This is a genomic window from Streptomyces niveiscabiei, assembly GCF_033794345.1.
GTDB lineage: Bacteria > Actinomycetota > Actinomycetes > Streptomycetales > Streptomycetaceae > Streptomyces > Streptomyces niveiscabiei.
The window spans coordinates 453,636-506,868 of sequence record NZ_JARAYJ010000002.1; the positions used below are offsets into that span (position 1 = coordinate 453,636).

The window sequence follows — 53,233 nt, forward strand, 5'->3', positions numbered from 1 at the left end:
GGCTGGGACCGTGGCGGCGGTCTGGGTCCCGGGGAGCACCAAAAGCGCCGGTACCGCCCTCGGTATCGGGCGCGCTGGAGGCACGCGGCCCGCCGGGACGGCGAGCCGCGCGGGTGACCGACACCGTGCCCGGTGAGGAGCGGCCGGCGTCTGCGTACCGCGGCGATCCGCCGCGCCTCCTGCTCCGGGGACAGCTCCCCCGCTCCGCTGTACGGTGCGGCGCCGGGGCCCGGTACCTCCCCGTGGCCGCCGTTCACTTCACTCAAGGCGACCGGCCCTCGACCCGGGACGAGCGGCCCCTTCGCCAGGCACTGTTCCGCCGCTCCTGAATCTGTTCTAGGCTGCGCGCAGGGAAGACCGGACCGTGACCGTGCCAGGCACCAGCCGCTCTCCCCGTTCAGGCTCCCAGCCCCCGAGTCGGAAAACAGGCCAGGCCGGAGCCGTATCGCCGGACAGCGCGGCTCCAGCCCGAGTCCTCCCGGCAATTTCCAGACGGGGTGTTCCCAGCAACCCCGCCGCCGCGGAGGACAACGCGCGAGGACACGGCGGGGGGGGGGGCTCCCGTTCCTCGCGCTCCGGACGGCCGCCGCCGTCGTGAGGCGGCTGTCCGGCCCACGGCCACCGGCGCAGGAGCGGTGTGGGTCAGGACCCCAGCCCCGTAAGGGGTTCGGAGCCGTCGATGAAGGCCCGGGCCACGTCGGCCAGGCGGCGGTTGTGCGCGCGGGCGTAGCCGCGCAGCGCACTGAACGCCTGCTCCATGTCGACGCCCTGGCGTTCGGCGAACTTCCCCTTGGCCTGCTCGATCAGTACCCGGCTGTTCAGCGCCGCCTGCAACTGTTCGTTCAGCACGGTGCCGCGCTGCGCGGTGCGTTGCTGCAACAGGCTGATGGTGGCGACGTCGGCCAACGCCTGGGCCACGAGGGTGGCGGTCGGGTCGAAGGGGCCGGGCGCGGCCCGGAACAGGTTCAGGGCACCCACGGTCTCCTCCCGCAGGCGCATGGGCAGGGCCTGGACGGCCCCGAATCCGCTGCGGTGGGCCGCCGTGACGAAGCGTGGCCAGCGGTCGACCTCCCGGGTCAGGTCGGGGACGATCACCGGTGCGCCGGTGTGGAAACACGCTAGGCAGGGGCCCTCGTCGTTCTGGAGCTGGAAGAGCTCCAGCAGGCGAACCTGTTCGTCGGAGGCCGCCATGACGCGGAGTTTGCCGTCCCGGTCCGCGAGCAGCACCCCGGCGGCGCTCGCGTCGAGCAGGCCGACGCAGCGGTCGGTCAGCAGCCGCAGGAAGTCCATGAGGTCGAAGTCGGCGACCAGGTTGTCGGCCAGTTCGACGAAGGTCTTGGCCAGGAGTTGTTGATCCATCGTGGACACCCTCAATGAAGACTGGTCCCGGCCCGAACGGGCGGGAAGGACAGCACGTTTCTCGGCCGGCACCGGTACATCAGGTGTCCTGCCCGGTCCGATCCGGCTCCGCGTCCGGTGGGAAACGAAGCCGGCGGGCCACCACGTCCGCGGCCACGTCCGCGAGCCGGCGCCCCTGCGTATAGGCGTACGCGCGGAGCCGGACGAAGGCTTCCTCGATGCCGACGCCGAGCTGGACCGTGAGCATCCCGGTGGCCTGGTCGATCTCCGCCCGGTACGCGCCCAGGTCCTCGGCGGAGCCGCGCGGCCTGCCGGTCTCCTCGATGCGCGCGTCGAGCAGCACCAGCGTCGCGAGATCGGCGAACGCCAGCGCGTCCGCCAGTTCCTCCGCGTCCAACCGGACCGGCGCATGGGCGTACAGGTCCAGCACTCCCGGGCTGATCGCGCCCACCTGTAGAGGGAACGCGAAGACCGCGCGGGCCCCGGCTTCCAGGGCCGCCTCGGCGAACACCATCCAGCTGTCCTGCAGGCCGCGGGCCAGCAGATCAGGTGTCAGAACGGCCGAACCATGCCGGAAGGCGTCCACGCAGGGCCCCTCGCCCAAGGTGAGCTGGAGCTCCTCCAACTGCTCACTGATGCCGTCGGTGCTGCACAGCGGGTGGCTCGGCGCGGCCCTGGACATCGCCGACAGCCCGGCCCCGCCGACCGGCAGCGCGGCCACGGCCGCGGCGCACACGTCCACCAGGGCGACCCGGGCACCGCGTCGGGCCGCCTGCTCGGCCACCAGCCGCTGGATGCGTGCCGACCTGCTCTCAGGACCCACGCGGGCCACCGCCGCCTGGCTTTCGTGACCGTCCCGGTCCGGGTCCGGCCGTCATCGCGCATCGTCCGAGAGGAGACGTGCGAGGGGTGCGGACCGGCGGGTCGTGGCTTGAGTGGGTATGCCCGCGGCGCCGCCGGGGGGAGGTGGCAGGGGGCCGGGCGGAAGGCCGAGGAACAGGAACCCGCAGCCGGCGATATCGGCGACAAGGGCGAACATCGGTGGCGGGTGGTGCAGTTGCAGCGTGCCGCCCGCCGCGGTGATCCGCTCCGCGGCGTGCAGGAAGACGTTGAGGCCGCTGCAGTCACAGAATTCGACCGGAGTGAGGTCGACGTCGATGGCGCGGATGCCGTCCCGCAGGCACAGCTCCAGGGCCGCACGCACCAACGGCGCGGATTCCAGATCGATCTCACCCGCCAGGGTGATCAGTGCCCGTTTCCTTCGGTCATGGCGATACACGGCGAGCTGCGGAAGGGACATGACGCCTCGGTTCGGAAGAGCATCCGGAAGTACGTTCGGCGGAGTCGGGACGAGGGCGGGGCCGGCCATCCGCACGACAGCACGGAAACCCACCCGGTTCTCTCCTGGGATGCGCCGGGCGACGGACCACGAATCCGCTTCCCGCGTCATCTGTATCGAGGAACGACAAGCCGCCGGGGTCTGGGACGTCTGTACAGCAGCATAGTTCCTGGCACGGTCCGGTGGGGCCGGCCGGCCCGCCCGGTTCCGGTGCCTGGACTGTGGCCGCGATGTGACGCCGCGCGCGGGCATGTCCTTCGCACAGCGCGGTACTGGGCAAGTGGCGCGAAACGCGGCGGCCGACGGCCGCCGGGCACGTCAGTCCGTGCACCACCCGAGGAGGTGGCTTCGCATGACGGAGCCGAACGGTACGACCCTGCCCCAGCCCGACCCGGGAGAGCCTCGCGCCGCCCTGGGCACGACACGGCGGCCCGCACGCCCCCTGCTCCAGGAACCGCCGGAGGCCCGCGGCCGGACGACCATCGCCGACGGGGTGGTGGAGAAGATCGCCGGGATCGCCGCACGGGAGGTCCCGGGGATCCACGCGCTGGGTGGCGGCTTCGCCCGCACCGTGGGCGCGATGCGCGACCGGGTCCCGGGCGGACATCCGAGCGCGGGGCGCGGCGTGAAGGCCGAGGTGGGTGAGAAGCAGACCGCCGTCGATCTCCAGGTCGTCATCGCCTACGGGGTGAGCATCACGGACCTCGCCGTCGAGGTCCGTGAGAACGTGATCGCCGCGGTGGAACAGATGACGGGCCTGGAGGTCGTCGAGGTGAACATCGCGGTCGACGACGTGCACCTGCCGGACGATGACACGCAGGAGCCCCGCGAGGACCGGGTGCGGTAGGGGCTTGCCCGGGGCGGTCAGCGGCGTGCCAGTTGACGTTCGCCGGCCGCACCGGGACGGTACGGCAGCCCGTAGTGTCTGAAGATCGCTTCCTCGTCCTCGGCGGGCAGGACGTCGTCGGTGCCGATCGAAGGGGCCTGCTTCACCAGCGTCCTGACATAGCCGACCTTGAGATAGCCGGGCCCGGCGATCGCGTCCTCAAGCGGGACGAAGACCAGGCGGTGCCGGGTGGGCAGGCCCGTCCGTACCGTGGCCATGGCCGGCTCGTCGGTGGTGGTGTCCACGTAGACGGCCTCCAGGACACCGATCTTGTGCGCCTCGGCGTCGACGACAGCGAGGTTGCGCCATTCCCGGACGTCGGCTGCGTGGATCATGACCTCTCCCTACCCGGCCGGTTCATCGGCCGATGACGATGCGCGCGCCGAGGTCCTGTCCCGCCGACGCGTTCCCTGCCCGCCCATGGCACGGGTCACCCGTCGTGTTCATGGTCCCGACGGTCCTCGCGCCGCAGGCGTGCCCGGTTCTGGCGGAAGTAGCGGCGGTCCCAGCGGTTCTGACGATCCCTGCGTTGCCGGTACTCCTGGTAGTCCCGGGCCCCCCGGGAGTCCCCAGGACCAGAACCGCCGCCGCGGGTCAGGCCTCCGCCGTGATCGCGGCCCTGGCGGATCGCGCCGTAGACCAGCACAGCCGCCGCCACCCACCAGATGGGGTGAAGGAAGCCGAAGCCGAACAGAACGGCGATGAGGACGAGGAGCAGGACGAACATGGTGGGCCTCCCCGGGAGCGGGACACTGCGTCGATACCGGGGACCGGGGCCTCACACCACAGCGTAGTCCTGCCCGAGAGGTGCGGATACCGTGCGATGTCAGCGCGTCCTGCCCGGCGCGGATGGCCACTTGACAACCTGTCGGGGAACTGCCGCGTGGGCTAGCGTGCGCAATGCCGCCCCGGCCCCCGGCTGCGTCGCACCGCCAACGCGTCCCAGCGGACGCACCTCGCGCATCGGTGCCGGAACGTGCCGCGTCACGAGCCCGGCCGTTCCCGTGCACACCCGTCGCCACGAGATCCCGGCGAAGCCCCGATGAGCCCCCCGGCGGGCAACGATCTACCGTCCGCCGCGTCGCACGCATCCCTTACCAGGCGGTACACATGTATGCGCTGATCGTTCCCGCTTCGACGCCCTTCGTTCTGCTGGCCGCCGTGATGGCCCTTTCGTGGTGGGAGGACCGCATCCTGCCCGCACCGCGGATCGAGCCGGCCGAATCTCCCGCCGAGGCTCCGCTCGCCCCGGCGGTCCCGGTGCGGCTCCCGCAACTCACCGGTGTCGACGCCGCGTTGACAGGGGAGGCCGACGGGCGTTGACTGGTGGCACGGCGTAGGGCCATGCCACCCCGGGGCATCGGGACGCGGCATTCCACCTCCCCGCTTCGCCCGGACCCCGCGGAACCAAGGAAGTCCCCGCGATACGGAGGCCCGGCAATGGTCTGGATTCTTCTCCTTCTGCTGATCCTGGTGGTTTTCGGGTTCGGCTTCACGATGCAACTCCTGTGGTGGGTCGCCGCCGTCCTGCTGGTCGTCTGGATCGTCGGCTTCGCGATGCGCGGGCGAGGCGGTGCCCGCCACCGGTAGTCGGTTCCGAAGCCCGACCCCGCCCGCGGGAACGGCCTGTACGGCGATCACACGCGGGAACCCACCCACCAGACACACAGGAGGCCGGCCATGAGTGTCGGACGAACCATCAAACACAGGGCACAGGCGTTCAAGGGCCGATTCACCGAACGCGTCGGCCGGACCATCCGCAACAGGCGGCTGCAGCGCGAAGGCAGGACCGACCGGGTCTCCGGAAACCTCAAGCGGTCCGGCGACAAGGCCAAGGACGCCTTCAGGCCCTGACCACCGACGCCCCGGGCGGTGCCCACGCTGAGTCCTAAGGGAGTGTTAGGACTTCGCGCACGATCTTGTCCACCCCCCTCGTCCCCCGGATTCTGGCTGCTCCAGGCCGCTGACGAGGGAGTTTCGATGGCCACGCAGGACACCGCCGTCCACGAGAGGGGCGCCCGGCACGACGAGCGCAGGGTCGCGAAGAACATCGTGCGCGGGTCGGTCGGGAATCTGATCGAGTGGTACGACTGGTACGCGTACACCGCGTTCAGTGTGTATTTCGCCGCCGCGTTCTTTCCGTCGGGGGATCAGACGGCTCAACTGCTCAACACCGCAGCCGTGTTCGCGGTCGGGTTCCTGATGCGGCCCATCGGGGGGTGGGTGCTGGGGCGGTATGCCGATCGGCGGGGGAGGCGGGCGGCGCTCACGCTGTCGGTGACGTTGATGGCGGTCGGGTCGCTGATCGTGGCGCTGACGCCGTCGTACGACACGATCGGGGTGGTGGCGCCGGTACTGCTGGTCGCCGCGCGGTTGTTGCAGGGGATCTCGGTCGGCGGGGAGTACTCGACCTCGGCGACGTACATGTCCGAGGTGGCGACGCCGGGCAAGCGCGGGTACTACTCCAGTTTCCAGTATGTGACGCTGATCGCCGGGCAGTTGACGGCACTGGGGCTCCAGATCGTTCTCCAGTCGGTGCTGAGCGACGGGCAGATGGAGTCGTGGGGGTGGCGGATCGCGTTCGTGGTGGGGGCCGCCGGGGCGGTGGTCGTGCTGTGGCTGCGGCGCGGGATGGACGAGTCGGAGAGCTTCGAGCGGGGCGAGGCGGACGGGGACCGGGGGAGTCTGCGGATGCTGCTGTCGTACCCGCGTCAGTGCCTGGTCGTCGTCGGACTCACCATGGGCGGCACGCTGTTCTTCTACACGTACACGACCTACCTCCAGAAGTTCATGGTCAACACCAGCGGCATCGCGAAACCGACCGCCGCGTGGATCAACTTCTGCGCCCTGCTGGTGTTCGTGGCGCTGCAACCGGTGATGGGCCGCCTCTCCGACCGGGTGGGACGGCGTCCGCTGCTGATCGGGTTCGGGGTGCTCGGCGCGCTCGTCGTCGTCCCCTCGCTGACGCTGCTGTCGCACACCGACAACCCGTACTACGCCTTCGGGCTGATGGTCGTGCCGCTGGCGATCAGCTCGCTGTACACGTCGATCAGCGCGGTCGTGAAGGCCGAGCTGTTCCCGACGGCCATCCGCGCGCTCGGAGTCGGTCTGCCGTACGCGCTGACCGTCGCCCTCTTCGGCGGGACCGCCGAGTACATCGCCCTGTGGTTCAAGGACATCGGCCACGAGAGCTGGTACTTCTTCTACGTCACCGCCTGCGTCCTCGTCTCGCTGCTCGTCTACATTCGGATGCGCGAGACGTCCGAGAGCTCGCCGCTGGACGAGCGGAAGGGGTAGGCGCGGTGCGGGTGCTGCTGGCCGAGGACGACGACGGGGTCGCGGGCGCCCTCACCGAGGCCCTGTACGACGCCGGACACGAACCCGCCCGCGTCCGCAGGGGCGAGGAGGTCCTCACCCGGCACCGCCAGACCGACCTGCTCCTGCTCGACCTCGGCCTGCCCGACCTCGACGGCCTCGACGTCCTGCGCAAACTCCGCGCGGTCAGCCCCCTCCCGGTGCTGATCCTCACCGCGCGCGGCGACGAACGCTCCGTCGTGAGGGGCCTCAGGCTCGGCGCCGACGACTACCTCGTCAAACCGGTCCGCCTCGCCGAACTCCTCGCCCGCATCGAGGCGGTGGCCCGCCGCGCCGCCGCCCTCGCCGCCCCGGCGCAGCGCACGGTCCGCGCCGGGGACGTCGAAGTCGACCTGGACGCACGGCGCGTACAGGTCGGCGACGCCGAAGTCCGGCTCACCACCAAGGAGTTCGAGATCCTCGCCGCGCTCGCCTCCCGCCCGGGCGCCGCGGTGAGCCGCCAGCAGCTCCTGGACGAGGTGTGGGGCGACGCCTACCTGGCCGTGTCCCGCTCCCTCGACGTCCACATCACCCAGCTCCGCGCGAAACTCGGCCGCCCCGAACTCCTCACCACCATCCGGGGGTTCGGCTACCGCTTCGGCGGGTGAGGGGATGCGCGCACGGGTCCTCACGGTCGTCCTCGCCTTCGTCCTCCTCGCCGTCGCCGGTTTCGCCGGCCCTCTCCTCACCCTCACGGCCGTCCAGCGCACCGGGCAGCTCGTCGCCGCCCGCGCCGCCGACCTCGACCGGTTCGCCACCCTCGCCGAACAGGCCGCCGAGAGCGGCGACATGACCACCCTGACCGCCGAGGCCGACCGCTACACCGAGCTGTACGGCGAGGCCGTCGTGGTCGTCGACGCCCGCCGCGCGCCCGTCGTCCAGACCGGCGGCCTGCACGCCGCCGACCCCGCCGTGGCCCGTCTCGTGGACGCCGCCCTGCGCAGCCAACTCCGCTACCCCGAAGGGACGGTGCGCCCCTGGTCCCGCGCCGACGTGCTGCTCGCCCGCCCCGTCGGCACCGGCACCCGTGTCTCCGGCGCGGTCGTCCTGCGCGCGTCCGTCCGGGCCGCCGCCGCCGACGTCGCCCTGCGCTGGGCCCTCGTCCTCGCCGGGGCCGGGGTGTTCGCGGCGGCCTGCGTGCTGCTCGCGCGCAGGGCGACCCAGTGGGTCGTACGGCCGCTGCACCGACTCGACCGCGCGGTGGGCGCGCTGGCGGCGGGGCTGCCGCCCGAGCGGGTCGTGCGCGCCGGGGGACCGCCCGAACTCCGGCAGGTCGTCGAGGGATTCAACCGGATGGCCGACACGGTGACGACCGCCCTCGAACAGCAACGCCGCCTCGTCGCCGACACCTCGCACCAACTCCGCAACCCGCTCGCCGCGTTGAGGCTGCGCATCGACTCGCTCCAACCCCGGCTGGCGAAGGAGGCGACCCGCACGTACACCGGCGTCACCGCCGAACTGGAGCGCATGGAACGGCTGCTGGACGACCTGATGAGGCTGGCCGACGCCGAACACCGGGCCGGAGAACTGGCAGTGACGGACCGTCAGGGCGCGGGCTGCGAGGTGCGGCCGGTGATCGAGGCACAGGTGGAGGTGTGGCGGCCCGCCGCGAAGGGGGCGCTGGTCCTCGACCAGGCCGGGACGGGCGTGGTGGCGTGCTCCGCCGACGAACTGGCGCAGGTGATGGACATCCTCGTCGACAACGCGATCAAGTACGGAGGCGGCCACGTCGAGGTGTCCTCCCGGGTGACCGGCACCGAGGTGGTGATCGAGGTACGGGACGACGGGCCCGGCCTGTCCGCCGCCGAACTCGCCTGCGCGGGAACGAGGTTCTGGCGTGCGGAGCGCCATCGGGACGTACGCGGAAGCGGGCTGGGGCTCGCCATCGCCGAGCGGCTGGTCGCCGGACACGGCGGACGCATCGAGTTCGAGGCCCGCGTCCCGAGCGGGCTGGCCGTACGCGCGGTGCTCCCCGAGAGCCGTACGCCGTGAACAGCCGCCGTACCCTCCTGCTCGCCGCCCTCGGAGCCACCGGAGCCGCGGCGCTCACCGGCGACGCCCGGCTCGCCGACCGAGGCCCCACCGGCGGACTCCGGATCGCCACCGGCGAGGGCGACGGCTTCTACGTCGCCTTCGGACGCCTCCTCGCCCAGCAGGTCACCGCCGTGTACCCCCGCCTGACCTGCGAAGTCGTCCCCAGCGAGGGAAGCGTCGCGAACATCCGGCTGCTGGCGGAACGCCGCGCGGACATCGCGCTCGCGCTCGCCGACATCGCCTGGTCCGCGTACGCCGGCCGAGGGCCCTTCCCGGCGCCGGTACCGCTGCGCGCGGTGGGCCGGGTGTACGAGAACTACGCGCAGCTCGCCGTCCGCGCGAACGCGCCGGTCCGCGAGGTCGCCGACCTCGCGGGGCGGACCGTGTCCGTCGGCGCCCCCGCCTCGGGCGGCGCCGTGCTCGGCGACCGGCTGCTGCGCGCGGCGGGGCTGACGCCCGGCGTGGACGTACGGGTACGGCATCTGCGGATGACCCAGGTCGCGCGGGCCATGCGGACGGGCGCCGTCGACGCCGTGCTCGTCGCCGGCGGCGTACCCATGCCCGTGCTGGCCCCCCTCGCCCGCGCCCCCGGTATCCGGCTCCTGCCCCTGGCGGGGCTCCTGCCCAGGGTGCGCGCGAGCGGCGGGGCGGGCGTGGAGGCGGTGACGATACCGGCGGGCGCGTACGAGGGGACGGCCGAGGTGGCCACGATCGGGGCGGCCAACCTGCTGCTGTGCCGCCCCGACCTGCCGCCCCCGCTCGCCGCCGCCCTCACCCACGTACTGGTCGGGCGCGCGGCCCGGCTGGTCCCGGCGTCGGCGCTCGGGACGCAGTTCCTGGACGTGCGGAGCCTGATCGGCACCGGGGAGGTGCCGCTCCACCCGGGAGCGGTGGCGGCCTACCGCGAACTGCACGGGTGACGCGCGTGCCGCGCTCAGGTGGTGACGCGATACCCGCTTTCATGAAGGTGCCCTTCCTCGACGTTCACCACCCCCGTGGGTGAACGGCCTTCACCTTCGTACGGAAGGCGGGGAAGGGGTACCTCGCACCTCTGAGGGTCACTTCGCGCCCGGCGGCGTGTACTCCTTGAGGTAGTGGGCGACGCGCCCGGCGTAGGGCTCGACCTTCGGGGGAACGCCGGCCGCCTTGTTCACGACCTTGTACGAGGTCCGGTACGCCGCCGAGACCAGCACCCGGCGGTCGCCCGGCAGCTTCGGGTCCAGACGGGGCGCGATCCAGCACAGGTAGCGGCCCATCGCCGGGATCGACTCGGCGGGCGGGAACGGCGGGACGGGCACCGACTCGCCGGGCGTGCCGTCCTCGTGCATCCACCAGCGCAGCACGCGCGGCGTCCACCGGGCGATGCCGTACTCGTCGTCGGCCGGGTCCGCGAGGTTCGGGTCGAAGCCGCTCTCGACCTTCAGCATCGCCGCGATCAGCGACGGCGTGACCTCGGGGCGTTCGCAGTCGCGCGCCGTCTCGACGATCAGCAGCCGGTAGGCGGGCGGTACGTCCTTGTCGGTACGGAGGTACGCGGCACCGTACGTGGCCGCCGCGTCGCCCGAACGGCCGCTGTCCTCGGCCCAGTCGGCGACCGCGTAGCCGAGCGCGGCGACGGCCACCACGGCGAGCGTCGCGCCCGCGACGAGAGGCGTACGCCGGCGGGGTCCGCCCTCGACCCCCGTCACCGCCGCCACCCTCCGCAGGAGCGCCTCGCCGGTGATCCGTTCCTCGTGCGTGCGCGCGAGACACCTCTGCACGATCTCCCGCCAGGCGTCCGGGAGCCGGGGCGACAGACGCAGCTCCTCCGCGCCCCGGGCGTAGGCCGCCGCCGCGTCCCGGCGGGCCGTCGTGGTGGCGCCGGGCAGCGGGAAGGTGCCGGTGAGGACCAGGTGGGCGAGGACGCCGAACGCCCAGACGTCGGCCGAGGGGCGGATCCGGCGGCCCCGCTCGCCGATCTCCGACCACAGCAGCTCCGGGGGCGTGTAGTCGGGGGTCGAGAACGCGGGGGTGTAGGCGTGCGTGCCCTCCAGTTCGGCGGCCAGGTTGAAGTCCGCGAGGCGGGCCGAACCGTCCTTCATCAGCAGCACGTTGGCGGGTTTCAGGTCGCCGTGGACCCAGCCCGCGCGGTGCAGCTGGGCCAGGCCCTCGCAGATCTGGGCGAGCAGCGCCGGGTCCTGCGCCGCCGGGGTGCGGGCGAGGCGCGACGCCAGGGACTCCTCCGCCTTCTCCAGGACGAGGACCACCGCGCCGTCCAGGTCCGGGTGGGCGGGGTCGTCGACCGTCAGGGTGCCGTACATGCGGATCAGCCGGGGGCGCTTGAGGGCGCGGTGCAACTTCAGTTCGCGGTCGGCGAGTTCACGGAGGTGGGCGAGGTGGCGGGGGGTGCGGGTGCCGGTGGGGAGGAACTTGAGGGCGGCCGTGCGGGGCTGGTCCTCGCCCGGTACGGCGTCCACGCGCCGCGCCGCGTACACGCTGCCGAACGAGCCCGTCGCGATCGGCTCCCGTACCTCCCAGACGCCGACCCGGTACCCCTTGGGCACGGTCACCGCGTACGGCTCCGGCATCACCGTTCCCCCGCGACGCCGCCCGTCAGCACGGCCAGGTCGTCCTCCCGCACGAGGTCGAAGCGGAGCGCCAGGGAGACCAGGGACTCCTTCTTGCCGTTCATGCGCGGGCCCGGGCCGGCCGTGTCGGGGCCGGGTTTGAGGCGCAGCTTCACGGCCAGGTAGTCGATGTTCCACTGCACCGACGTGCGGGACGCGGCCGGCCAGCCGGGGCGCAGCCGCTCGACGACCTGGTCGACCGTCGGCAGCGGGGCGTGCGGCGCGCCGCGCAGCCGGGGCTCGCACAGGGCGGCCAGGACGGCGAAGTAGCGCTTCGAGCGGTCGACGCAGAACGCGGGCGCGGTCGTCGCGCCGGACGGGCCCGCCGACCGGTCGCGGTAGTCGTGGCGCGGCGCCCACACCTCGATCGGCAGCAGGTCGCCGGCCGCCGGGAGCACGATCCGGGAGAACTCGAAGGGGATCGGCGCGTCCAGCCGCCCCGGCCCCACCTTGACGTGCTCGCCCGCGCCCTCCGGGTTCTCCACGACGTACGTCTGGGACCGGCTGTGGTTGCTGAGCCGCCAGTAGGCGCCGTGCGCGGTGATCTCACCTGCGGTACGGGAGACCCCCTCGTGCGGGATCTCCAGGGTGTTCTCGCGCGCGGAACGGCCGAAGGTGAGCCGTTCGCCGGGGGCGAGCTGGAAGCGGGTGCTGGTCCGATCGTCCTCCGTGGTCGGCGGAGGGATCACGATGATGCTGTACAAGGTGTTTCTCCCCGGGCCTCGCAGCGATCCGGGGTCAGCGTAGGGGGACTCGCCCGGGGGGTGTCCCCCCTTGCGCGGTCGCGGCGGCCGAATGGCTTGAACTGGCCGTCTCATCCACTGATCTCGTCCCAGTGGACGAGCCGCTCGCACCACCGCCGCAGCAGCACCCGGTCGTGCCCCACCGCCAGCAGCCCCGCCCCGCTGTCCGCCCGGTACTCCTCGACGGCCCGCACCAGCGCGGCCGTGGTCGACGCGTCCAGCATCGCCGTCATCTCGTCGCAGATCAGCCAGCGGGGCCGCAGGGACAACGCGCGGGCCAGGCAGGCGCGTTGCAGCTGGCCGTCGCTGACCTCGTGGGGGCGCCGGGTGAGCAGGTCGGGGGTGAGGCCGACGGACGCGGCGAGGGTGTCGACGCTCGGCGGCCGGCCGTTCGCGCGCAGGGGCTCGGCGATGAGGTCCGCGAGCGACAGGTGCGGGTCCGCCGAGAGCCGGGGCTGCTGGAACACGACGCCCACAGCGGTGCGTTGGGCCCTGGGCGCCCGGTGCCGCCAGCGGTGGACGTGCGCCCCGTCGAGGGTGAGCGTGCCCGCGTCGGGGCGGTGCAGCAGGGCCGCCACCTTCGCCAGCGTCGACTTCCCGCAGCCGCTCGGACCGAGGAGGCCGACGGACTCGCCGGGCGCCACCGTCAGCGACACGCCCCGCACCGCCGGGGACTTCCTGTCGTACCCGGCGGTGATGGCGCGCAGTTCAAGCACGGAGGTCCTCCAAGAGGTGCGGGTGGTGACAGGCGATCCCGTCGGCCGTCGGCGGCAGGGCCGTGCAGGCCGGGGTCGCGCGGGGGCAGCGGGGCGCGAACGCGCAGCCCTCGGGGAGCGCGCCGAGCTCCGGGGGCAGGCCGGGGATCGGCAGGAACGCGCGGTCGGGGAGCGCGTCCAGGAGGCCCCGGCTGTACGGGTGGCGGGGGCCGGGGTCTCCGAAGAAGCTCGCCGCGTCGGCGAGTTCGACGATCCGGCCCGCGTACATCACGGCCACCCGGTCCGCGATGCGCTCCGCCGCCGCGAGGTCGTGCGTGATCATCAGCAGCGCCCGGCCCGCCTCCGCGTCCACGTGCCGGCGCAGTTCGTCGACCGTGTGGTCCACCAGGTCCCGGTCGAGCCCGGTCGTCGGCTCGTCGGCGAGCAGCAGCGGCGCCTCGCCGACCAACGCGAGGGCGGTGGCGGCGCGTTGGGCGAGCCCGCCGGACAGTTCGTGCGGATGCCGGTCGAGGTGGTCGAGGGGGAACGCGGCCCGCCGGGCGGCCCGCTCGACGGCGCCGGGATCCTTGGAGCCCGTCAACGCCCGTATCGTCTCCGCGAGTTGGGACCGCACGGTCCGTACGGGCGTCAGGTGCGCGGCCGGACTCTGCGGCACCAGCCCGACCAGCCGCCCCCGCACCCGCCGCACCAGCGTCCCCTCATCGGCCCCGACCAGCTCGATCCCCCGCACCCAAGCCTCCCCGCGCGCCTGCGCGTTGGCCGGCAACAGCCCCAACAATGCCGACGCCAGCACCGACTTGCCGCACCCGCTCTCCCCGATCAGCGCGAGACACTCCCCGGCCGCCACCTCGAACCCGACCTCGGTGACAGCGGGCACCTGCCGCCCACCGGGCAGCAGAAACCGCACGGAGAGCCCGCGCACGGCGAGGACGGGCGCTGCTCCTTCTACGGGCGCTGCTCTTTCGACGGGCTCTTCTCCTGCGACGCGCGTTTCTCTTTCGACGGGCTCTTCTCTTTCAGCCGTGGTCACAACATCAGCTCCGATCTCCTGCGCGGATTGATCCGCTCCCGCAGGGCCCCCGCCGCGCCGGCGATCGCCAGTGTCGGCACGATGATGAACAGGCCGGGGAAGAGGGTCGGCCACCACTGCCCGGCCAGCAGTGAGCCCCGGGCCGACTGGACGAGGCCGCCCAGGCTGGCCATGTGCGAGGGGAGGCCGAGGCCGAGGAAGGAGAGCGCGGACTCGTGCCACATGGCGTGCGGGACCATCAGGACGGCGGCGAGGCCGGCCTGGGGGAGGACGCCGGGGAGCAGGTGGCGTACGGTGACGCGCCTGCGGGACGCGCCGCCGGAGATCGCCGCGTCGACGAACGCGCGGGAGCGCAGCGACAGCACCTCCGCGCGCACGATGCGGGCCGTGGACAGCCAGTGCGTGACCCCGACGGAGACGATCACCGGCCACACGCCGGGCCGGAACATCGCGACGACGAAGATGCCGAGCAGCAGGTGCGGTACGGACGACACGGTGTCCACCGCCCGCATCACGACCCGGTCCACCCACCCCCCGAACGCCCCGGCGAGCGCCCCGACCGCCGTGCCGAGCACCGTCGCGGTGAGCGCGGCGGCGAGGCCGACCAGCAGCGAGACGCGCAGCCCGTAGACGCAGCGCAGCAGGAGGTCGCGGCCGAGGTCGTCGGTGCCGAAGGGGTGGGACCAGCTCGGCGGGAGCAGCTTGGACGCCAGGTCGACGGACTGCTGGTCGAGCTGGACGAGCGGGGGGACGAGCAGGACGGCGAGGGCGGTCACCGCGAGGACGGCCGCCGAGACCCTGACGCGCAGCGTGCGGGTGGAGCGGCGGCTCGGCCCGTACGACCGCCAGCCGGGTGCCTCACATGTCACTGAATCCCACCCTCGGGTCGAAGAGGCCGTACAGCAGGTCGGCCAGGAGGTTCCCGGCGAGGACGGCGGCCGTGGCGAGCGTGGCCAGCGCCGCGAGGAGCGGGAAGTCGACGGAGGTCGCCGCCTCGACGGTCGCCGCCGCGATCCCCGGCCAACTGAACACGGTCTCCACCAGCAGGGCCCCGGTGATGAGTTCGGGCACCCGCGACCCGACGAGCGTCAGCACCGGCAGCAGCCCCGAGCGCAGGGCGTGCCCGAGCAGGACGGTCCGCTCGCTCAACCCCCGTGCGCGGGCGCCCCGTACGGGGTCCTCGACGAGCGCGTCCCCGACGCCCTGGCGGACGTACAGGGTGAACCAGGGGAGTTGGGACACGGCGAGCACCCCGGCGGGCAGCACCAGATGCCGGACGACCTGGTCCGCCGTGACCACCTCGCTGGCCGTGTCGGTGAGTCCCCCGGCGGGCAGCACGCCCCACTGGAGCGCGAACACCCAGACGGCGAGCAGCGCGAGCCAGAAGACGGGCGCCGCCTCCAGCGCGTACGCCAGCGAGGTGACCGTACGGTCGAGCGGCGAACCCGGGCGCCGGGCGGCCAGAACTCCCAGCACGGTTCCCACGGTTACGGCGACGACGAACGCCGACGCGCACAACAGGCTGGACCACAGCAGGCGTTCACCGATCACGTCCGCGACGGGCTGGCGCAGCACGCTCGACTGGCCGAGGTCCCCGCCGAGCGCGGACGTCAGCCACTCCCACCAGCGCACCGCGAACGGCCGGTCCACGCCGAGGTTCTCGCGGAGTCTCGCCAGCGTCTCGGCGTCGGCGCCGAGCGCGGCCGTGCCGGCGTACGCCTTCACCGGGTCGAAGGGGGAGGCGGCGGCGATCGCGAAGACGCCGAAGGTGACGACGAGGAGGACGGGGACGGCGAGGAGGAGACGGCGGCCGGTCAGGCGGGCCATGGCGGCCCAGGGGAGACGGGACAGGGCCGCCGGTCCGCGCAGCGGCTGTTTCGGCGAACTCCCTTGTGTGGAGGGCGAGTTCACGGCAGGTCGGCTCACTGCGCCGTCCGCTTCGGCTGCCAGGTCTCCAGGTTCCACCACGGCCCGCTGGCGAACCCGTGCTCGTGCGGCTCGACCTGGGTCGTGAGGCCGTCCCAGCGGTCGGCGAGGACGTACACGTGGTCGATGTGGGTGAGGAACGTGTACCCGGGGTTGTCGACGAGGGCGCGCTGGACCGTGTCGTACGCCGCCTTGCGGGCCGCCGGGGCGCTGGTGCGGCGGCCCGCGTCGAGGGCCTTGTCGACCGTCGGGTTGCGGTAGTGGCCCATGTTGTTCCAGCCGTCGCCCGCGAGGGTGGAGTACAGCATCGTGTAGAGGCCGAAGTCGGGGTCGCCGGTGGAGCCGAAGCCCGCGAGGACGGCGTCCTGAGCCATGCGCGGCTCGATGACCTCCCACGTCGCGCTCTGCGCCTTGACCTCGACGCCGGCCTTCTTCGCGTCGGAGGCGTAGGCGAGGGCGTGGTCCTGGCGGACCTTGTCGCCGGCCGGGTAGTACAGGGTGAAGGAGGCGCGGCGGCCGTCCTTGGCGCGGATGCCGCCGTCACCGGGCTTCCAGCCGGCGCGGTCGAGGACGCGCCCCGCCTCGGCGAGGTCCTGCTTGCGCTCGATGCCCTTCGTGAACCAGGGCGAGCCCACCGGCAGCGGCCCGTACGCCGGGCTCCCCGCGCCGTCCAGGATCTTCGCGACCATCGCGTCCCGGTCCACGGCCAGGTCGAGGGCGCGCCGGATCGCGGTGTCCCCGGTGACCGGGTTCTGCGAGGGCAGGGACACGAGCCGGACGTCGTACGTCGTCGCGTCGTACCGCTTGCGGCTGCCGTCCTTCGCGAAGGCCGCAGCGAGGTTCGGCGGGAGGATCGCGCCGTCGAGGTCGCCGGCGCGCAGGCGGGTGGCGCGGACGTCGTCGTCGGGGACGATCGCCATCGTGACCTTGCCGACCTTCGGGGCGCCGCCCCAGTAGTCGGGGTTCGCCTTGAATGTGAGCTTCTCGCCCTTGCGCCAGTCCGCGAGGACGTACGGGCCCGTGCCGACCGGACGCGTGTTGAACGGACCGGTGTTGGGGTCCTGGCCGCCCGCGAGGTGCTCGGGGACGATCGGCAGGGTGGTGCGCGCGGCGAAGGGCGCGTAGGGGTACTTGAGGGTGAAGACGACCTTGTCGCCGTCGGCCTTCACCGCTTTCACGGCGTCGAGTTCGACCCGCGAGGTGTTGTTGGTCTTCGGGTCGAGGACCGTGTTGTACGTGAACACCACGTCGGCGGCGGTGAGTTGCTTGCCGTCGCTGAACTTCACGCCCTCGCGCAGCGTGTACGTGTAGGTGAGGCCGTCGGCGCTGACCTCGGGGAGGGACTTCGCGAGGGCGGGCTTCAGGGTGAGGTCGGCGTCGTGGGCGAGGAGGCCGTCGAAGATCTTCGAGTTGCCGTCCTTGCCGTAGCCCAGCAGGGGGCTGAGGGTGGCCGGTTCGGAGGGGACGCCGATGACGACCGAGTCGGCCGCCGACGCCCCGCTCTCGCTGGGTGCCGAGCAGGCGGCCGTGGCGGTGAGCAGCGCCGCCGTCAGGGCGGTGGCTCGTATGCGGGGGGTCATCGGGCTCCTCTGTTGCTGGTGGCTCGTTATTGCATATGAGTTGCAGATGAGGGGTACCCGAGTCAAGGGCGGGTCAAGCGTGCGGGGGCGGGGGCGCGTCGAATGCCGTTGCGGAGATCGAACTCCCGGCGTTACGTTCGGCGCATGTCGGACGACGAACCCACGCGCGCCGCGCGGCTGTTGAGCGCGCAGGCCAAGGCGGAGGAACTCTTCGCGGAGATCACCCGGCGCGGCCTGATCGCACCGGGCGAGGGCGAGCGCGCCGTCAGCGACCGCATCCGCGACCTCGCGAACGAACTCTTCGGCACCACCCGGCACTGGCACAAGCGCATCGTCCGCTCCGGCCCCAACACCCTCGCCCCCTACCGCGAGAACCCGCCGGACCGCCTGATCACCGCCGACGACATCGTGTTCGCCGACTTCGGCCCCATCTTCGAGGAGTACGAGGCGGACTTCGGCCGCACGTTCGTCCTCGGCGGCGACCCCGCCAAACACCGCCTCCGCGACGACCTCCCCGAGGTCTTCCGGGCGGGCCGCCGCTACTTCGAGGACACCCCCGGCATCACCGGCGAACAACTCCACGCGGAGATCAACCGCCTCGCCGCGAAGGCGGGTTGGGGCCTCGGCGGCTGGCACGCGGGCCACCTCGTCGGCGAGTTCCCGCACGAATGGATCGACGGCGCGGACGTCGAGTCGTACATCACCCCCGCGAACACGACTCCGTTGCGCCGCACCGACCGCGCGGGCCGCCGCTGCCACTGGATCCTGGAGATCCATCTCGTCGATGAGCGACGGGAGTTCGGCGGCTTCTACGAGGAACTCCTCACCCTCTGACATGCGCTGCGAAGCGCTGAGCGCGGCGCCGGCCTCGTACGAGGAGGCGTTCCGGGCGACGTCGCACGCGTCCCACGTGGAGATCAAGGCCCAGGCCGACCGCAAGGAGCCGACCCCCACGCCGGACCGGTGGAGGGCGCGGTGGGTGAAGGGTGCCGCTCGCGCATCCTGACGGCCGGCCCGCCCGGTGCGCTCTGCGACCATGGACGCGGGAAGATCGTCCATGACGCGTACGGCGGAAGCGGAAGGAAGCGGCAGTCCATGTGCACCAACGTGACCCCGGGCGGGGTGGTTCTGTGACCGGCGTGCAGTGCCGGAGGGACGGTCTGGTCGGGCGGATCGTCCTCGACCGGCCCAAGGCCCTCAACGCCCTCGACCACGCGATGGTCCTGCGGATCGACGCCGCCCTCACCGAGTGGGAGCACGACCCGGCCGTCGCGGCCGTCGTCGTCACCGGGGCGGGGGAGCGCGGGCTGTGCGCCGGCGGGGACATCCGCGCCGTGCACGACGACGCGCGGGACGGCGACGGGCTGGCCTCGGCCGCCTTCTGGCGGGACGAGTACCGGCTGAACGCGCGGATCGCCCGGTACCCGAAGCCGTACGTCGCCGTCATGGACGGCATCGTGATGGGCGGGGGCGTCGGGATCTCCGCGCACGGCGAGGTGCGGATCGTCACCGAGCGCTCCCGGATCGCCATGCCCGAGACCGGGATCGGGTTCGTGCCGGACGTCGGGGGGACGTACCTGCTCTCCCGCGCGCCCGGCGAACTCGGCACCCACCTCGGGCTGGCGGGCGCTCAGATCGGCGCCGCCGACGCCCTGTTGTGCGGCCTCGCCGACCACTACGTCCCCTCCGCCGAACTCCCCGCCCTCCTCGCCGACTTCGCCGCCATGCCGGTGACCGACGCCCTCGCCCGCCACGAACAGCGGCCTCCCCGCGCACAGTTGCCGGACGACCGGCACTGGATCGACGCCTGCTACGCCGCCGGCACGGTCGAGGAGATCGTCGACACCCTCGCCACGTACGACGACCCCCGCGCCAAGGACGCCGCCGAGACCCTCCTCACCCGCTCCCCGACGACCCTCAAGGTCACCCTCCGCGCCCTGCGCGCCGCGCGCCCGCTCACCCTGGAACAGGCCCTGGACCAGGAGTACCGCGTCTCCTGCCACGCCCTCACGACCCACGACCTCGTGGAGGGCGTCCGCGCGCAGATCATCGACAAGGACCGCACCCCCCGCTGGTCCCCGGCGACGCTGCCGGAGGTCTCCGACGCGGACGTGGACCGCTACTTCGCGCCGCTGGGGGAACGGGAGTTGGGCCTCGGCGCCTGACACGGACGCGCGGCGGGAGCGGTACCCCACAGCGTTCCGATTGTTGTCCGAAGTATTGACGCCACCCTTCTGACTGCGTAGACATGACAGCGCAGACATGACTACGCAGTCATGCGGGCCGGCGTCTGGAATCATGGAGGCGTCGTAACTGTCGACCGGGAGGTGCCGTGACACGAGGAGCCGGGCGGAACGCCGGGACGGCGGCGCCGCGCAGCGTGGACGTCGCGCGCCTCGCCGGGGTGTCGCAGAAGACGGTGTCCCGGGTCTTCAACGACGAGCCGTACGTCTCGGCGGACGTGCGCCGCCGGGTCCTGGACGCCGCCGAGCAGCTCGGCTACCGGCGAAACAACGCCGCGCGCGCGCTCGCCTCGGGCCGGACCAGGTCGATCGGCGTCGTCACGCTGGGCACCGCGCTGTACGGGCCGGCCTCGCTGCTCATGGGCGTCGAGAAGGTCGTCCGGGACACCGGGTACGCGCTGCGGGTGGTGAACACCGTCGAGGGCGACCCGGCGGGCATCGCCGGAGCCGTCGACTCGCTGCTCGACCAGGGCGTGGACGGCATCGTCGTGTCGGAGCCGATCGACGAGCCGGGCGGGGTGCCCCTGCGGGTGGACGTCCCGGTGCTGGTGATCGGCGCACCCTCGCCGGTGACCTCGCCGACCGTGCTGTCCGCCGGGGACGACGCCGACCTGATGGCCCGCACGGCGACCGAACACCTCCTGGAACTCGGCCACCTGACGGTCCATCACCTCGCGGGCCCGCAGCGCTGGTTCGCCGCCCGGGACCGGCTCGCGGGCTGGCGGGCCGCGTTGACCGAGCACGGCAGACGGGTGCCGCCCGTCGTCGAGGGCGACTGGTCGGCGGCGTCGGGGTACCGGGCGGGGCGGGAACTGGCCCGACTCGCCGACGTCACCGCCGTGTTCGCCGCGAACGACGACATGGCGATCGGGCTGATCCGGGGGCTGGCGGACGCCGGGCGCCGGGTGCCCGAGGACGTCAGCGTCGTCGGGTTCGACGACATCCCGGTCGCCGCCTACGTGACACCTCCGCTGACCACGGTGCGCCAACCCTTCGACGCCGTGGCCCAGGAGGGGCTCAAGAGGCTCGTGCACGTGATCGAGAACCCCGGCGCCGACCCGCTGCCGCCGGGCCGGTCACCGGTCGACCTCGTTGTACGGGCTTCGACCGGGCCGGCGCACCCGGACGGAGGTGAGCCCGCCCGCGACTGACCGACCCACCGCGCCTCCCCACCGCGCCCCTTTCGCAGAGCCGCTCACCCCCCTCATGCCGCCTCCTTCCGAGGCGTGCCCCGGGTCCCCCGACCCCCTTGTCTCCGGCGGACGCCCACCTCCTCGGCGTCCCCGCACCCCTCTTCGCTTCCGGCGGGAGTCCACCATGCCCGAAAACACCCCTCTGAGCCGCCGTTTCTTCCTCACGACGACCGGCGCCCTCTCCCTCGGCGCCGCCCTGACCGCCTGCGGCGGCGGTGACTCGGGGAAGTCCCAGTCCGCGACCCAGCCGGTCAGCCAGGCCGACATCGACAAGGCGATGAAGACGCCGACCGAACTCACCTTCTGGACCTGGGTCCCCAACATCGCCAAGGAGATCGCCCTCTTCGAGCAGAAGTACCCGGCGGTCAAGGTGAAGATCGTCAACGCCGGCCAGGGCACCCCCCAGTACACCAAGCTGCGCACGGCGCTGAAGGCCGGCAGCGGCGCCCCCGACCTGGTGCAGATGGAGTACCAGGCGATCCCCACCTTCACCATCACCAACAACCTGCTGGACCTGCGCCCGTACGGCGCCGAAGCCCTCAAGTCCACGTTCGTCGACTGGACCTGGGGCCAGGTCACCGGCACCGGCGGCGAGGTGTGGGCGATCCCGCAGGACACCGGCCCGATGGGCATGCTGTACCGCAAGGACATCTTCGACCGGCACGGCATCCAAGTACCCAAGACCTGGGACGAGTTCGCCGCAGCCGCCCGCAAACTCCACCAGGCCGACCCGGACGTCTACCTCACCAACCTCGCCGCGAACCAACCCGCCGCCTGGCACGGCCTGTTGTGGCAGGCGGGCGGCAAGCCGTACGTCAGCCGGAGCAAGGGCGAGATCGCGATCGGCGTCGACGACGCCGTGTCGGAGAAGCTCGGCGCCTACTGGGGCGGCCTTGCGAAGGAAGGCGTCATCGGCGTCGAACCCGACTTCACCGACGGCTGGTACGCGGCCCTCAACAAGGGCAAGTACGCGACCTGGCTCACCGCCGCCTGGGCGCCCGCCTTCCTCTCCGGCTCAGCGAAGGACACCGCCGGGAACTGGCGCGCGGCCCCGCTCCCGCAGTGGGACGCCGCGAAGCCGTCCTCCGGGAACTGGGGCGGCTCCACCACCGCCGTCATCCGGGGCACCAAGAACGCCGTACAGGCCGCCGTGTTCGCGCAGTTCCTCAACAGCGACCCGGCCAGCGCGAAGATGTTCGCCACCGAACAGTTCTTCTTCCCGGCGACCAAGGCGCTGCTCGCCGACCCGTCGTTCACCGGCGACGCGCCCGCCTTCTACGGCGGCCAGAAGGTCAACGAGGTGTTCGCGGGCATCAGTTCGACCGTCGACGCCGACTTCCAGTGGCCGCCCTTCCTCGACCAGGCCGCCACCGACTGGACCGAGACCGTCGGCAAGTCCCTCGCCGACCACGCCGACACCGTGTCCGCGCTGGGGAGTTGGCAGTCACGGCTCACGTCGTACGCCAAGGGCCAGGGCTTCACGGTCAAGGGGAGCTGAGATGGCCGCACCGCGCCGGAGGTCGGCGGGACCCCTCTTCGTCGCCCCCTTCATGATCCTGTTCCTCCTCCTCTTCCTCACCCCCCTCGGCTACGCCGCCTACCTGAGCCTCTTCCAGGAACGCCTCATCGGCGGCACCGCCTTCGTCGGCCTCGACAACTACGTCCAGGCCCTCAAGGACTCCCAACTCCTGCACGGCGTAGGGCGGGTGGCGCTCTTCTTCGTCATCCAGGTGCCGGTCATGCTGGCCCTCGCGCTCCTCTTCGCCCTCGCCCTGGACAGCGGCCTCCTGCGGCTCGGCCGCGTCATCCGGCTCGGCGTCTTCGTGCCGTACGCCGTCCCGAGTGTCGTCGCCGCCCTGATGTGGGGGTACCTGTACGGCCCGGACTTCGGCCCGTTCGCCCAGTTCGCGCGGGAACTCAGCCTGCCCGTACCGGACTTCCTCAGCTCCACCTGGATGCTGGGCAGCCTCGCGAACATCGTCACCTGGGAGTTCACCGGCTACAACATGATCATCCTGTACGCCGCGCTGCGCACCATCCCGACGGAGCTGTACGAGGCCGCCGCGATGGACGGCGCGGGCGCCTGGCGGATCGCCTGGTCGGTCAAACTCCCCGCACTGCGGCCCGCGTTGCTGCTCTGCCTGCTCTTCTCGGTGATCGGCAGCTTCCAGCTCTTCAACGAACCCAACCTGCTGATGAAGATCGCCCCCGACGTCATCACCAGCGACTACACCGCCAACCTCTACGCCTACTCCCTCGCGTTCACCGGCCAGCAGGTCAACTACGCGGCGACGGTGTCGTTCCTCCTCGGCCTCGTGATCGTCATCGCCTCCTACGCCGTCCTGCTGACCGCGAACCGCAGGAGGACCCCGTGACGACCACCCTCGACAGGCCGACGGCCGTACAGCACACCGGAGTCCGCAAGGCGAAGCGGCCCCGCCGCAGCACCCCGCTCACCATCGCGATGCTCGCGGCCCTCGCCTACTTCCTGCTGCCGCTGCTGTGGCTGCTCATCGCCTCCACCAAGTCCGCGCACGACCTGATCGACAGCTTCGGCCTCTGGTTCTCCGACGCGCCGCAACTGTGGACGAACGTCAGGGACACGTTCACGCAGGACGACGGCGTCTTCGTCACCTGGCTCCTCAACACCATGCTGTACGCGGGCGTCAGCGCCGTCGGCGCCGCCGTCCTCGCCGCCGCCGGAGGGTACGGGTTCGCGAAGTTCCGCTTCCGGGGCGACCGGGCCGCCTTCAACCTGGTGCTCGGCGCGGTGATGGTCCCGACGACGGCGCTCGCGATCCCGACGTACCTGCTGTTCGCCGAGGCGGGCCTGGTGAACACGCCGTGGGCGGTCATCCTGCCCTCGCTGGTCAACCCGTTCGGCCTGTACCTGATGCGGATCTACGCCGCCGACGCGATCCCCGACAGCCTCCTGGAGGCCGCCCGCATCGACGGCGCCGGCGAGGTGCGGATCTTCTTCCGCATCGCGCTCAGACTGCTCGGCCCCGGCCTCGTCACCGTCCTGCTGTTCACGCTCGTGGCGACCTGGAACAACTACTTCCTGCCGCTGATCATGCTGAACGACCCCGAGCTGTACCCGGTCACCGTCGGCCTCTCGTCCTGGGCCGCGCAGGCGCAGAACGGCGGCGCGGGCGCGAGCAGCGACATGCTCGCGCTCGTCGTGACCGGCTCCCTGCTCTCCATCCTCCCCCTCGTCGTGGCCTTCCTCATGCTCCAGCGGTACTGGCAGAGCGGGCTCGCGGCGGGCGGCGTCAAGCAGTGACCCCTGTTCGGCAACTACCCTTCCCTGGAGGCCAGTTCATGGCGGAACTCCCCGCCCGCGTCCTGTTCGGCGCCGCCTACTACCACGAGTACCAGCCCTACCCCCGTTCCGAGAACCGCCTCAAGACCGACCTCGACCTCATGGCCGAGGCCCACTTCACCGTCATCCGCGTCGGCGAGTCCGTCTGGTCGACGTGGGAGCCGGAGAACGGCGTCTTCGACCTCGACTGGCTCCAGCCGGTCCTGGACGGCGCCCACGAACGCGGCATCTCCGTCATTCTGGGTACCCCCACCTACGCCGTCCCGCCGTGGCTGGCCCGCCAGTACCCGGAGATCACCGGCGAGCGGCGGACCGGCGAGCGCATCGGCTGGGGCGCCCGGCAGGAAGTCGACTTCACCCACCCGGCGTTCCGCTTCCACGCCGAGCGCGTCATCCGCCGGATCACCGCGCGCTACGCGGACCACCCGGCCGTCATCGGCTTCCAGGTCGACAACGAACCCGGCAACGAACTCCTGCACAACCGGGGCGTGTTCGAGCGGTTCACCGACCAGCTGAGGCAGAAGTACGGCGACGTCGAGACCCTCAACCGCGAGTGGGGCCTCGTCTACTGGTCGCACCGCCTCTCCACGTGGGCCGACCTGTGGACCCCCGACGGCAACGTCCAGCCCCAGTACGACGTCGCCTGGCGGGAGTTCCAGGCCCGGCAGGTCACCGAGTTCATCGGCTGGCAGGCCGACATCGTCCGCGAGTACGCGCGTGACGACCAGTTCGTCACCACCTGCATCTCCTACACCCGCCCGGCCGTCGAGGACGACGAGCTGACCGACCGCCTCGACATCGCCTCCGGCAACCCGTACTACGCGATGCAGGACGGCCTGCTCCTCCCGGACCCCGCCGACCACGCCCAGAAGTGGCAGACCACCGGCGTCTGGTCCCTCTACCAGACCGCCGACTGGATGTTCTCCTCCCGCCAGTCCCCGTTCCTCGTCACCGAGACCAACGCCTCCTCGATCGGCTTCCCCTGGGACAACCGCCCCGCCTACGACGGCCAATGGCGCCAGGCCGCCTGGGCGCTGGTGTCCCGGGGCGCCCGCATGATCGAGTACTGGCACTGGCACACCCTGCACTTCGGCGCCGAGACCTACTGGGGCGGAGTCCTCCCGCACACCGGCAGGCCGGGCCGTACGTACGCCGAACTCGCCCGCCTCGGCGCCGAGTTCGACACGGCCGGGGAACTCGTCGCCGGCCTCGAACCCGACGCGGACGTCACGATCGTCTACTCGACGCCCAGCAAGTGGCTCATGCAGAAGTACCCGCCCCTCGCCACCCCGGACGGCGACCCCGACCCGGCCGCCTACCACGGCATCCTCGACCCCTTCTACCGGGGCGCGTTCGAGGCCCGCCGCCAGGTACACGTCGTCCACGCACGCCAGTTGCACGACCCGGCCGGCGAACGCCCCGGCCTCCACCCGGAGTTCGCCGCCCAGGAACACCCGGTCCTGGTCGTCCCCGCGCTCTACCTCGCCGCCGACTCCACCCTGGAGTGGCTCGCCGCGTACGCCGAGGCGGGCGGCCACCTCGTCCTCGGCCCCCGCACCGGGTACGCCGACCAGGAGGCCCGCGCCCGCACCGACCGCGCGCCCGCCCGGCTGGCGCAGGCGGCGGGGGTGTCCTACGACGAGTTCAGCAACCTCGTCGCGGAGGTGCCGGTCACGGCCGGGGGACGGCTGGGCATCCCGGAGGGGGCGACGGCGACGCGGTGGGCGGACGGGCTGACCCTCGACGGCGCGGCAACAGGCCCTGAGGCACAGGGCGTTGAAGGAGCGGGCGGTGCGGAGGTCCTCGCCGGCTACGACCACCCCCACTTCGGCCGCTGGCCCGCCATCACCACCCGGCGCCACGGCGAAGGCCGGATCACCTGTGTCGGCACCGTCCCCGGCAAGGAGCTGGCCCGCGCCCTCGCCGAGTGGCTCGCCCCTGAACCCCGGCACGGCTGGGGCGAGTTGCCCGAGTCGGTGACGGTGACGAGCGGCACCTCGGCGGACGGGCGGCGTGTGTACGTCGTCCACAACTGGTCCTGGGAGCAGGCGAGTCTGCCGGCACCGGCCGGACTGACCGACGTACTCACCCGAGAAGCAGCCCACGACAGCGTCGAACTCGGCGCCTGGGACGTCCGCGTGTTCGCGGAGGAGAGGCCATGCTGAAGAGACTCGGCGTACTCACAGCGGCCCTGGTGCTGCTCCCGTTCACCACCGCCCACGCCTACAACCCCACCGGCGGCATCCTCTACCAACTCGGCTCGGAGCCCTGCCTCAAGGGCCGGGGCAACTGCGCCATCTACCCCAAGTCGGCCCAGCTGCCCAGCGGCAGACTGGTCGCGGCCTTCGAGAAGTCGACCGTCGTCCCGTCGTCCGGCAGCGCGGACGGCCAGACCATCCCGGTCTACAAGAGCGACGACCACGGCACGACCTGGCAGCCCCTGTCCGAGGTGAAGGCCCCGGCGTACCTCGGCAACCACCCGAAGTACACCAGCAATTGGACCAACCCCTACCTCTACGTCCTCCCGCGCGACGTCGGCGCCCTCAAGCGCGGCACCCTCCTCATGGCGACCGTCGTCTCCGGCGACGACGCCTACTACAAGGAGCACAAGGCCGCCGACCCCGACTGGACCCCGTCCAACGACGGCGACCGCAGCGACCTGGCGATCGCCCTCTACGCCAGCGACGACGAGGGCGTGACCTGGCGGGTCGTCAACATCATCGCCACCGGCGGCTGGCAGGGAGGCAGCGCGGGAGCCGTCGGCCAGAACATCGCCGCCGCGAACACGCGCCGCCAGGTGGACCCGCTCTGGGAGCCGTACCTGATGGTGTATCAGGGCAAGCTGGTGTGCTTCTACTCCGACGAGAACGACTACACCGGCTTCGACCCGGCGACCGGCGTACCCGCCCTCGACCCCGCCAACAACACGGCGGCGGACTCGCACGGCCAGATCCTCGTCCACCGTACGTGGGACGGGCGTTCGGCGGCGTGGCAGAAGCCGGTCGTCGACATCGCCGGGCTCGCCTCGGCGCGGGGCATCGGCGGCGGGCGCCCCGGCATGACGAACGTCGTCCCCACGACCGACGGCAAGTGGCTGCTGACGTACGAGTACTGGGGCGGCGGCGCCAACACGCGCTACCGCGTCGCGAACAGCCCGCTGGAGTTCTTCAAGGGCTCGCCGGTCGGCGAGGGCGTCGACTCCCTGCCGGTGGACGCCGGTTCGCATCCGCTCGCGATGGGCGGGAGCCCCGTGCTGATCCGCCTGCCCGACGGTCGGCTCGTGTACAACGCGGCCGGGAGCGGGGACGTGTGGGTCAACGAGAGCGGGCGCAGCGACGGGGTGTGGAAGGAGTACCGGACGACGCTGGGCGCCGGGTACAGCCGTAACCTCCAGTACGACGCGGACACCGGGCGGGTCGTGATCCTGCGCAACCAGGGGACGTCGACGCTCGCGTACGCGGAGGTCGACCTGGGGCGTTCAGCAGGCGCTTACTACCGTGTGCAGAACCGCGCGACAGGCCAGGTCATCGGCACGGGCGGGAAGACCAACGACGCGGACCTCGGCAACGGCGACGTCCCCGACGTACGCCTCGAAGCCGCGGGCTCGGCGAGCGACTCGGACACCCAGTACTGGCACGTCGTGACCGAGCCGCAGGGCGGGACGACCCTCCTGAACCGGTCCGGCGGACGCGCGGCGGCCATCTGGACAGGCAACGCGACCGAGGGGCAGCGGATCGGCCAGTGGGTCGACGACAGCCCCAAGGGCAGCTGGAACCTGATCGCCACCACGAACGGCTACTACCGCTTGCAGTCGGTCAAGAACCCCGAGCTGTACCTGACGGGCGCGAGCGCAGGAGCACCGCTGACGTTGCAGAAAGCGGCTGCCGACGGTTCCCAGGAGTGGAGGCTCACAGGCCGGAGAAGCTGAGCGGGCGCCGGCCGGCCCGGGCGGACTCCGGTCAGCCCGCGTCGGCCTGGGCCTTCTTGGCCGATGCCTCCAGCTTCTGCCAGTACTCCTCGTACCAGGCCGCGTCGCCGCCGTCCATGTTGGTGTTGGCCTCCCGCATGCCGACCTTGCCGTCGATCAGTTCGCGGACGATGTCGGCGTGGCCGGCGTGACGGTGCGTCTCGGCCGTCACGTGCAGCATGATCAGCTGGAGTGTCACCTCGCCCCTGTCGCCCCACCACTCGACGTGGCCCGCCGCGTCGAGCGGCAGCGCCTCGACGGTGGCGTCGGTGTGCGCCCACGCGCGGTGGTAGAGGCCGAGGATGTCCTCGCGCGACTCGTCGGCCCGCGCCCACATGTCCGCGTTGGCCTCGGCTCCCTCCTCGTCCCAGGGGAGGGATTCGCCGTGCGGCCGGCCGAACGTCGGGCCGAAGTACCCGAACTCGACGCTGGCGAGGTGCTTCACCAGGCCGAGCAGGTTGGTGCCGGTCGGGGTGAGGGGCCTGCGGACGTCGTACTCGGACAGCCCGTCGAGCTTCCAGACCAGCGCCTCGCGGGCGGCTTTGAGGTAGCGGTGCAGATCGGCTTTGGGATCAGTGCGTGTCATGCCGCAGAGTCTCGCACCGCCCACTGACAACGGTCGCGCGGGTTTCGGTCGGCCGGCGAACGCGACGTGACAGAGTCCGGGCGTCCATCGGCGCGAGTCATGGCCCGCCCCGGCCCCGCGGCCCGAAGCTGAGGTGCCCGCCCACGGCAAGACCGCGCTCACCCCCGAGCCCCCGAGCCCCCGACCTCCGCCGGAGCCCCGCATGCCCACCCTCCTCCACATCGACTCCTCCCTCCACCCCGCCCCCCTCTCCGCCTCCCGCGCGGTCACCGCCGCCTTCCGCGGCGCCTGGCAGGACCAGCACCCCACCGGCACCGTCACCTACCGGGACCTCGCCGCCACCCCCGCCCCCCACATCACCGCGGACGCCTACGACGCCGGCGGCACCGACCCGGCCGCCCGCACCCCCGAGCAGGCCGCCGCCTTCGCCGGACGAGCCCTCCTCATCGAGGAGTTGGAGCAGGCGGACGCCATCGTGATCGGCGCGCCGATGTACAACTACACGATCCCGTCGACGCTGAAGGCGTGGCTGGACAACGTGATCCTCCTGGGCCGGACGACCGGCGACGCGCCCTCCGCGCAGGGCACCCCCGTCACCGTCGTCGCCAGCCGGGGCGGCTCCTACGCGCCCGGCACGCCCCGGGAGTCCTTCGAGTACGTGCAGAACTACCTGACGACCGTCCTGCGTGACGCCCTCGGCCTGGACGTCGCGTTCATCGTCCCGGAGATGACGATGGCCCCGCACGTCCCGGCGCTCGCCGAGTTCCTCCCCCTGTTCGAGGCGTCCCGGGACCGCGCGTTCGAGGACGCGGCGAGCCGGGCGAAGGCGGTGGCGTGAGGCGGCGGTGCCATGGACCGGCGGCTCCCCTCGGCCACCGGACCGACCGCGCCGCCGTGAGGCGGACCCCGTCCGGTGAGGTCGACGGTGCCGGCACCGCCGTACGGAGTCAGGGGCCGGGTTCGGGTTGTGGGGTGAAGCGGCGGTGGCCCTTGCGGTCGTAGTAGCGGGTCATCGCGAAGCCGAAGAGGAGGGAGACGGCGAAGCCGAGCGCGATCATCAGCCAGGCGCGGGTGAGGCCGGCGTCGCCGCGGGCGTCGAAGTAGAGGATCGAGCGGACGCCGTCGCCGAGCTGGCGCATCGGCTCGAAGTGGGAGAGGAAGCGGTAGAAGCCGGGGACGGCCTGGAGGGGGACCGTCGTGCCGGACGAGGGGAGGCCCATGACGATGAACACGAACATGGCGACGAGCTGCCCGATGCCGCCGAACGCGGCGTTGATCGCCTGCACGCCGAGGCCGACGGCGAGCGTCGCGCAGTAGGAGAACACCCACAGCAGGGGCAGGTGGGTGGCGTCGATGCCGAGGATCGTGACGCAGGCCAGCATGACGAGGGACGAGCTGATCAGGGTGATGCCCGCTGTCATCAGCATCTTGAGGAGCAGGGTCTGGGTGCGGTTCACGTCGATGGTGGGGCGGCGGGTGTGCAGGGGGCCCATCTCGACGTCCGCGTACCCGAGCGCGCCGTCCACGCCGGAGTGGATGACGTTGCCGCCCATGAAACCGGCCAGGACCAGGAGGAGGGCGTAGTAGAACGCGGTCAGGCCGATGCCGCTGTTGTTGCCGATCGGGTGGCCCACGGCGGTCTTGATCTGTACGGGGTCCGCCAGCAGGAGTTTTGTCGTCGCCGTCGCCGCCGGGTCGGCCTTCGTGAGCTGCTCGCCGATGGCCTTGGACGCCTGTTGCGCAGCCGTCGTGGAGATCCTGCTCGCGAGGCTGGAGCCGAGGCTGCCCTTGCCGGGGTTGGTCAGGACCGTCAGCGTCGGGCGGGTCGTCGCGCCCTGGGTGGTGAGGGCGAGGGCGCGGTCCGTGAAGTCGGCGGGGATCACGAGCGCGCCGTACACCTTGCCGCTGTCCAGCTCGTCCTGGGCCTGCGCGCGGGTGCGCGGGCGCCATTCGGCCCGGTCGCCGGGGGCCTTCCTGATCGCCTCGGCGACCTGCGTGCCCAGGTTGGCCCGCTGACCGGCCGGGGGTCTGCCCTGGTCCGCGTTGACCAGGGCGATCGGCAGATCGTGCAGGTGCTTGTCCGGACTGACGATGCCGCCCATGTACAGCAGGGAGAGCAGGAACGCGAGGACCGTGCTCAGCAGCGTCGGCAGGATCCACAGCTTCGGGTGCCGGATCAGCGAGAACGCACGGACCGGGCGGGCCGGGGGTGGGGGTTCGGGCGTCATGGTTACCAGGTCAGCACGGGTGCGGGCGCGCCGCACATCGAACCCCCGCCGGGGGCTCAGCCCTGCTTGCCGCTCTGGCTCACCGGGTGCAGGCCCAGCACGCCCTGCGGGTCCGAGGGGTTCACGCCCTGCGCGTCACCGACGTACAGGGTGATCCGCGCCTTGTAGCGGTCCAGTGCCGTGCGGTCGCTCAGGAACTCGCCGAGGCCCAGGGGGTTCATGTTCTGGTAGTCGAAGATGCCCTTGAGGCCGGCCGGGGCGGGGACGTCCGTACGGGAGGACCAGGTGCCGATGTCGTTCGTCTGGGCGTCCTTCGACAGGATCCAGCTCATGTACAGCTTGGCCGCCGCCTTGTGCGGGGCGTTCTTGAGGATCGCGCCGGTCTGCGGCCACGCCACCCACGGGGACTGCTTCGGGAAGGTCACCTCGGAGACGCCGTTCGCGCTGCCGCCGCTGCCGAAGTTGGCGACGTAGTCGCCGGTGCCGACGAGGTCGGAGGAGTCCTGGGTGCCGCGCACGAACGTCGGGTTCTGGGCCAGCAGTTGCTTCAGGTAGCCGAAGCCGTACTGGTCGGTGAGCTGCTTGAAGTAGTAGAGCACCGCGTCGTCGTCGTTCGGGTACGTGAAGACGAGCTTGTTCTTGAACTCCGGCTTCAGGAAGTCCTTCGCCTCGACCGGCGCCTTCGAACCGAGCTTCGTCGCGGTCACGTTGGCGAAGGCGAAGTAGAACAGGCCCGTGTAGTAGCCGTCCTTGTCCTTGATCCGCTTGTCGACGGCGTTCCAGCCGACCGGCTTGTACTTCTCCAGCACGCCCTCCTTCTTCCAGCGCGGGAAGTCGTCGACGGTCTGGAGGTGGACGACGTCGGCGACGACGTGCCGTTCGTCGACCTGGTTGTCGACGCGGGCGTCGTGGTTCTTGCTGAAGTCGACGACGATGTCGACCTTCATCTTCGGGAACTTCTTGACGAAGGCGTCCTTGAGGTAGTCGGCCTGGCCGGGCTTGTCGCCGCCCGCGTAGACGACGAGGCGCCCGCCCTCGGCGACGGCCTGGGCGTACAGCTTCTGCAACTGCGCGTCCTCGCTCGCCGGCTTCGTCCCGGTACTGGCCACGGCCGCTCCGCTCGTGGCGAGGACACCCAGGGCGACGGCGCCGGCCCAGACCGTACGGGGGATCCGCATGACAGCTCCTTGCTTGAGGCTTCAACTGTCCTCGACCCTAGCCCGAGGTATTGCAAAACTGCAAGATATGGCCCTGGTTGAACCCGGCCGTAGACATCGTTGCTGGTCAGCGCCGCCAGGGCAGGTCCACCGGGAGCGCCGGGCGCTCCGGGCCCGTCATCCCCGCGAGGATGATCGCGCACGCCTCCCCGAACGCCCGCGCCTGCTCCGGCGTCAGCCGGTCGAAGACCGTGGCCCGGACGAGCGCCACATGGCCCGGCGCCGCCTCCGCCAGCGCGGCCATCCCCGCCTCGGTCAGCACCGCGAGCTGCGCCCGCTTGTCGCCCGGCGAGTCCTCACGCCGTACCCAGCCCTCCTCCTCCATCCGGGCGACGGTGTACGACAGGCGGGTCCGGGCGATCCGCAGCTTCTCCGCGAGGTCCGTCATCCGCAGCCGCCGCTCGGGCTGCTCGGAGAGGATCACCAGCATCGAGTAGTTGAGGTGGCTCATCCCCGAGTCGTGCCGCAGCTGCTGGTCGAGGGCGTCCTCCATGACGAGACTCAGGTCGGAGAACGAGCGCCAGGTGCGCATCTCCTGCGCGGAGAGCCAGCGGGGTTGCATGCCATGCACCCTAGCAGCGCGAGATGACCGGCTTATCCGGGGCTGACCAGCACGTTCAGCGCATCGGCTCGTAGTTCAGCTGCTTCACCTGGCGCAGCGTCAGCGCCGTCTCCACCGAGTGCACCCCCTCCAGCGCCCCGATCTTGTCGCTGAGGTACGTGTACAGGTCGGCGCTGCTGCGGTGCAGGGTCGCGGCGACGATGTTCGCGGGGCCGGTGATCGCCGCCGCGAACGCCACCTCCGGGTGCCCGGCGAGGGCCCGGCCGATCGAGGCCAGCGCGGACGGGGCGACGGTGAGCCAGAGCATCGCGTCGACCGTGGAGCCCAGGGACTCCGGGTCGTACTGCACGTCGTAGTAGAGGACGCCGGACGAGCGCAGCCGCTCCAGGCGGCGCCGGACCACCGACTCCGACTGGCCGGTGGCGGACTGGAGTTCGCCCAGCGAGGCGCGGCCGTCCAGACGCAGGACCGCGAGGAGGCGCTCGTCGGTCTCGTCGAGCTGGACGACACCGGGCCGCGGGTCCACGGGCGGCGGGCGCAGAGCCTCTTCCTCCTGCGGGGTCAGCGCCTGGAGCTTGCTGAGCCAGCCGGCGGGGCCGCCGTAGAAGTGGTTCAGGATGCAGTGCGCGCTCACCGACAGCAGGCGGGGGGTGCGCTGCAACTGGTTGAGCAGCAGCTCGTTGCGGTCCTCGCGGCTGCGCGGGCGCATCGAGGCGATCACCTCCGTGCCGCCGGACTCCAGCGCCACGTAGATCGTGTCCGGCCGCCGCGCCAGCGCCTCCGCGAGCCGGTCCGCCGAGTCCGGCGTACACCGCATCCGGACGATCCAGCCGCTGCGGCCCACCCGGTTCTCGTCCACGATCCCCAGGACCCGCACCCGGGCGGTCCCGTGCAGCCTGCGCAGCCGCCGGGCGACGGTCTGGTCCGAGACGCCGAGGACCTCCGCGATCCGGGTGAAGGGGGCGCGGCCGTCCAGTTGGAGGGCCTGGAGCAGCTTCAGATCGAGGGGGTCGAAGACGGCTGGTGCCATGGGGTCTCTCCTGGGGCGGGACGGGTGCGACCTCATGCCGGGAGCGTACGGGGCTCGGCATGAGGCCGCGTCGTCACGATCTGTCAGCCGGTCGCGGAGGTCTGTACGGGAGCCTGCGCCGGGGCGCCCGCCTCCGACCCCGCGACCTTCGTCGACGCCGGAGGCGTCCGCGGACTGCGCAGCAGCACCGCCGCCACCAGCGCCGCGACCGCCGCGAGGCCCGCCGCGATCACCAGGCACAGGTGCAGGCCGTCCAGGAACGCCTGGGACATCGCGCCCAGCGCCCGCCCCTGTTCCGCGCCCAGGTCCAGCCTGGCCACCGCGCCGAGTCCGCCCTCGTCGACCGCCGCGCCGATCTGCCGGGTGGCCGCCGCCGAGACGCCCGCGTCCGCGAGGTGCCCCGGCAGCGCGTCCGCCGCCTTCGTGCTGAGCACCGCGCCCAGGACGGCCGGGCCGAGCGCCCCGCCGACCTGCCGGAACGCGTTGTTGCCGGCCGCCGCCATCCCGGCGAGGTGATGCGGCACCGACGCCACCGCCGTGGCCGTCATCGGCGTGATCACGAAGCCGAGGCCGACGCCCAGCAGGGCCAGCCGCCAGGACAGCGAGCCGTACGACGTGTCCACGCCCACCGACGTCAGGGCGAGCAGCGCGCCCGACGTCACCAGCAGGCCGCCCGTGATGAGGACGCGCGGCGACCAGCGGTGCATCAGCCGCGACGCCGGCTGCGAGACGACGATCGCCGCGAGCGTCACCAGGATCATGCGGCCCGCCGACTCCAGCGTCGTCAGCTGCTGGACCATCCCGAAGTACAGGCTCAGCGCGAAGAAGAAGCCGATGAGACCGAGGAAGCTGATCATCGCGACCAGCGTCGTCGCCGTGAACGCGGGGGAGCGGAACAGCTTCAGGTCCAGCATCGGGCTGTCGCCGCGGCGCTCGGCGACCACGAAGACGACGGCGCCGACCACGGCCAGCACCAGCGCTACGACCACCCTGGCCTCGGTGAACGAGCCCGCGCCGCCCTCGATGACGCCGTACACCAGCGCCGTGATCGTCACCGCCGCGCTGATCTGGCCCGGCCAGTCCAGGCGCCGGGTGCCGGGGGCGCGGGAGTCCGGGACCAGGCGGGCGACCAGCAGCAGGGCCAGCAGCGACGCCGGGATCGGCAGCAGGTAGATCCACCGCCACGCGAAGTGCTCCAGGATCAGGCCCGCGATCACCGGGCCCAGTGCGAGGGCGCCCATCAGGGACGTCGCCCACAGCCCGACGAACTTGCCGCGCTCCCGGGGGTCCGGCACGGCGTGGCTGATCAGCGCGAGCGTCGTCGGCAGCAGGGCCGCCGCGCCGAGCCCGGACACCGCCTGGCCCGCCCACAGCACCTCTATGGACTGCGCCGACAGGGCTGTCGCCGCACCCGCCGCGCTGAACAGCAGGCCCGCGAGGACCACCTTCTTGCGGCCGTGCACGTCACCGAACACACCCGCCGTCAGGATCAGCGCCGCCATCGGCAGCACGAACGCGTCGCTCACCCACGACAGTTCGGCCGTCGACGCGTGCAGGGCCCGTTGGATCGCCGGGAGGCTCACCGACACGGTGGTCACCGGCAGGTAGGCGACGAACACGCCCACGCAAGCCATCACGAGCGTCGCCGCCCGGTGCTCGCGCGGGGTGTCCGTCGCGGTCGAGACGTTCACGGGTTCTCCCTTTCCGTGTTGTAGCTGGGGGCAACTTTCCGCCACGGGGGTGGGAGAGACCCAGCCACAACAGGGGTGATGCCGGAAATCCGACATCGCGGGAGGGTTCCGCGAGGATCTACGACACTCAGTACCCGACCCGGAACGTCGCGTCCTGCTTCTCCGTCGCCGTCGACACCGGGTCGACGCGCAGGGCGTAGCTGTAGTGCCGGATGTACCGCGTCGGGTCGCTGTACGACCGGAACGACGCCCAGCTCGCGTCCGCGAGGCCCGCCGTACGGTAGAACGTCGCGTCCCCGGCGAACGCCGACGTCCCGTCGTTCACGTCCAGTCGGAGGACGTAGTTCGCGTGGCGCAGGTACCGGTCCGGGTAGTTGACCGACCGGAACGACACTCCCGCGCTGTCCGCGAGCCCGGGGACCAGCGTCCACAGCGAGTCCTTGTACGGCTCGATCGGGTACTCGTCGATCCGGGCCGCGTAATTGGCGTGGCGGACGTAACGCGCCGGGAAGTTGTACGACTTCAGCCGGTTCCAGGCCGGCGCGCCCCACCGCGCGAGGAGGTTGTCGTACTCGGCCGTCGTGATCGGGACGATGCCGCAGTGCTTGGAGTTGACCGGCTGCGTGTACGTCCTCTGGTCCAGGGCGGTCCAGGTGCCGGTGGCGGGGCTGGTCGACTGCCAGGCGTAGAACACGCCGTTGGGGGTGTACGTGTCGCCCCACAGCCACCAGAGGTTGCTGTTCGTCAGGGACTTGACGATCGTCGGGGCCTCCGTGCCGCCGTGTGCCACCCCCGCGCTGTACTCCGTGAAGCTGCCCGGGTCCAGGGTCGTCGAGCGGGCGCTCACCAGGGTCTGGTTCTTCTTGAAGTACAGGTAGTTGTAGCCGTTCACCCCGACGGCCATGTCGCCGTCGATCACGTCGTAGCCGGGGTCGAAGAACACCTGCGGCGCCGACGCCGTCACGAAGTCCGTCGTGTAGTTGACCATGATGACGTTGTGGCCGCTGGAGTCGACGGCCGAGTAGATCACCGCGTACTGCTGCCGTCCGGCATCCCAGAACGCCTCCGGCGCCCAGCTGTGCGTGGTCATGTCGTGCAGCTTCAGCCGCCGGTACCCCGTGAAGCTCCGCAGGTCCGCCGAGTCCCACACGTGGATGTACTGGCTGTTGTAATTCCAGTCCGTCCCCTTGAGATCCGTCGCCAGCACGACGAACGCCCCGTTCTGCTTGCGCATGATGAAGGGGTCCCGCAGCCCGAGCGCCCCGGCGGTGGGGGTGACGAGGGGGTTGTTCTGATTGAGCGGCGTCCAGTTCAGCCCGTCCGGGCTGACGGCCAGATGCAGCCCGTAGTCGGTGCCGTCCCCCAGATTGGTCGACTCGGTGAAGTAGCACATCGCGTACGCCGAATCCGCCGCGTACGCCGTACCACCTCCCAGCATCAACGCGGCAGGCACAGCGGCACCCATGGCAAGAAGCCCACGGCGCGAAAGGTGGGGCAGTTCGCTCATCGTCTGATCTCCGGTGCGGGGGGAGTCGGTCGTCCGAAATTCCGGACAAGGTTCGGAAAATCGATCAGAAGGTAGGGGGTGGGGGAGCGGAGGTCAATGCTTCTCACACGAACGGGGGTGACCTGTGGGCGGGTTGTGAGCCCGGGCATGATGACGCCATGCCCGACAGAATCAAGCTCTGGTTCCGCTTCGTCCCCCGCCAGGGCTGGCTCCCCCACGAGACGGAGGGCCTCTGGGCGACTCCGACCGCCCCGGGGGCGGCCCGGGTGGACAACGCGCCCTTCCTCCAGGACGGCGTGGCGGAGGGCGACGTCATGTCCTTCCGTACGGACCCGGACGGCCGTCACTGGGCCACGGGCCGCATCACGGCCTCGGGCAACTGCACGATCAGGGTTCTCCCGGTCCCGACAGGCCCCCTCGGCCGCGACCCCCACGCGGTCCATAGCCACCTCGCCCGCTTCGGCCTCGGCGGCGAGGTCTTCAGCGCGGAGTTCCCCCTGGTGGCCTTCACGGTCCCCGCTGACGGGGACTTCGCAGGGCTCAAGGCTCTGCTGGACCAGAGGCGGAGCGAGGGGTGGTGGCACTACGAGGTCGGGTGCGGGAGCGATGCGTGGTGGAACGCCTGAGGTACCCGGGTCTCCGGGTACCTCAGGGAGGCGTCAGGCCGTCAGCTCCTTGCGGATGCGGTCCAGCATGAACGCCGAGGAGTCGTGCGCCCGTTCCTCCCACGCGAACACGCACGCCGTCGCCACGCCGTCGAAGTTCAGGGCACGGAGGGTGCCGAAGAAGGTGCCCCAGTCGACCTCGCCCTGGTCGATGTCCAGGTGCTGGTGGATGCGGGCCGGGGTGCCGGGTGGGTTCATGATGTAGCGGAGGCCCGAGGAGCCTTTGTGGTTGAACGAGTCGGCTATGTGGACGTGCTGGAGCTTGTCGCCGGCGTAGCGGAGCATCTGGGCGATGTCGGCGGAGGCTTCCGAAGGGCCGGACAGGTGGAAGGTGTGTGGCGCGCAGTAGAGGTAGTTCACCCAGGGCTTGTTGATCGCGCGGACCAGGTCCACCGCCGGGGTGTTCTCCTCGCAGAAGTCGTCCGGATGCGCCTCCAGGTTCAGAGCGATGCCTTCGCGCTCGAACAGGGGGAGCAGTTCCTCCAGCGAGCGCCAGAATGCCGCCTCGCTCTCGGCGGCCCGCTCGGGGCGGCCGTTGAACTCGCTGTTCATCAACGGGCATTCGAGCTCGGCGGTGATTTCGATCATCCGTTTCCAGTACCGGACGGCGGCCCGCCGCTCGGACTCGTCCGGCGACGACCACTTGTAGAGCGGCAGCACCGAGGACAGCTGAACTCCGTGCGCACGAAGGGAGTTCTTCAGTTCCGCGATCCGCTCGTCGTCCGCACGCGGATGCCGGAAGAACGGCATGAAGTCGTCGCGCGGCGACAACTCGATGTACTCGTAACCGAGGTCGGCCACCGTACGGACCATCGCGTCGATCGGCAGCGCACGGAACATGTAGGGGTCGAGGGCGATCTTCACGCGGCACCTCCGTAGAAGGCGGGACGGGGCTTCAGGTCGGTCGTGACGACGAGGCCGGACTCCAGGGCCTGGACGGTCGCCGAGGTGATGACGGTCGCGGCGTACCCGTCCCACGCGGAGGGCCCCGTGGGCGCGGAACCGGCGCCGATCTCCGCGACCCACTCCCGGAACTCCGTGTCGAAGGCGTCCCGGAACCGGTCGACCCAGTCGGTGAGGACGGCGGACGTCCGCTGACCGGCACCGCGCAGCGCCACGACCGCCGGATCCGGCAGCCGCACGAGCCCCTCCTCGCCGACCGCCTCGCACTGGATGTCGTACCCGTACCGGCAGTTGACGAAGACCTCCAGGTCGATCCGCACCCCCTTGGCGGTCTCGAACAGCATGATCTGCGGGTCCTTGAGATGCGCGGCCCGATGCCGGGTGGCGCGCGGGGTGACGACCTGCGTGGAGACGATCTCGTCGTCCAGCAGCCAGCGCAGGACGTCGACTTCGTGGACGGCCGTGTCGAGTGCGGCCATGTCGGAGGTGTACGAGTCGGGTACGCCGGGATTGCGGTGCGCGCAGTGCACGATGAGCGGCGTACCGATCCGCCCGGCGTCGATGACCTCCTTCAGCTGCCGGTACCCGGCGTCGTAGCGCCGCATGAACCCGACCTGCACGAGCCGCCGCCCATGGGCCTGTTCGGCCTCGACGATCCGCAGACAGTCCTCGGCGGTGGTGGCGAGCGGCTTCTCGCAGAACACGGGCTTCCCGGCGGCGACCGCGTTCAGGACGTGCTCGGCGTGGGTGGGCCCCCAGGAGGTGACGAGGACGGCGTCGACGTCGTCGGCGGCGACGACGGACAGACCGTCCGGCAGGACCCGCGCCCCCACCGGCCCCGCCGCCTCGGCGGCCCGCCCCGGATCGAGGTCGGTGACGGCGGTGACCCGCGCCCCCGTCACCGTGTGCGTGAGCCGCCGTATGTGTTCCCTGCCGATCCACCCGGCGCCGACGACACCGATGCGTACAGTCATGGCAATAGCTCCGATCAGGGTCGGGAGTAGCGGGCGCGAAGCTCCGCCTCCAGCGTTTCGAGCGTGCGCCCCTTGGTCTCGGGGACGTACCGCTTCACGAACGCGAGCGAGAAGAAGCCCGCGACGACGAACAGGAAGAAGGTGGCCGAGACGCCGATACCGTCGACGAGGGACGGGAAGACCAGCCCGATCACGAAGTTCGTGAGCCACAGCACGACGGCCGCGACCCCCATCCCGAACCCGCGCATCCGCATCGGGAAGATCTCGGACAGCATCAGCCAGGTGACCGGCGAGATCGCGCCCTGCTGGAAGGCGAGGAAGGTGACGGTCATGGCGAGGACGGCGTACGCGCGCCCGTCCCCGGCGGGCAGTGTCAGCGAGAACACCCCGATGAGGAACAGCGCGGCGACCGTGCCGGCCTGCCCGGTCATCAGCATCGGACGGCGCGGCACCCGCCCCAGCAGCCAGATCCCGGCGAACGTCGCCAGCACGGAGATCACCCCGTTGGCGATGTTCGCGGTGAGCGCGGAGTCCGAGGCGAACCCGGCGCCGGTGAGGATCTGCGTCCCGTAGTACATGATCGTGTTGACGCCGGTGATCTGCTGCACGACCGCGATCCCGAACCCCACGAACATCAGCTTCCGCAGCCACGGCGTCGACCTGACGTCCCGCCACCCGCCGAGCCGCTGCTCGGCGTCCTTGACGGCGAGCGCCGACACCTCGGCGAGTTCGCTCTCGGCCCGCTCCCGCGACCGCACTTGGCGCAGCACCTCCAGCGCCTCGGCGAACCTGGTCCGCGAGGCCAGCCACCGGGGGCTCTCCGGCATGACGAGCATCCCGAACCACAGCACGACCGCCGGCAGCGTCGCGACGACCAGCATCCACCGCCACACGCCGCCCGACTCGTCCCCGACGTCCGCGATCACCGCGTTGGACGTGAACGCCAGCAACTGCCCGCTGACGATCATCAGTTCGTTACGGGTGACCAGCGCCCCGCGCCGCTCGGCGGGCGAGATCTCCGCGAGGTACACCGGCACGGTCACCGACGCCCCGCCGACCGCGAGCCCCAGCACGAACCGGGCCACCACCATCGCCGCCGTGCTGGGCGCGAGCGTCGCCCCGAGCGCGCCGGCGAAGAACAGCACCGCGAGCCCCAGGATCGTCCGGCGCCTGCCGCGCGCGTCGGACAGCCGCCCGCCCACCACCGCGCCCAGCGCCGCGCCGAGCAGCAGCGAACTGGTCACCATGCCCTCGGTGAACGGCGTCAGCCCGAGGTCGTCCTTCATGTACGGCAGGGCGCCGTTGATCACGCCCGTGTCGTAGCCGAAGAGCAGCCCGCCGAACGTGGCGACGACGGTGACGGCCCGCAGCCGCCGCGCGACCCCGGGGGAAGCCTCGACCGCCTCTGTCTCAACGGTCATTGCCTGGCCTCCGCGTCCCCGTGAGCCCGCAGCCGGCGAGGTGCTCGCGCGTCCCGACCGCGATCGGCAACGGCACCTCCGGCGCGCAGGGGTACAGATCCTGCTCGACGATCACGAACAACTCGGCGTCCAGACCGGCCAGTTCGGCGACGATCTCGGCGGGGTTCGGCACCCCGGCGGGCGGCGACACGCACACGCCCCGCTTGACGGCCTCCCCGAACGACAGCCCCTCGGCGGCGACCTGGGCCAGGATCTCCGGGTCCATCTGCTTGATGTGGACGTACCCGACGCGCTCCCCGAACCGCCGGATCAGGTCGACGCTGTCGCCGCCGCCGTACGCGACGTGCCCGGTGTCCAGGCAGAGGTTCGTGTACCGGGCGTCGGACTCGTTCAGGAGCCGCTCGATCTCCGGCTGGGTCTGGAGATGGCTGTCGGCGTGCGGGTGGATCACGAGGTGGACGTCGTACTCGTCGAGGAGGAGTCTCCCGAGCCGGTCGGCGGACCTGCCGAAGCCCGCCCACTGCCCGGCGGTCAGCTCGGGGGACTCCGTGAACGCGCCGGTCTTCTCGTCCCGGTACATCGGGGGGGATGAGGACGAGGTGGTGCGCGCCCGCCGCCTGCGTCAGCGCGGCGACCTCGCGGACGTGCGCGAGCGTCTCGTCCCAGGCCTCCGGCCGGTGCAGCGCGCCGAACGCCGTACCGCCGGAGACCTGGAGGCCGCGGGACTCCAACTCCGCCTTCAACGTCCGCGGATCGGTGGGGAGATAGCCGTACGGGCCGAGTTCGAGCCACTGGTAGCCCGCCTCGGCCAGCTCGTCGAGGAAGCGGGGGTACGGCACCTGGTGCTGGTCCTCGGGGAACCAGACGCCCCACGAGTCGGGGGCCGAGCCCAGGCAGAGATTGCCCGCGGTAGCGCGGAGGGAGGCCGGCGCCTTTGCCATGACGTGTCCTTCCGATGGCCTGTAGCGCTCTACTAGAGCGCTCTACGTGAGTACGATCGGGCCTGTGCAAACGTCATGTCAATAGGTCGTTACGAGGAGATGTCTGGGAGTACCGCGCCCCACGTACAGTGGGCCGCGAAGGGTGGTGGACGTGACGGTGGGAAAGCGGCCGACGATGGAGGACGTCGCCGAGCGCGCGGGGGTCTCCCGGGCACTCGTGTCGATCGTCTTCCGCAACCAGCCCGGCGCCAGCCAGGAGACCCGCGAACGGGTCCTGCGCGTCGCCGGGGAGATCGGATACCGGCTCGACAACGCCGCGCGCCTGCTCGCCCGTGGACGCAGCCGCACCATCGGCGTCCTCATCGCCGCCCACCAGCCCTTCCACGCCGACCTCATCGAGGGCATCTACCCCGAGGCCGAGCGGCTCGGGTACGACGTCCTGCTCTCCGCCACCGCGCGCGGACGCGGCGAGGACAAGGCCGTCGAGGCGCTCCTCGCGCACCGCTGCGAGGCCGTCATCCTCTTCGGCTCCGACGCCGAGCCCGCCGACCTCGACGCCCTCGGCCGCCGCACGGTCGCCGTCTCCGTCGGGCGGCGCGTCCCGCACGCCCGCGTCGACAGCGTCCACACCGCCGAGGGCAAGGGGGTCCGGCTCGCCATGGACCACCTCGTCGAACTCGGGCACCGCGACATCGTCCACATCGACGGCGGGAAGGGGCCCGGCTCCGCGGAACGCCGGCGCGCCTACCGGGCCGCGATGCGCCGGCACTCCCTCCAGCCGCAGGCCCGCATCGTCCCCGGCGACCACACCGAGCGGTCCGGCATCGAGGCGGGGCGGCTGCTGCTCGCCGAACGCGACGAGGGGCGTCCGCTTCCCACGGCCGTCCTCGCGGGCAACGACCGGTGCGCGATGGGGCTGATGATGTCCCTCGCGCGGGGCGGGCTGGACATTCCGCGCGACGTCTCGATCGTCGGGTACGACGACAGCCACCTCTCCCATCTCATGCCGCTCGGACTGACGACGGTCCGTCAGGACGCGCTGCTGCTCGCGGAGTACGCGGTGCGGTTCGCGGTGGAGCGGCTGGAGGACGAGGACCGGGAGCCGAGGGAAGCGGTGGTGGACCCGAAGCTGGTGGTGCGGGGGACTACGGGCAAGCCCCGGGGGTGAGGGACCGGGGGCAACTCCCTTTATGCGCCCCGGTCCCTTTGTGTGCCCCGGCGTTCGGCTTGTGTGCCCCGGCGTTCGGCCGGCCCCCGGTCACCGCGTCCCCTTCGCCGCGAACTCCGCCACCGCGTCCACGTTCTCCTTCGTCACGAACGCCGGACCCGTCAGGACCGGTGCCGTGCCGCCGCCGCTGACGTTGCCGTTGGTCCTGTACAGCCACAGCGCGTCGACCGCCAAGTACCCCTGGAGGTACGGCTGCTGGTCCACCGCGAACTCCACGCCGCCCGCCTTGACCGCCACGACCAGTTCCTTGTTGAGGTCGAACGTCGCGACCCTCGCCCCGCTCTTCGCGTCCCGCACGGACTGGACGGCGGTCAGGGCGAACGGCGCGCCGAGGGTGACGACCTGGTCGATCGACGGGTCCTGGCGGAGTTTCGCGGTGATCGTCGCCTTCACGGACGGCATGTCCGTACCGGTGACGTAGATCTTCTCCGTCGTCCCGGAGAACCCCTTCTCCAGGCCGGCGCATCTGGACTCCAGCGCGACCTGTCCCTGTGACTGCACGACGCACAGCGCGCGTTTCGCGCCGAGTCCGTCGAGCCGCTTCCCGAACGCCTGCCCCGCGATCGTCTCGTCCTGCCCGAAGTACTCCAGCATGCCGAGGCCCTGCCACGCGTCCAGTCCGGAGTTGAACCCGACGACCGGTATCCCGGCCGCCGTCGCCTTCGCGACCACCGCCTTCATCGCGTCCGGCTTCGCGGCGGTCAGCGCGATGCCGTCCACCTTCTGGTCGATCGCGTTCTGCACGAGGTTCGCCTGGTTCCCGGCGACCGGGTCGCCGGCGTACACGAGGTCGACGTTGTCCTTCTCGGCGGCGGCCGAGGCGCCCTTGCGGATGAGGTCCCAGAACGTGTCCCCGGGGTCCGCGTGGGTGATGAGGGCGACCTTCATCCGGGGAGTGCCCGCCTTCCCGGCCGGGACGCCCGCCGCGGCGGAGTCCTCCGCCTTCTTCCCGCCGGCCCCGCTGGAGCATCCGGCGACGAGCAGTCCCGCGACGAGGAGCGCGGCGATACGGGGGTGAGCAGCCATGTCCTGCACCTCACTGTGCGGATGTGGAGCGCGTCAGTGGAGCGCTCTAGTGCCGGAAACTATGAGGTTGGCCGAAAGGGATGTCAACAGATCGGAGCGAGCGCCCCGCACCTCCCTGCGCAACGCGCCCGCACACCCGTTCCCCGGGGGTGACGCGCCCCCGACCCCCGTACGCGACCCCGCCGCCCCGGCGATCCTGGCCGGGACCGGCACACAACACCCGCACCGGCAAGGGGACTTCAGTGACCGACGACCTCCTCACCCGCAAGATCGCCCGAGGCTTCGACCAGCTCGACGCCGACGGCGACGGACGCCTCACCGAACACGACCACGTCCTCATGGGCCGGCGTTCCGCCCGGGCCCTCGGACACGAGGAGGGCTCCGCAGCCGAGGACTCGGTCGTCGACGCGTACGTCGGGATCTGGCGCGACCTGCACCAGCCGTTCGCGGGCGGCGCCGACGCCATCGAGCGGGACGACTTCATCGCCTCGACCCGCGGCCTCGCCGACGACCCGGAAGCCGCGTCCGCCACCCTCGGCCGCCTCGCCGAAGCCTTCCTCGCCATCGCCGACACCGACGGCGACGGCATGATCGGCCCCGACGAGTTCTACGCCTTCCAGACCGGCCACTTCCCCACCCTCGACCGCGCCACGGCCGACAACGCCTTCGCCCACCTGGACCGGGACTCCAACGGCACCCTGTCCCGCGATGAGTTCACCTCGGCGGTCCTGGAGTACTGGACGAGCCGCGACCCGGAGGCCCCGGGCAACTGGTGGACGGGAGTACACCCGCTGGACGCGTAGCGGGGAGGGCGGTGGCGGCTCCGGTGATCCGCGTCGGCGCGTGATGTGGATCACCGGCCTGCCCGCCGCCTGGGGGGAATGCGGGCGCGGTCACGCTGTTGAACCGCATGCGACGTCCAGCCACCACCGCCCACCGCAGGACACCCCATGAACACGCGCACCCCGACCCTCTCGGCGGCACCCGCCACCGGCACCCGCCGCGCGAGCGTCGTCGTCATCGGCGGCGGACAGTCCGGACTCTCCGCCGGCCACCACCTCAAGCGCCGCGGCTTCACCAGCGCCCTCACCGACCTCGGCGGCGAACGCACCTTCGTGGTCCTGGACGCCGAACCCGCCCCCGGCGGAGCCTGGCGCCACCGCTGGGAGTCCCTGCGGATGAACACCGTCAACGGCATCTTCGACCTCCCCGACTTCCCGCAGCCGCCGGTCGACCCCGAGGAGCCGAGCCGTACGGCGATCCCCCGCTACTTCGCCGGGTTCGAGGAGGCGATGGCGCTGCCGGTCCTGCGGCCGGTGACCGTCACCGCCGTACGCCCCCTGGACGACCTGCCCGACGGCGAGCTGGCCGTCGAGTCCAGCGCCGGGACCTGGACCACCCGCGCCGTCATCAACGCCACCGGCACCTGGACCAACCCCGTCCTGCCGCACTACCCCGGCCAGGAGACGTTCACCGGCGTCCAGCTCCACACCCGTGACTACGTCTCCGCCGAGCGGTTCGCCGGGCAGCGCGTCGCCGTCGTCGGCGGCGGCATCTCCGCGCTCCAGCAGCTGGAGGAGATCTCGCGGGTGGCCACCACGCTCTGGTACACGCGCCGCGAACCCGTCTTCCGGGACGGCGGGTTCACCCCGGAGGTCGAGGGCCGCGAGGTCATCTCCAAGGTCGCCGCCGACGTCGAGGCGGGGCGCCCGACCGGCAGCGTCGTCTCGTACACCGGCCTCGCCTGGACCCCGTACGCGCTGGCCGCCAAGGCGCGCGGGGCACTGGAGCGCCGGCCCATGTTCACCGCCGTCGAACCGCACGGCGTCCGCGAGGCCGACGGCTCCTTCACCACCGTCGACACGATCCTGTGGGCCACCGGCTTCAAGGCCGCGCTCGCCCACCTGGACCCCCTGCACCTGCGCAACGAGTCCGGCGGAATCACCATGCTCGGCACCCAGCCCGCCCGCGAACCCCGCGTGCACCTGGTCGGGTTCGGGCCCTCCCAGTCCACGGTCGGCTCCAACCGCGCCGGACGGCAGGCGGTCACCGGCCTGCTGCGGCAGTGGAGGACCGGCCCCGGGTCGGTGCCGAGAGTGTCGTACAGCTCGCGCCGGTAGGCGTCGTACCGGGTCAGCGCGGCGGCGCCGCCTCGTGCAGGAGCAGCGCGGAGCTGTCGACCTGGGCGGGTTCGAAGGCGAGCCGGTAGCCGGCCGGCGTGCTGAGGACCACGTCGGCGCCGAGCTGCGCCCGCAGCCGCGAGACGAGGATCTGTACGGCCTTCGCGGGGTGCTCCGGCAGTTCCTGCGGCCACAGGCCCTCGACGATCCGGGCGGTCCCGCAGCCGGTGGCCGGATCCTCGGCGAGCAGGGCGAGGAGGCCGCGCAGCCGGGGCGCGGTGATCTCCCGGCCCCGGCAGGCGACGCGCGGCAGGAGGGTCAACTCGGTGGTCACTCGGGCAGGTTAGGTCACATGTCGCCGAGCTTGTTGCCGAGCAGGACGTGCAGTTCGCGTTCCTGGTCGCCGGAGGCGGTCGTGAGGTCGCGGACCGTGAACAGGGAGTCGAGGGTGGTGCGGAGGCGCTCGATCGCCCAGTAGCCGCCCTGGGCGTCGGCCTCGACGGTGGCGGAGAGGCGGGCCGGGGGCGGGCAGGTGTGGGTCTCGGCGACCTCGAAGGTGCCGAGCCAGACGGCGGGGCGGGTCTCGTGGAGCTGCTGGGGGACGTCGGCGGCCGTGCGGTCGGACGCGTAGCAGGCGCGCAGCGTGTCGAACACGATCCGGGCGTCGTCCTGGTGGCAGCCGCCGATCTCGACGGAGACGGATTCCTCACGCATCGCGATCACCTCCTGGGGGTGTGGAGTGGCTCGCGTACCACGCCACACCTCCAGGAAACCACCGATCGCTAGCTGCGGGTGAAGCGGTAGGTCTTGCTGTCCGTGAGGACGCAGAAGCCCGGCGAGATCACGATCACCCGCAGGACGCCGCTGCGGCGGTCGTAGTCGATGCCCTCCGTCTCGAAGTTGCCGGTGCAGCCGCTGCGCAGGGGGAGCTGGCGCAGGGCGGTGACGCGGCCGGAGACGTTGGAGGTGCCGTTCGGCCGCGCCGCGAGGTCGACCTGGAGGAGCGGCTTCGTCATGCCGAAGAGCGTGCCGGCCGGGTCGTCCGAGGAGCACAGGAGGGTCGTGGGGCCGGAGAAGTCGCAGCCCTGGACGTCCCGGACGGGGCGGTCGAGGGTGACCGTCGTGACCCAGGGGAGGTTGCCGCCCGGCGAGGTGGCCGGGTTGACGCCGGGGGTCGGGAAGACGAGGAAGCGGGTCATCGTGCCCCACTCCCCCGCGAGCATCCACTGTCCGTCCGGCGAGATCGCGACCCACGAGTTGTTGAGGGCCTCGCCGGAGCCGAGCGCGTGCACGTACTCGGACCAGGTGCCGTTCGGGGACTGGACGCGGAACATCTTCGAGGTGCCCGCGTCCTGCTGGTAGGGCTCGATGTACGTCCCGTCGTACGCGGCGTCCGGGTCCCCGACGTGGTTCCAGCCCCGGACGCTGACGCCGACCGGGATCGTCCCGATGCCGGTGTACCGGTTCGGGCTGTTCGCCGGCACCTCCACGGACGTGAGCCCCTGGCTCTCGGTCAGCGGATTCGCGCGGTCGGAGCCGACCTCGGTCCAGGTGTCGGCGGCGGACGCGGGCGGCGCGGCCGAGAACGCGACGGCCGCGGCGGTGGCGAGCGTCACCAGGGCAGCACGGAGCCGACGGGTGGGGCGCAGAGGCATGGGTGCCTACTCCTCGGTAGGGAGGGGATCGGCGGAACAGTCTGTCGGGTGGTGCGGGGCGTGTACAGCCCATGTACGGCGGCGAGTTGGGGAACGGCGGACGACGCGTGGGGGCTCGGTGCCGAGCCCCGTGCCGTCAGGCCCCGCGGTCCGGCGGCCGGATGCCGAGGACGACGTGTGCGTACAGGTCGTCGTCGTACTCCAGGCGCGGGGTGAGGCCGCCCGCTTCGAAGGCGTCCAGGGCCCGCCGCGCCTGGTGTTCGCTCGTCTCCACGAGGAGGCAGCCGCCCGGGGCGAGCCAGTGGGCGGCCTCGGCGGCGACCCTGCGCAGGACGTCGAGGCCGTCGCCGCCGCCGTCGAGGGCGACGAGGGGTTCGTGGTCGCGGGCCTCGGCGGGCAGGAGGGGGACCTCGCCGGTGGGGACGTAGGGGACGTTCGCGGCGAGGATGTCGACGCGTCCGCGCAGGGTGGCCGGGAGGGCGGCGTACAGGTCGCCCTCGTGGACGTGGCCGCCGTACGGGGCGAGGTTGGTGCGGGCGCAGGCCACGGCGGCGGGGTCCACGTCGGCGGCGTGCAGTTCCGGCGGGGCCAGGGACGCGGCGAGGGCGGCGCCGACCGCGCCGGAGCCGCAGCACAGGTCGACGACGACCGTCGCGTGCGGGGCGGCGGCGAGGGCGCGGTCGACCAGGTACTCGGTGCGGCGGCGGGGGACGAAGACGCCGGGGGCGACGGCTATCCGCAGGCCGGCGAACCCGGCCCAGCCGACGACCACTTCGAGGGGTTCACCGGCCGTCCGGCGGGCCACCAGGGCGGCGACTGCGGCTTCCGTGCGGGCCGTGGAGAGGATCAGGTCCGCCTCGTCCTCGGCGAAGACGCAGCCTGCCGCGCGCAGGGCGGCGATGACGGCGGGGCGGGTGGAGAGCAGGGGGTTCATGCGGGGTCCGAGCACTTTCGGGGTGGCGAAGGGCGCTCGTACGGTCCCTACGGCCGGCGGTCCGCGCCGGTACGGAGGGGGAGCACCCGTGCTGACACAGCGGTGATGGGTCCCACCTCCTCGTCTCCAGGTGGTCGCGGCTGTCGCGACCGGCGTCACCCTACCCCACCTCCCCCATGGGTCCGGTGGGGCCGTGGGGCGTATCCGGTTGTACTCTGCAACCAGAGGCGCAAAGGGAGGTCCGCCGTGGATTCCGAGGCCGTGGAGACCATCCAGCGGGAGATGACCGCGTTCGCCCGGCGGGCCAGGGCGAGCGCCGGGCGGCTGCATCCCGAGCTGACGCTCGTGTCGTACACGCTGCTGGGGCACCTGGAGGAGGCCGAGGGCGCGCGGGCGACCGACCTCGCCGCGCACCACGGGCTCGACAAGTCGACGATCAGCAGGCAGGTGACGGCGCTGGAGCGGGCCGGGCTGATCGAGCGGCGGCCCGACCCGGCGGACCTGCGGGTGCAGGGGCTGCACCTGACGGACGCCGGGCGGCTGATCCTCGCGCAGGTCACCGAGAGCCGGCGCGCGGCGTTCCGGGAGCGGCTCGCCGGGTGGGCGGCGGAGGATCTGGAGCGGTTCGCCGCATATCTGGTGCGGTACAACGCGGCGGGCGGATCCTCCGTACGATGACCTGATCGCACCGTTTCCCGCCCCGCTGGAGTCCCCGTGGCCCGCACCATCGACCATCCCGACCTCGCGGACGTCCCGCTCCAGCAGTTCCTGGAGGCCCTCGCCGATCCGGTGCGGCGCGCCATCGTCTCCCAGCTCTCCCGGTCCGCCGAGGACCTGAGCTGTGGCGCGGTCGTGACGCCCGTGTCGCTGTCTACGCGCACCCATCACTTCAACGTGCTGCGGGAGGCCGGGGTCATCCGGCAGTACTACGTGGGGACGACCAAGTTCAACTCCCTGCGCGCCGACGACGCCGACGGGCGCTTTCCGGGGCTGCTGGCCGCGCTGCTCGGGGCGCAGGAGCGGGAAGCGGCTTCGGCGGCCCGGCCTGCGGCGGACGGCTGAACCGGCTGTCCGGGGAGCCTCAGGAGGGGACCCCTGCTTCCTGCGGGGCCCGAACTGCGGGACGTGCACCAGGAGTTGCTGAACACCGACACGCCCCGCGTCCGCCACGGCGTACCGTACGAACCCAACCCCCTGCTCGGCCGGGACGCCGAAGTCGCCGCCGTCGCCGGGCTGCTGCGCCGCGCGGGTCGTCACCGTCGTAGGGCCGGGCGGCCTCGGCAAGATGCGCCTCTCGCACGCCGTGAGCCACGCCGTGCCCCAGCCCGTCGTGCACTTCGTGCCGCTCGCCGGGGTCGCCACGGACGACGAGGTCGCTGCGGCCGTCGGCACCGGCATGCCGGGCGGCCTCCTCGCGGCGCTCGGTACCCGGCCCGCCCTGACTCGGTTTCCGATGCCGCCTCACCACCACAATCACCCTGGAACGGGAAACAGCTTCAGGTCGTGTCGACGGAACCGCAGTCACCAACACCGGCCTGGGCTCCCTCAGCCCCTAGACATGGGCCAACACGGGCACCGTGAAAATCTTCTTCCAATGCCCCACCGCCGCATAACCTCCCGCACGCAAAGGCGCCCCCAACCGTGACTGGTTGGGGGCGCACTTTTAGTTCACTGCGGGTTCGCTGTCCACTTTCACGCCCCTGGTCCACAACTCTTCGGCATGTTCCGCGAATCGGTCGAACATCCCGGCATCGTCGCGCTTTCGCAGGTGCAGGAGTGGTGAATCATGACCGACCAGCCGGGCGAGATGAGGAGTGACCAACGCTTCTTCGTCGAAGCGGAACACAGACAGGGACACGTGATTCACCGCATCGTCCGAGGCGGAGAAACGCACCTCAAGTCTCTCGTGTGCGCCGAGCTTACCGAGGTGCTCAAGAGTGATGCGGATTCGGGTGGATACCGTGAGCGCCACATCCTCGACCGCTTCCCGGTTTCGGGTCACCTCTCCATTCGGGTCGCCGAGGAGGAAACGCACCCGACAACCGTCGTCGAGTTTCCTTCGCAGAGTCTCGACGAACGCAGGCTGGTCAAGCCATAGAAAATAGTTTGTGTATCCGGCGAAAAAGAGTTCCTGCGTGGCGTTGGTGACCAATTCGCCCCACACCGTGGAAGGGCAGGCCGACCGATATGGATAGGATCGGATGATTTCCCGGTCGCCGCCGGTCTTGATTCGGTCCTTTACCGCTTTCGGCCAGATCATTTCTTCGTCAACTCCCAACGCCTTGCAGGCGTCTTCCCGGTTCCTGGCATGCGGCGTGAGTGCAGCGTCCGCAACCCATCGTTCAACGGTCTTGCCGGAAACGCCCACACGAACTGCCAGTTGCCTGGGTGACAACCCGGCTGTCCGCATAGCCGACCTCAGCGCTGTGTTCAAGGCTTCCCCCTGGGACGTTTGGGCGTTCTTCCACGCTACCGCTGAGACATCCCAACTGTCGCTGCGCCCTGGCAAATTCGTCCCTTCTGGGGCGGCAACGTGGTCAGACGCAAGAAACCCCCGCGACGCGGCGAACGTCCGGGGGCGTGGTCCACCAACTGAACTGGAGTTGATGAACATGGCCGAGCGTAGCGCGGCTGCGCTGCACTGGCTCGGGCCGGCCCTGACCTTCCGGGTGCTGGCCTGCCTGTTTCCCGCCACCGGGAACTGTTCCCGCGTCCGGCCCTACTGGACTGCGCGGGAGCGTGCACGCCAGTGGAAGCGGCGCCGGGTACTGGTGATGGCGGCGCACTTCCGTCTCGACCTCAACACCCGGAACATTCACGCCGTACCGGCGGGGAGCGAGGTCCGATGACCAGTCAGGGACAGGCCGTGAACGGCATGCTGCACGCGTACGGCCGGTGGTTCGAGCACGCCCGTAAGTGCGGTGAGTGCTACGCCACCGACAAGTGCGCGACCGCGCAGAAGCTGTGGAACGCCTACCTCGACATCAAGCGCGGGAGTGAGGCGCGGTGACCTTCCCGAAGAACCTGGACACGGAATCCATGTCGTCAGCGTGTTCTGTCGCGTACGAACACGACGTGCCTGCCTTGCACGCCACCTGCAAGCGGACCAAGGACATCCCCACGCCCACCGCCCCTGACATCGTGTTGATCCGCCGCTGTACCTGCCCCTGCCACAGCGCGGGCGGTGCCCGATGACTCATAACCCGGTGATCTCGGTTGCCGAACCCCCGTACCGCTCCCCGCGCTGCGTGATCGGCATTCACGCTCGTTGCAGGGACGCTGAACCCCGCGAGTCGGACGTCCCCGGAGTCAGCTACCTGGTCTGCACGTGTCCGTGCCACCGACGCGCTCTTGCGCTGCCTAAGGGGGCGTCATGACGGTCAACTCCCTTAAGGCCAGGGCGCGTTGGTTCCGCGTGTGCTGGACGGTCACGGAGAACGGCCGCACAGTCGAGCACGGCACCCTCACCGGGCGGAACGTGCCGAACATGCTGGTCAGTCTCCGTGACTGCCTACCCATCAGCACCCCGAACCCCGACGCGGTGAACGCTGCGGTCGGCACCCCTGAAGGGTGGCGCTTCGACTCCAACACGATCAGCGTCCACACCCACCAGGTCCCCCTACAGGGCCACTGGCTCCCGTTCGCCACCTGCCCGGAACGCCGGAAGGGAGGGGACGCGTGACGCCCCGCAGGAAGCGCCGCAAGTGCCTTGAGTCGGTCACCTTCACGGCGGCCCTCATGACCGTGTGGGCGGTCGTCGTCCTCTCGTTCGTCGCCCGCATCACCCACCCCTAGCCCCTGCCCCGTACCCCCATACCGGAGCAGGAACGGCCCCCTCTGCACTCTGCCGCAGAGGGGGCCGACTCATGGCCTCAAGCGCGGTTGAATGGGAATCCGCGCAATCGGTGTGCACAAGTAGGGGGCGAGTCCTATGGCCAACGAGCAACCCGCAAGACCGTCAGGCTGTGGAATCGGGTGTGGTCTTGTCACCATGTTCTTGGTCATCTTCGGCGTGGTCGGCGCGTGCACCAGCAGTGACGACGAAGGGGCGCAGTACGACAGCCCTGGGATCACCGACAGCGTCCGCGATCCGGGGTACGCAGACAGCCTGTGTGAGGGTGCTGACTACCTGTATTACGACGACTGTCGCTAGTGTCCTGAGTCGGGAATTCGGTTCAGATATCCGGCGAGGCGTTCGAGGATCTCGTCCGCGGTCTTCGTCCAGACGAACGGTTTCGGGTCTTCGT

The 53,233-nt window shown here is 71.5% G+C and carries 55 protein-coding genes and 3 pseudogenes (1 of these 58 running past the window's edge); 29 read left to right on the forward strand and 29 right to left on the reverse strand.

The genetic code is table 11. From position 1 onward, the window contains the following. On the forward strand, window positions 1–117 hold the end of the coding sequence (locus tag PV682_RS04145; RefSeq protein ID WP_319724081.1) for a hypothetical protein. It extends 135 nt beyond the left edge of the window; 117 of the gene's 252 nt are visible here — the last part of the coding sequence; the start codon falls outside the window, past its left edge; the stop codon is at window positions 115–117. 525 nt (window positions 118–642) lie between these two features. Here PV682_RS04145 and PV682_RS04150 read toward each other — a convergent pair. From PV682_RS04150 to PV682_RS04160, 3 genes are all read right to left on the reverse strand, one after another. Continuing rightward, entirely contained in the window at window positions 643–1,359 is a 717-nt protein-coding gene (locus PV682_RS04150) for a GAF and ANTAR domain-containing protein (protein WP_319724083.1), read from the reverse strand. A 79-nt stretch (window positions 1,360–1,438) separates the two neighbouring features. Beyond that, on the reverse strand, window positions 1,439–2,182 hold the full coding sequence (locus tag PV682_RS04155) for a GAF and ANTAR domain-containing protein (RefSeq protein ID WP_319724085.1): 744 nt from the start codon (window positions 2,180–2,182) through the stop codon (window positions 1,439–1,441). Window positions 2,183–2,233: 51 nt separating this feature from the next. Next, on the reverse strand, window positions 2,234–2,659 hold the full coding sequence (locus PV682_RS04160) for an STAS domain-containing protein (RefSeq protein WP_319724088.1): 426 nt from the start codon (window positions 2,657–2,659) through the stop codon (window positions 2,234–2,236). A gap of 391 nt (window positions 2,660–3,050) precedes the next feature. Between PV682_RS04160 and PV682_RS04165 the strand changes: the two genes are divergently transcribed. Continuing rightward, complete coding sequence (locus PV682_RS04165; RefSeq protein ID WP_319724090.1) at window positions 3,051–3,545, forward strand: Asp23/Gls24 family envelope stress response protein; 495 nt, start codon at window positions 3,051–3,053, stop codon at window positions 3,543–3,545. 17 nt (window positions 3,546–3,562) lie between these two features. Here the strand turns inward: PV682_RS04165 and PV682_RS04170 are convergent, their stop codons facing one another. Together PV682_RS04170 and PV682_RS04175 are read right to left on the reverse strand one after the other, a co-directional pair. Continuing rightward, window positions 3,563–3,919 carry a PRC-barrel domain-containing protein gene (locus PV682_RS04170; protein WP_319724092.1) on the reverse strand — a complete coding sequence of 119 codons (357 nt, stop codon included), beginning with the start codon at window positions 3,917–3,919 and terminating at the stop codon, window positions 3,563–3,565. A gap of 95 nt (window positions 3,920–4,014) precedes the next feature. Then, window positions 4,015–4,311: a hypothetical protein gene (locus tag PV682_RS04175; RefSeq protein ID WP_319724094.1), complete on the reverse strand. Its 297-nt coding sequence runs from the start codon at window positions 4,309–4,311 to the stop codon at window positions 4,015–4,017. Between the two features lie 383 nt (window positions 4,312–4,694). Between PV682_RS04175 and PV682_RS04180 the strand changes: the two genes are divergently transcribed. From PV682_RS04180 to PV682_RS04210, 7 genes are all read left to right on the forward strand, one after another. Continuing rightward, window positions 4,695–4,907 (forward strand): hypothetical protein, encoded by a 213-nt coding sequence (locus tag PV682_RS04180; protein WP_319724096.1) that lies wholly within the window; start codon window positions 4,695–4,697, stop codon window positions 4,905–4,907. Between the two features lie 117 nt (window positions 4,908–5,024). Next, window positions 5,025–5,174: a DUF5670 family protein gene (locus PV682_RS04185; RefSeq protein WP_319724098.1), complete on the forward strand. Its 150-nt coding sequence runs from the start codon at window positions 5,025–5,027 to the stop codon at window positions 5,172–5,174. 90 nt (window positions 5,175–5,264) lie between these two features. Beyond that, complete coding sequence (locus tag PV682_RS04190) at window positions 5,265–5,438, forward strand: CsbD family protein (protein ID WP_319724100.1); 174 nt, start codon at window positions 5,265–5,267, stop codon at window positions 5,436–5,438. Between the two features lie 126 nt (window positions 5,439–5,564). After that, complete coding sequence (locus PV682_RS04195; protein ID WP_319724102.1) at window positions 5,565–6,881, forward strand: MFS transporter; 1,317 nt, start codon at window positions 5,565–5,567, stop codon at window positions 6,879–6,881. 5 nt (window positions 6,882–6,886) lie between these two features. Continuing rightward, window positions 6,887–7,546: a response regulator transcription factor gene (locus tag PV682_RS04200; protein ID WP_319724105.1), complete on the forward strand. Its 660-nt coding sequence runs from the start codon at window positions 6,887–6,889 to the stop codon at window positions 7,544–7,546. 4 nt (window positions 7,547–7,550) lie between these two features. After that, the gene (locus PV682_RS04205; protein WP_319724106.1) at window positions 7,551–8,930 is read left to right on the forward strand and encodes a sensor histidine kinase; all 1,380 of its coding nucleotides are present in this window, start codon (window positions 7,551–7,553) and stop codon (window positions 8,928–8,930) included. Further along, window positions 8,927–9,892, forward strand: a complete 966-nt coding sequence (locus PV682_RS04210) for a TAXI family TRAP transporter solute-binding subunit (protein WP_319724107.1) — start codon at window positions 8,927–8,929, stop codon at window positions 9,890–9,892. The genes PV682_RS04205 and PV682_RS04210 overlap by 4 nt, the downstream gene beginning before the upstream one ends. Before the next feature lie 138 nt (window positions 9,893–10,030). Here PV682_RS04210 and PV682_RS04215 read toward each other — a convergent pair whose 3' ends face one another. The 7 genes from PV682_RS04215 to PV682_RS04245 form a co-directional block, all read right to left on the reverse strand. Beyond that, on the reverse strand, window positions 10,031–11,539 hold the full coding sequence (locus PV682_RS04215; RefSeq protein ID WP_319724108.1) for a protein kinase domain-containing protein: 1,509 nt from the start codon (window positions 11,537–11,539) through the stop codon (window positions 10,031–10,033). Next, window positions 11,539–12,282 (reverse strand): FHA domain-containing protein, encoded by a 744-nt coding sequence (locus PV682_RS04220; protein ID WP_319724110.1) that lies wholly within the window; start codon window positions 12,280–12,282, stop codon window positions 11,539–11,541. Before PV682_RS04220 ends, PV682_RS04215 begins: the two co-directional genes overlap by 1 nt. Before the next feature lie 110 nt (window positions 12,283–12,392). Continuing rightward, window positions 12,393–13,037 carry an ABC transporter ATP-binding protein gene (locus tag PV682_RS04225; protein ID WP_319724112.1) on the reverse strand — a complete coding sequence of 215 codons (645 nt, stop codon included), beginning with the start codon at window positions 13,035–13,037 and terminating at the stop codon, window positions 12,393–12,395. Next, window positions 13,030–13,959 carry an ABC transporter ATP-binding protein gene (locus PV682_RS04230; RefSeq protein ID WP_319724114.1) on the reverse strand — a complete coding sequence of 310 codons (930 nt, stop codon included), beginning with the start codon at window positions 13,957–13,959 and terminating at the stop codon, window positions 13,030–13,032. Before PV682_RS04230 ends, PV682_RS04225 begins: the two co-directional genes overlap by 8 nt. A gap of 104 nt (window positions 13,960–14,063) precedes the next feature. Then, window positions 14,064–14,936 (reverse strand): ABC transporter permease, encoded by an 873-nt coding sequence (locus PV682_RS04235; RefSeq protein WP_319724115.1) that lies wholly within the window; start codon window positions 14,934–14,936, stop codon window positions 14,064–14,066. Then, window positions 14,926–15,894, reverse strand: a complete 969-nt coding sequence (locus tag PV682_RS04240; protein ID WP_109361798.1) for an ABC transporter permease — start codon at window positions 15,892–15,894, stop codon at window positions 14,926–14,928. The genes PV682_RS04235 and PV682_RS04240 overlap by 11 nt, the downstream gene beginning before the upstream one ends. A gap of 95 nt (window positions 15,895–15,989) precedes the next feature. Further along, a complete protein-coding gene (locus tag PV682_RS04245) occupies window positions 15,990–17,573 on the reverse strand; it encodes an ABC transporter substrate-binding protein (RefSeq protein ID WP_319724116.1) in 1,584 nt (527 codons plus the stop codon). Between the two features lie 144 nt (window positions 17,574–17,717). Between PV682_RS04245 and PV682_RS04250 the strand changes: the two genes are divergently transcribed. The 9 genes from PV682_RS04250 to PV682_RS04290 all read left to right on the forward strand — a co-directional run bounded on the left by PV682_RS04250 (window position 17,718) and on the right by PV682_RS04290 (window position 28,259). Beyond that, window positions 17,718–18,407 (forward strand): M24 family metallopeptidase, encoded by a 690-nt coding sequence (locus PV682_RS04250; protein WP_319724117.1) that lies wholly within the window; start codon window positions 17,718–17,720, stop codon window positions 18,405–18,407. A gap of 1 nt (window position 18,408) precedes the next feature. Continuing rightward, a complete protein-coding gene (locus PV682_RS04255; protein WP_319724118.1) occupies window positions 18,409–18,579 on the forward strand; it encodes a hypothetical protein in 171 nt (56 codons plus the stop codon). Between the two features lie 124 nt (window positions 18,580–18,703). Beyond that, the gene (locus PV682_RS04260; RefSeq protein WP_319724119.1) at window positions 18,704–19,738 is read left to right on the forward strand and encodes an enoyl-CoA hydratase/isomerase family protein; all 1,035 of its coding nucleotides are present in this window, start codon (window positions 18,704–18,706) and stop codon (window positions 19,736–19,738) included. A gap of 167 nt (window positions 19,739–19,905) precedes the next feature. After that, complete coding sequence (locus tag PV682_RS04265; RefSeq protein ID WP_407705590.1) at window positions 19,906–20,967, forward strand: LacI family DNA-binding transcriptional regulator; 1,062 nt, start codon at window positions 19,906–19,908, stop codon at window positions 20,965–20,967. A gap of 166 nt (window positions 20,968–21,133) precedes the next feature. Continuing rightward, window positions 21,134–22,507, forward strand: a complete 1,374-nt coding sequence (locus PV682_RS04270) for an ABC transporter substrate-binding protein (protein WP_319724121.1) — start codon at window positions 21,134–21,136, stop codon at window positions 22,505–22,507. 1 nt (window position 22,508) lies between these two features. Then, entirely contained in the window at window positions 22,509–23,384 is an 876-nt protein-coding gene (locus PV682_RS04275) for a carbohydrate ABC transporter permease (protein ID WP_319724124.1), read from the forward strand. Next, entirely contained in the window at window positions 23,381–24,292 is a 912-nt protein-coding gene (locus tag PV682_RS04280; protein WP_319724125.1) for a carbohydrate ABC transporter permease, read from the forward strand. The genes PV682_RS04275 and PV682_RS04280 overlap by 4 nt, the downstream gene beginning before the upstream one ends. A 38-nt stretch (window positions 24,293–24,330) precedes the next feature. Beyond that, window positions 24,331–26,496, forward strand: coding sequence for a beta-galactosidase (locus PV682_RS04285; protein ID WP_319724127.1), 2,166 nt, complete (start codon window positions 24,331–24,333; stop codon window positions 26,494–26,496). Then, complete coding sequence (locus PV682_RS04290; protein WP_319724129.1) at window positions 26,490–28,259, forward strand: RICIN domain-containing protein; 1,770 nt, start codon at window positions 26,490–26,492, stop codon at window positions 28,257–28,259. Before PV682_RS04285 ends, PV682_RS04290 begins: the two co-directional genes overlap by 7 nt. Before the next feature lie 31 nt (window positions 28,260–28,290). Here the strand turns inward: PV682_RS04290 and PV682_RS04295 are convergent, their stop codons facing one another. Then, window positions 28,291–28,884 carry a DinB family protein gene (locus PV682_RS04295; protein ID WP_319724131.1) on the reverse strand — a complete coding sequence of 198 codons (594 nt, stop codon included), beginning with the start codon at window positions 28,882–28,884 and terminating at the stop codon, window positions 28,291–28,293. A gap of 202 nt (window positions 28,885–29,086) precedes the next feature. Here PV682_RS04295 and PV682_RS04300 point away from each other — a divergent pair, with 202 nt between their 5' ends. After that, complete coding sequence (locus PV682_RS04300; RefSeq protein ID WP_319724133.1) at window positions 29,087–29,722, forward strand: FMN-dependent NADH-azoreductase; 636 nt, start codon at window positions 29,087–29,089, stop codon at window positions 29,720–29,722. A gap of 109 nt (window positions 29,723–29,831) precedes the next feature. On the opposite strand, the gene PV682_RS04305 is transcribed toward PV682_RS04300, so the two are convergent. The 6 genes from PV682_RS04305 to PV682_RS04330 form a co-directional block, all read right to left on the reverse strand. Then, window positions 29,832–31,112, reverse strand: coding sequence for a YhgE/Pip domain-containing protein (locus PV682_RS04305; RefSeq protein WP_319724135.1), 1,281 nt, complete (start codon window positions 31,110–31,112; stop codon window positions 29,832–29,834). A 56-nt stretch (window positions 31,113–31,168) separates the two neighbouring features. Continuing rightward, entirely contained in the window at window positions 31,169–32,290 is a 1,122-nt protein-coding gene (locus PV682_RS04310) for an ABC transporter substrate-binding protein (protein ID WP_319724136.1), read from the reverse strand. Window positions 32,291–32,396: 106 nt separating this feature from the next. Continuing rightward, window positions 32,397–32,891: a MarR family winged helix-turn-helix transcriptional regulator gene (locus tag PV682_RS04315; RefSeq protein ID WP_319724138.1), complete on the reverse strand. Its 495-nt coding sequence runs from the start codon at window positions 32,889–32,891 to the stop codon at window positions 32,397–32,399. A gap of 55 nt (window positions 32,892–32,946) precedes the next feature. Beyond that, entirely contained in the window at window positions 32,947–33,921 is a 975-nt protein-coding gene (locus PV682_RS04320; RefSeq protein ID WP_319724140.1) for an Lrp/AsnC family transcriptional regulator, read from the reverse strand. An 83-nt stretch (window positions 33,922–34,004) separates the two neighbouring features. Next, entirely contained in the window at window positions 34,005–35,612 is a 1,608-nt protein-coding gene (locus PV682_RS04325) for an MFS transporter (protein ID WP_407705591.1), read from the reverse strand. A 127-nt stretch (window positions 35,613–35,739) separates the two neighbouring features. Then, window positions 35,740–37,119, reverse strand: coding sequence for a glycoside hydrolase family 43 protein (locus PV682_RS04330; RefSeq protein ID WP_319724142.1), 1,380 nt, complete (start codon window positions 37,117–37,119; stop codon window positions 35,740–35,742). A 158-nt stretch (window positions 37,120–37,277) separates the two neighbouring features. On the opposite strand from PV682_RS04330, the gene PV682_RS04335 reads away from it, so the two are divergent. After that, window positions 37,278–37,745, forward strand: a complete 468-nt coding sequence (locus tag PV682_RS04335; RefSeq protein WP_319724144.1) for a DUF4265 domain-containing protein — start codon at window positions 37,278–37,280, stop codon at window positions 37,743–37,745. Between the two features lie 33 nt (window positions 37,746–37,778). Here PV682_RS04335 and PV682_RS04340 read toward each other — a convergent pair whose 3' ends face one another. From PV682_RS04340 to PV682_RS04355, 4 genes and pseudogenes are all read right to left on the reverse strand, one after another. Beyond that, window positions 37,779–38,648 (reverse strand): sugar phosphate isomerase/epimerase family protein, encoded by an 870-nt coding sequence (locus PV682_RS04340; RefSeq protein WP_319724146.1) that lies wholly within the window; start codon window positions 38,646–38,648, stop codon window positions 37,779–37,781. Continuing rightward, a complete protein-coding gene (locus tag PV682_RS04345) occupies window positions 38,645–39,661 on the reverse strand; it encodes a Gfo/Idh/MocA family oxidoreductase (RefSeq protein WP_319724148.1) in 1,017 nt (338 codons plus the stop codon). The genes PV682_RS04340 and PV682_RS04345 overlap by 4 nt, the downstream gene beginning before the upstream one ends. A gap of 14 nt (window positions 39,662–39,675) precedes the next feature. Further along, a complete protein-coding gene (locus PV682_RS04350; RefSeq protein WP_319724150.1) occupies window positions 39,676–41,082 on the reverse strand; it encodes a sugar porter family MFS transporter in 1,407 nt (468 codons plus the stop codon). Further along, window positions 41,072–42,023: pseudogene (locus PV682_RS04355) on the reverse strand (TIM barrel protein). The gene PV682_RS04350 and the pseudogene PV682_RS04355 overlap by 11 nt, the downstream one beginning before the upstream one ends. Window positions 42,024–42,198: 175 nt before the next feature. On the opposite strand from PV682_RS04355, the gene PV682_RS04360 reads away from it, so the two are divergent. After that, window positions 42,199–43,191, forward strand: a complete 993-nt coding sequence (locus PV682_RS04360; protein ID WP_319724211.1) for a LacI family DNA-binding transcriptional regulator — start codon at window positions 42,199–42,201, stop codon at window positions 43,189–43,191. Window positions 43,192–43,281: 90 nt separating this feature from the next. On the opposite strand, the gene PV682_RS04365 is transcribed toward PV682_RS04360, so the two are convergent. Beyond that, window positions 43,282–44,277, reverse strand: coding sequence for a substrate-binding domain-containing protein (locus PV682_RS04365; RefSeq protein WP_319724152.1), 996 nt, complete (start codon window positions 44,275–44,277; stop codon window positions 43,282–43,284). A 242-nt stretch (window positions 44,278–44,519) separates the two neighbouring features. Between PV682_RS04365 and PV682_RS04370 the strand changes: the two genes are divergently transcribed. Next, window positions 44,520–45,080 (forward strand): EF-hand domain-containing protein, encoded by a 561-nt coding sequence (locus tag PV682_RS04370; RefSeq protein ID WP_319724154.1) that lies wholly within the window; start codon window positions 44,520–44,522, stop codon window positions 45,078–45,080. A gap of 147 nt (window positions 45,081–45,227) precedes the next feature. After that, window positions 45,228–46,397 carry an NAD(P)-binding domain-containing protein gene (locus PV682_RS04375; protein WP_319724155.1) on the forward strand — a complete coding sequence of 390 codons (1,170 nt, stop codon included), beginning with the start codon at window positions 45,228–45,230 and terminating at the stop codon, window positions 46,395–46,397. A 25-nt stretch (window positions 46,398–46,422) separates the two neighbouring features. Here PV682_RS04375 and PV682_RS04380 read toward each other — a convergent pair. From PV682_RS04380 to PV682_RS04395, 4 genes and pseudogenes are all read right to left on the reverse strand, one after another. Beyond that, window positions 46,423–46,731 (reverse strand): annotated as a pseudogene (locus tag PV682_RS04380) (AfsR/SARP family transcriptional regulator); the annotation flags it as partial. A gap of 14 nt (window positions 46,732–46,745) precedes the next feature. Further along, the gene (locus PV682_RS04385; RefSeq protein WP_319724157.1) at window positions 46,746–47,111 is read right to left on the reverse strand and encodes a hypothetical protein; all 366 of its coding nucleotides are present in this window, start codon (window positions 47,109–47,111) and stop codon (window positions 46,746–46,748) included. Between the two features lie 68 nt (window positions 47,112–47,179). Next, window positions 47,180–48,052, reverse strand: coding sequence for a hypothetical protein (locus PV682_RS04390; RefSeq protein ID WP_319724159.1), 873 nt, complete (start codon window positions 48,050–48,052; stop codon window positions 47,180–47,182). 136 nt (window positions 48,053–48,188) lie between these two features. Beyond that, window positions 48,189–48,986: a putative protein N(5)-glutamine methyltransferase gene (locus PV682_RS04395; RefSeq protein WP_319724161.1), complete on the reverse strand. Its 798-nt coding sequence runs from the start codon at window positions 48,984–48,986 to the stop codon at window positions 48,189–48,191. A gap of 282 nt (window positions 48,987–49,268) precedes the next feature. On the opposite strand from PV682_RS04395, the gene PV682_RS04400 reads away from it, so the two are divergent. From PV682_RS04400 to PV682_RS04410, 3 genes and pseudogenes are all read left to right on the forward strand, one after another. After that, window positions 49,269–49,664, forward strand: a complete 396-nt coding sequence (locus PV682_RS04400; protein ID WP_319724213.1) for a MarR family winged helix-turn-helix transcriptional regulator — start codon at window positions 49,269–49,271, stop codon at window positions 49,662–49,664. A gap of 36 nt (window positions 49,665–49,700) precedes the next feature. Next, entirely contained in the window at window positions 49,701–50,048 is a 348-nt protein-coding gene (locus PV682_RS04405; protein ID WP_319724162.1) for an ArsR/SmtB family transcription factor, read from the forward strand. A gap of 45 nt (window positions 50,049–50,093) precedes the next feature. After that, a pseudogene (locus PV682_RS04410) lies at window positions 50,094–50,427 on the forward strand (AfsR/SARP family transcriptional regulator); the annotation flags it as partial. Between the two features lie 222 nt (window positions 50,428–50,649). Here PV682_RS04410 and PV682_RS04415 read toward each other — a convergent pair. Then, the gene (locus PV682_RS04415; protein WP_319724165.1) at window positions 50,650–51,420 is read right to left on the reverse strand and encodes a helix-turn-helix domain-containing protein; all 771 of its coding nucleotides are present in this window, start codon (window positions 51,418–51,420) and stop codon (window positions 50,650–50,652) included. A gap of 178 nt (window positions 51,421–51,598) precedes the next feature. On the opposite strand from PV682_RS04415, the gene PV682_RS04420 reads away from it, so the two are divergent. The 3 genes from PV682_RS04420 to PV682_RS04430 all read left to right on the forward strand — a co-directional run bounded on the left by PV682_RS04420 (window position 51,599) and on the right by PV682_RS04430 (window position 52,668). After that, window positions 51,599–51,835, forward strand: a complete 237-nt coding sequence (locus tag PV682_RS04420) for a hypothetical protein (protein WP_319724166.1) — start codon at window positions 51,599–51,601, stop codon at window positions 51,833–51,835. Continuing rightward, window positions 51,832–51,996, forward strand: a complete 165-nt coding sequence (locus PV682_RS04425) for a hypothetical protein (RefSeq protein ID WP_319724168.1) — start codon at window positions 51,832–51,834, stop codon at window positions 51,994–51,996. The genes PV682_RS04420 and PV682_RS04425 overlap by 4 nt, the downstream gene beginning before the upstream one ends. Before the next feature lie 363 nt (window positions 51,997–52,359). Then, window positions 52,360–52,668, forward strand: coding sequence for a hypothetical protein (locus tag PV682_RS04430; protein WP_319724170.1), 309 nt, complete (start codon window positions 52,360–52,362; stop codon window positions 52,666–52,668). The last annotated feature ends 565 nt before the right edge of the window (window positions 52,669–53,233 follow it).

Excerpts from the sequence above, each read along its gene's own strand:
- PV682_RS04385 (WP_319724157.1), bottom strand. The coding sequence starts at position 47,111 with ATGCGTGAGGAATCCGTCTCCGTCGAGATCGGCGGCTGCCACCAGGAC.
- PV682_RS04175 (WP_319724094.1), bottom strand. The coding sequence starts at position 4,311 with ATGTTCGTCCTGCTCCTCGTCCTCATCGCCGTTCTGTTCGGCTTCGGC.
- PV682_RS04350 (WP_319724150.1), bottom strand. The coding sequence starts at position 41,082 with ATGACCGTTGAGACAGAGGCGGTCGAGGCTTCCCCCGGGGTCGCGCGG.
- PV682_RS04365 (WP_319724152.1), bottom strand. The coding sequence starts at position 44,277 with ATGGCTGCTCACCCCCGTATCGCCGCGCTCCTCGTCGCGGGACTGCTC.
- PV682_RS04425 (WP_319724168.1), top strand. The coding sequence starts at position 51,832 with ATGACCAGTCAGGGACAGGCCGTGAACGGCATGCTGCACGCGTACGGC.
- PV682_RS04305 (WP_319724135.1), bottom strand. The coding sequence starts at position 31,112 with ATGACGCCCGAACCCCCACCCCCGGCCCGCCCGGTCCGTGCGTTCTCG.
- PV682_RS04390 (WP_319724159.1), bottom strand. The coding sequence starts at position 48,052 with ATGCCTCTGCGCCCCACCCGTCGGCTCCGTGCTGCCCTGGTGACGCTC.
- PV682_RS04420 (WP_319724166.1), top strand. The coding sequence starts at position 51,599 with ATGGCCGAGCGTAGCGCGGCTGCGCTGCACTGGCTCGGGCCGGCCCTG.
- PV682_RS04190 (WP_319724100.1), top strand. The coding sequence starts at position 5,265 with ATGAGTGTCGGACGAACCATCAAACACAGGGCACAGGCGTTCAAGGGC.
- PV682_RS04250 (WP_319724117.1), top strand. The coding sequence starts at position 17,718 with ATGTCGGACGACGAACCCACGCGCGCCGCGCGGCTGTTGAGCGCGCAG.
- PV682_RS04150 (WP_319724083.1), bottom strand. The coding sequence starts at position 1,359 with ATGGATCAACAACTCCTGGCCAAGACCTTCGTCGAACTGGCCGACAAC.
- PV682_RS04170 (WP_319724092.1), bottom strand. The coding sequence starts at position 3,919 with ATGATCCACGCAGCCGACGTCCGGGAATGGCGCAACCTCGCTGTCGTC.
- PV682_RS04320 (WP_319724140.1), bottom strand. The coding sequence starts at position 33,921 with ATGGCACCAGCCGTCTTCGACCCCCTCGATCTGAAGCTGCTCCAGGCC.
- PV682_RS04245 (WP_319724116.1), bottom strand. The coding sequence starts at position 17,573 with ATGACCCCCCGCATACGAGCCACCGCCCTGACGGCGGCGCTGCTCACC.
- PV682_RS04345 (WP_319724148.1), bottom strand. The coding sequence starts at position 39,661 with ATGACTGTACGCATCGGTGTCGTCGGCGCCGGGTGGATCGGCAGGGAA.
- PV682_RS04310 (WP_319724136.1), bottom strand. The coding sequence starts at position 32,290 with ATGCGGATCCCCCGTACGGTCTGGGCCGGCGCCGTCGCCCTGGGTGTC.
- PV682_RS04335 (WP_319724144.1), top strand. The coding sequence starts at position 37,278 with ATGCCCGACAGAATCAAGCTCTGGTTCCGCTTCGTCCCCCGCCAGGGC.
- PV682_RS04205 (WP_319724106.1), top strand. The coding sequence starts at position 7,551 with ATGCGCGCACGGGTCCTCACGGTCGTCCTCGCCTTCGTCCTCCTCGCC.
- PV682_RS04330 (WP_319724142.1), bottom strand. The coding sequence starts at position 37,119 with ATGAGCGAACTGCCCCACCTTTCGCGCCGTGGGCTTCTTGCCATGGGT.
- PV682_RS04395 (WP_319724161.1), bottom strand. The coding sequence starts at position 48,986 with ATGAACCCCCTGCTCTCCACCCGCCCCGCCGTCATCGCCGCCCTGCGC.
- PV682_RS04160 (WP_319724088.1), bottom strand. The coding sequence starts at position 2,659 with ATGTCCCTTCCGCAGCTCGCCGTGTATCGCCATGACCGAAGGAAACGG.
- PV682_RS04430 (WP_319724170.1), top strand. The coding sequence starts at position 52,360 with ATGACGGTCAACTCCCTTAAGGCCAGGGCGCGTTGGTTCCGCGTGTGC.
- PV682_RS04315 (WP_319724138.1), bottom strand. The coding sequence starts at position 32,891 with ATGCAACCCCGCTGGCTCTCCGCGCAGGAGATGCGCACCTGGCGCTCG.
- PV682_RS04255 (WP_319724118.1), top strand. The coding sequence starts at position 18,409 with ATGCGCTGCGAAGCGCTGAGCGCGGCGCCGGCCTCGTACGAGGAGGCG.
- PV682_RS04215 (WP_319724108.1), bottom strand. The coding sequence starts at position 11,539 with ATGCCGGAGCCGTACGCGGTGACCGTGCCCAAGGGGTACCGGGTCGGC.
- PV682_RS04180 (WP_319724096.1), top strand. The coding sequence starts at position 4,695 with ATGTATGCGCTGATCGTTCCCGCTTCGACGCCCTTCGTTCTGCTGGCC.
- PV682_RS04295 (WP_319724131.1), bottom strand. The coding sequence starts at position 28,884 with ATGACACGCACTGATCCCAAAGCCGATCTGCACCGCTACCTCAAAGCC.
- PV682_RS04195 (WP_319724102.1), top strand. The coding sequence starts at position 5,565 with ATGGCCACGCAGGACACCGCCGTCCACGAGAGGGGCGCCCGGCACGAC.
- PV682_RS04270 (WP_319724121.1), top strand. The coding sequence starts at position 21,134 with ATGCCCGAAAACACCCCTCTGAGCCGCCGTTTCTTCCTCACGACGACC.
- PV682_RS04375 (WP_319724155.1), top strand. The coding sequence starts at position 45,228 with ATGAACACGCGCACCCCGACCCTCTCGGCGGCACCCGCCACCGGCACC.
- PV682_RS04360 (WP_319724211.1), top strand. The coding sequence starts at position 42,199 with ATGGAGGACGTCGCCGAGCGCGCGGGGGTCTCCCGGGCACTCGTGTCG.
- PV682_RS04185 (WP_319724098.1), top strand. The coding sequence starts at position 5,025 with ATGGTCTGGATTCTTCTCCTTCTGCTGATCCTGGTGGTTTTCGGGTTC.
- PV682_RS04400 (WP_319724213.1), top strand. The coding sequence starts at position 49,269 with ATGACCGCGTTCGCCCGGCGGGCCAGGGCGAGCGCCGGGCGGCTGCAT.
- PV682_RS04290 (WP_319724129.1), top strand. The coding sequence starts at position 26,490 with ATGCTGAAGAGACTCGGCGTACTCACAGCGGCCCTGGTGCTGCTCCCG.
- PV682_RS04275 (WP_319724124.1), top strand. The coding sequence starts at position 22,509 with ATGGCCGCACCGCGCCGGAGGTCGGCGGGACCCCTCTTCGTCGCCCCC.
- PV682_RS04285 (WP_319724127.1), top strand. The coding sequence starts at position 24,331 with ATGGCGGAACTCCCCGCCCGCGTCCTGTTCGGCGCCGCCTACTACCAC.
- PV682_RS04240 (WP_109361798.1), bottom strand. The coding sequence starts at position 15,894 with ATGGCCCGCCTGACCGGCCGCCGTCTCCTCCTCGCCGTCCCCGTCCTC.
- PV682_RS04165 (WP_319724090.1), top strand. The coding sequence starts at position 3,051 with ATGACGGAGCCGAACGGTACGACCCTGCCCCAGCCCGACCCGGGAGAG.
- PV682_RS04300 (WP_319724133.1), top strand. The coding sequence starts at position 29,087 with ATGCCCACCCTCCTCCACATCGACTCCTCCCTCCACCCCGCCCCCCTC.